Source organism: Pseudomonas sp. 3JA, assembly GCF_036961705.1.
GTDB classification, from domain to species: Bacteria; Pseudomonadota; Gammaproteobacteria; order Pseudomonadales; family Pseudomonadaceae; genus Aquipseudomonas; species Aquipseudomonas fluorescens_Q.
Genome location: NZ_JBAMDJ010000025.1, coordinates 55,952 through 101,215, shown reverse-complemented (window position 1 = coordinate 101,215; position 45,264 = coordinate 55,952). Strand labels below are relative to the sequence as shown.

Sequence of the window (45,264 nt, the reverse complement as noted above, 5' to 3'; positions counted from 1 at the left end):
ATGTTTCGCGTGGGAATGCTGCCCGCTCGCGAAAGCGGTCCGGAGCCAGGCTCAATCCGGAATCGGCAGGTTCAAGCTCTCCTTCACCTCTTCCATCACGATGTAGCTCTTGGATTCACGCACATGGGGCAGCTTGAGCAGGATGTCCCCCAGCAGCTTGCGGTACGAAGCCATCTCGGAAATCCGTGCTTTCACCAGATAGTCGAAATCCCCTGACACCAAGTGACATTCCAACACGTGAGGCAGTTTCAGCACGGCGCGTCGGAACTCTTCAAACGTGTCGCCGGATTTGTAGTCGAGGCTGATCTCGACAAACACCAGCAGGCTACCCTTCAAGTGCTGCGGATTGAGCCGGGCGTTATAGCCCATGATGATGCCCTCGCGCTCCAGGCGCCGTACCCGCTCGGTGCAGGGCGTGGTGGAGAGGCCGACCTTTTCCCCCAGCTCGGTGAAGGAGATGCGCCCGTCCGCCTGGAGTATGCGCAGGATATTGCGGTCGATCTTGTCCAGCTCACGTTTGGTCTGGGTGTTGGTACGCACAGGTGATGCGCCTCCGTGAAAAGGGTTTTTGCCGAGAATTCTCGCCAAATATAGGCGTTTATATAGTGAAAAGCACTGGCTGATCTTTTTTACACTGCGACCATCAAAGCTATGTACAACAAACGTCAGCGGTTATCCGCGATGAGGGCATCAACATGCGCGTTCTGGTCTTGGGTAGCGGCGTCATCGGTACCGTCAGTGCTTATTATCTGGCCCGTGCCGGGTTTGAAGTGGTGGTGGTCGACCGTCAGCCGGCGCCTGCCATGGAAACCAGTTTCGCCAACGCCGGCCAGGTGTCGCCGGGTTATGCCTCGCCGTGGGCCGCGCCGGGCGTGCCGCTCAAGGCCATCAAGTGGCTGCTGCAGCGCCACGCGCCGCTGGCGATCAAGGCCACTGCCGATATTGACCAATACCTGTGGATGGCACAGATGCTGCGCAACTGCACCGCCAGCCGCTATGCGATCAACAAGGAGCGCATGGTGCGCCTGTCCGAGTACAGCCGTGACTGCCTCGACGAGCTGCGCGCCGAAACCGGCATTGCCTACGAGGGCCGTAGCCTGGGGACCACCCAGCTGTTCCGCACCCAGGCCCAGCTCGACGGCGCGGCAAAAGACATCGCCGTGCTGAAAGAGTCGGGTGTGCCGTTCGAAGTACTCGACCGCGAAGGCATCGCCCGGGTCGAGCCGGCCCTGGCGAATGTCACCGACATTCTGGCCGGCGCCCTGCGCTTGCCCAACGACCAGACCGGCGACTGCCAGATGTTTACCACGCGCTTGGCGGAAATGGCCGAGAAGCTCGGAGTGCAATTCCGCTTCGGCCAGGATATCCAGCGCCTGGACTTCGCCGGTGACCGCATCAACGGTGTCTGGATCGACGGCAAGCTGGAAACCGCCGACCGCTACGTCCTTGCCCTGGGCAGCTACTCGCCGCAACTGCTCAAGCCTCTCGGGATCCGTGCACCGGTGTATCCGCTCAAGGGCTACTCCCTGACCGTGCCGATCACCAACCCGGCGATGGCGCCGACTTCGACCATTCTCGACGAAACCTATAAGGTCGCGATCACCCGCTTCGACAACCGTATTCGGGTGGGCGGCATGGCGGAAATCGCCGGTTTTGACCTGTCTCTCAACCCACGTCGGCGCGAAACCCTGGAGATGATCGTCAACGACCTTTATCCTCAGGGCGGCAATCTGGCCGAGGCGAGTTTCTGGACCGGCTTGCGTCCGACCACCCCGGACGGAACGCCCATCGTCGGTGCTACGCCCTTCAAGAATCTGTTCCTGAACACCGGCCATGGCACCCTTGGATGGACCATGGCCTGTGGTTCCGGTCGCCTGTTGGCCGACCTGATGGCGAAGAAAAAGCCGCAGATCAGCGCCGAAGGCCTCGATATTTCCCGTTATGGCAGCAAACACCAGGAGTCTGCAAAACATGTCAATCCAGCGCCAGCTCACCAATGACCGCATGAGCCAGGTTGTCGTGCACAACGGCACCGTTTACCTGGCCGGACAGGTCGGCGACGACATGAACGCCGGTATTGAACAACAGACCCGCGAAAGCCTGGCCAATATCGAGCGCTTGCTGGACCTGGCCGGAACCGACAAGAATCGTTTGCTATCGGTGACGATCTACTTGAAGGACATCGAGGCTCACTTCGAAGGCATGAACGCGGTCTGGGACAAATGGTTGCCCAAGGGCGTCGCCCCGGCCCGCGCCACGGTGGAAGCCAAGCTGTGCGAACCGGAGATCCTGGTAGAGCTGTCCGTCGTGGCCGCGTTGCCTTAAATAGCGGCCCAAACGATCCCTCTCCCGGTGCTGTTGGTGGTTCATGCTGTCAGCCAGCACCGGTTTTTTATTCATGACCGCCTAGAAGCCCGCCGCCATGCGTCCTGCCCGTGCCCTGATCGATCTCCAAGCCCTGCGTCACAACTACCAATTGGCCCGCGAAGTCACGGGGGCCAAGGCCCTTGCGGTGATCAAGGCCGACGCCTACGGGCACGGCGCGGTGCGTTGCGCCGAGGCGCTGCAGGACACGGCAGACGGGTTTGCCGTGGCCTGCATCGAAGAAGCCCTGGAACTGCGTGCCGGTGGGATCCGCGGACCGATCCTGCTGCTGGAGGGTTTTTTCGAGGCCAGTGAGCTGCCGTTGATCGTCGAGCACGATTTCTGGTGCGTGGTGCATTCGTTGTGGCAGCTCGAAGCGATTGAAAAAGCCGCGCTGAGCCAGCCGATCACGGTCTGGCTCAAGCTCGATTCCGGTATGCACCGGGTCGGCCTGCATCCGGCGGATTACCAAGCGGCCTACCGTCGCCTGCTCGCCAGCGGCAAGGTGGCGAAGATCGTGTTGATGAGTCACTTCGCCCGTGCCGATGAACTGCACGATCCCAGCAGCACCGAGCAACTGGCGATATTCGACAAAGCCCGCCAGGGCCTGGTGGCGCAGATCAGCCTGCGCAACTCACCGGCCGTGCTGGGCTGGCCGCAGGTACCCAGCGACTGGGTGCGCCCGGGCATCATGCTCTACGGGGCCACGCCCTTCGACGAGCCCAACGCCGTCGCCTCGCGCCTGCAACCGGTGATGACGCTGGAGTCGAAGATCATCTGCGTGCGCGAATTGCCCGCTGGCGAACCGGTGGGCTACGGTGCCCGTTTTGTGACCACGCAACCGACCCGGGTCGGGGTGGTCGCCATGGGCTATGCCGACGGCTACCCGCGCCAGGCGCCGAACGGTACGCCGGTGCTGGTGGATGGGCAGCGCAGCCAACTGGTCGGGCGGGTGTCGATGGACATGCTGTGTGTCGACTTGACCGATGTCCCCCAGGCCGGGCTCGGCTCGACCGTGGAGTTGTGGGGCAAGAACATCCTTGCCAGCGACGTTGCCAAGGCCGCCGACACCATCCCCTATCAGATTTTCTGCAACCTGCGGCGGGTGCCACGGCTCTATTCCGGGCATTGACGTACGGCGTCGGCTACCGAAAGTCGCTTCACCGCACAGGATTTGGGTCCAAGTGTTGTAAATACTGAACGCTGTCGCCATGATAACGCTCACTTTCCTCACAACCTGATTCCCTGGAGGCTCCAGCATTGGACGTCGGTGAACGACTGCAATCCATTCGTAAACTCAAAGGCCTTTCCCAGCGTGAGCTCGCCAAGCGTGCGGGCGTCACCAACAGCACTATTTCAATGATCGAGAAGAACAGCGTCAGCCCCTCGATCAGCTCGCTGCGTAAGGTCCTTGGCGGGATTCCCATGTCCATGGTCGAGTTTTTCTCCGAAGAAATCCTTCAGGAGAAACCGACTCAGATCGTTTATAAAGCCAACGAACTGATCGACATCTCCGACGGCGCCGTGACCATGAAGTTGGTGGGCAGGGCACACCCAAGCCGGGCGATCGCCTTCCTGAACGAAATCTATCCGCCTGGTGCCGATACCGGTGAAGAGATGCTCACCCATGAGGGCGAGGAAACCGGGATCCTGGTGGAGGGGCGGCTGGAACTGGTGGTCGGTGTCGAAACCTTCGTGCTCGAAGCGGGCGACAGCTACTATTTCGAAAGCACCAAGCCCCACCGTTTTCGTAATCCGTTCGACGTGCCGGCGCGACTGATCAGCGCAGCCACTCCGGCCAATTTCTAGAAAAAGCGGCGCCGGCCCCTGCGGCAAAGGCGCCCAGGGAAGTAACCGTCATTGCAAACAAGACCCTTGCGACTTTGGGGTTGTTTCAGTGTGACGGGCTTACCGCTATACTTGCGCCCGCCTGCAAACCGTGGCCGCAGGCGTGACTAGCCACCATTGAGGGTGTACGCGTGAACCTAATTATGAAAATGCTGGCTGCACCAGCAACCGTATTGGCCCTATGGGCAGTCAGTGCCCAAGCGGCGACCACCGACGAAATCGCCAAGCGCCTCGAACCGGTTGGCCAGGTCTGCGTCCAGGGGAAAGAATGCAAAGGCATGGAAGTTGCCACTGCCGCTGGCGGCGCGGGTGGTGCCAAGAAGCCGGCTGACGTGATTGCAAAGCATTGCAACGCTTGCCACGGCACAGGCCTGCTGGGCGCGCCGAAAATCGGTGACAAGGCGGCCTGGAAAGAGCGCGCCGATCACCAGGGCGGCCTCGACGGCATCCTGGCCAAGGCCATTACCGGCGTCAATGCCATGCCGCCTAAGGGCACCTGCGCCGATTGCTCGGATGACGACCTCAAGGGCGCCATCAAAGAGATGTCCGGCCTGTAATACGCCGATATCTTGCGCAAAAAAGCCGCTTACGAGCGGCTTTTTTGTGCCCCGGGGTTTTCCAGGGCTGTTCATCGCAACCAAGACCCGGCAAGCTCGGTCCAACCCACATTCATGGAGTGTCCAGGAGGGTCCGATGGTGCAGTTGTGTTCAATCGAACAGGCGGTGGATGACGTGCTCGAGCGCCTGCCCGCGCATATTCATCTCGGCATGCCCCTGGGGCTAGGCAAACCCAACCTGTTCGCCAACGCGCTGTACCGGCGCATTGCACAACTGCCCGAGCGGCAGTTGACCATCTACACGGCCCTGAGCCTGGGCCGACCGAAATTGGGCGATGGTCTGCAGAAGCGCTTCCTCGAGCCCTTTGTCGAACGGGTCTTCGGCGACTATCCCGAACTGGATTACCTGGCCGACCTGCATCAGGACAGCCTGCCACCCAACATACGAGTCGAGCAGTTCTTCATGCAGCCGGGCAGCCTGCTGCACAGCGCCTCGGCCCAGCAGAGCTACGTCAGCAGCAACTACAGCCATGCTGCCCGGGACATCAACGCTGCCGGCTTGAATCTGGTGGCGCAGTTGGTGGCGAGCGACCCTGAGCATCCGGATCGCCTGAGCCTGAGCTGCAATCCGGACATCACCCTCGACCTGCTGCCGATGATCGCCAAGCGGCGGGCGGCCGGGGAGACCATCCTCCTGGTCGGCCAGGTGCACAACGATTTGCCCTACATGCCGGGCGACGCGGAAGTCGGCATCGACGCCTTTGACCTGTTGATCGACGAGAAGGACAGTCACACGTTGTTTTCCACGCCGAACATGCCGGTGGGCTTCCAGGACCATCTGATCGGCCTGCACGCCAGTACTTTGGTGCGCGACGGCGGGACGCTGCAGATCGGCATTGGTTCCATGGGTGATGCATTGACCGCGGCGCTGTTGGCGCGCCAGGCCGATAACGCCGGTTACCAGGCGTTGCTGGCGGACTTGAACCTGAGCCAGTGGGCGCAACTGATCGAGCGCGAGGGTGGGGTCGAGCCGTTTGCCAAAGGGCTTTACGGCTGCAGTGAAATGTTCGTCAACGGTTTGCTGGTGCTGGCCGAGGCCGGAATCGTCCGGCGCAAGGTCTATCCCGATGTTTCGACCCAGGAACGGGCCAACGCCGGCACCCTCGATGAGGCGGCGCAACCTGACGGCATTTGCATACACGGCGGATTTTTCCTCGGGCCGCGCAGTTTTTATGAGCGCCTGCGCGAGTTGCCGCAAAGCCGTCTGCTCGAATTCAACATGACACGCATCAGTTACATCAACGAGCTGTACGGCCAGGAACAGCTCAAGCGCCTGCAGCGCCTCGACGCCCGCTTCATCAACACGGTCTTCATCATGACCCTGATGGGTGCCGGGGTGGCCGATCAGCTGGAGGACGGGCGGGTACTCAGCGGCGTGGGCGGGCAGTACAACTTCGTTGCCCAGGGCCATGCGCTGGAGGGTGGGCGTTCGATCCTGCTGCTGCGCAGTTGGCGTGAGGCCGGGGGCGAGATCAGCTCGAATATCGTCTGGGACTACGGACATTGCACGATTCCCCGGCACTTGCGCGACATCGTGGTGACCGAATACGGCATCGCCGACCTGCGCGGCAAGACCGACGCCGCGGTGATCGAGGCGTTGCTGAACATCAGCGACTCACGCTTCCAGCCGGGGCTGATCGAGCAGGCGCAAAAAGCCGGTAAGTTGCCGAAGGATTTTCGTCTCGATCCGCGATTCGCCGACAACACTTCGGAGCGTTTGCAGGCGATCCAGGCGCGGCATCCAAACCTGTTTCCGGAGTATCCGCTGGGCTGCGATTTTGACGACGTAGAGCGAGACCTGTTGCGGGCGCTGAACTGGCTCAAGAGCAAGTTCAAGCTCACCGAGATCCTGGAGCTGGGCAAGGCCGCCCTCGATGCGCCGGAGCCCTGGGAGTTTGCCGGGCATTTGGGGCGGATGCAGCTGACCAGCCCCGAAGGGCTGAAGGAGGAGTTGTTCCAGCGGTTGTTGCTGGCGGGGCTCAAGGCTACTGCGCCTTAGCGACCCACCTAAGCCCCTTGTGGGAGCGAGCTTGCTCCCACAGGAGGCACAGGGTTATTCGATGAAGGTCACAACCCCACCGGCCAACGACTTCACCCGCGCCAACGATTCAACCCGATAGCCCTGGGCATCCAATTCCGCACGGCCACCCTGGAACGACTTCTCGATCACAATCCCCAGCCCGGCGACGGTCGCGCCAGCCTGCTTGATGATGGAGATCAGCGCCTGGGACGCCTTGCCGTTGGCCAGGAAGTCATCAATGATCAGTACCCGGTCGCTGCTGGTCAGGTGACGCGGGCTGATGGCGACGGTGCTTTCGGTTTTCTTGGTGAACGAATACACGGTGGCCGACAGCAGGTTTTCCGTCAGGGTCAGGGACTGTTGCTTGCGGGCGAAGATCACCGGTACGCCCAGGTTCAGCCCGGTCATGATCGCCGGGGCAATGCCCGAGGCTTCGATGGTGACGATCTTGGTGATGCCCGAATCCTTGAACAACGCGGCAAATTCGTCGCCGATCAGCTTCATCAACTGTGGGTCGATCTGATGGTTCAGGAACGCGTCGACTTTCAGGACCTGATCGGAAAGCACGATGCCTTGTTCACGAATTTTCTGCTGCAGGGCTTCCATGAAGCCTCCTCTGATGACGCCTTGAGCGCCTGAAGTCGTTGAAAAAAGTAGTCGATTCTAGCGCTTTAGCATCGCGCGTATATCCGCCAGGGCGCTGTTGCCGCGAACGACTTTGACTTCCGTCGGCGTGTCGTCGTTGCCTTCCCAGGCCAGGTCGTCCGGCGGCAGCTCATCGAGAAAGCGGCTGGGGGCGCAGTCGATCACTTCGCCGTATTGCTTGCGCTTGGCGGCAAAGGTGAAGGCCAGCGTCTGGCGGGCCCGGGTAATCCCGACATAGGCCAGGCGCCGTTCTTCCTCGATGGTGTCGGCCTCGATGCTGGAGCGGTGCGGCAGGATTTCTTCTTCCATGCCCATGATGAACACGTAAGGAAACTCCAAGCCCTTGGAGGCGTGCAGCGTCATCATCTGCACGCCTTCGGCGCCGTCTTCCTCTTCTTGCTGGCGTTCGAGCATGTCCCGCAGCACGAGTTTGCCGATGGCGTCCTCGACGGTCATGTCGCCGTCTTCGTCTTTTTCCAGGGTGTTCTTCAACGCCTCGATCAGGAACCAGACGTTGCTCATGCGGTAGTCGGCAGCCTTGTCGCTGGAGCTGTTGGTACGCAGCCAGTTTTCGTAGTCGATGTCCATGACCATGCTGCGCAGTGCTGAAATCGGATCTTCCCCGGCGCACTGTTCGCGAACCTTGTCCATGAAGCGCTTGAAGCGCGCCAGGCGGTCGGTGAAGCGGCTGTCCAGATGTTCGCCCAGGCCGATTTCATCGGTGGCGGCGTACATCGAGATCTTGCGCTCGGTGGCATAGTTGCCGAGTTTTTCCAGAGTGGTCGAACCGATTTCCCGGCGCGGCACGTTGATCACCCGCAGGAAGGCGTTGTCGTCGTCCGGGTTCACGATCAGGCGGAAGTAGGCCATCAGGTCCTTCACTTCCTGGCGTCCGAAAAAGCTGTTGCCCCCCGACAGGCGATAAGGAATCTGGTGATGCTGCAGTTTCAGCTCGATCAGCTTGGCCTGGTAGTTGCCGCGGTACAGGATCGCGAAGTCGCTGTACGGCCGGTCGGTGCGCAGGTGCAGGCTGAGGATTTCCATGGCCACGCGCTCGGCTTCGGCGTCTTCGTTGCGGCAACGGATCACACGGATCTCGTCGCCGTGGCCCATCTCGCTCCACAGTTGTTTTTCGAACTCGTGGGGGTTGTTGGAAATCAGCACGTTGGCACAGCGCAGGATGCGGCTGGTGGAGCGGTAGTTCTGCTCCAGCATCACCACTTTGAGCGACGGATAGTCATCCTTGAGCAGCATCAGGTTTTCCGGCCGCGCGCCGCGCCAGGCATAGATCGACTGGTCGTCGTCGCCCACCACGGTGAACTGGTTGCGTTTGCCGATCAGCAGCTTCACAAGCAGATATTGGCTGGCGTTGGTGTCCTGGTATTCGTCCACCAGCAGGTAGCGGACCTTGTTCTGCCATTTTTCGAGGATGTCGGCGTGGTCCTGAAACAGCTTGACCGGCAGCAGGATCAGGTCGTCGAAGTCCACCGCATTGAACGCCTTGAGGGTGCGCTGGTAGTGGGTGTAGACGATGGCGGCGGTCTGTTCCTTGGGATTACGGGCGTTTTCCAGGGCTTGTGGCGGCAGGATCAGGTCGTTTTTCCACGAGCCGATCATGTTCTTGATTTCGTCCACGCCGTCGTCGCCCGAGTATTCCTTCTGCATGATGTCGGTCATCAGGGCCTTGACGTCGGTCTCGTCGAAAATCGAGAAGCCCGGCTTGTAGCCCAGCCGCGCGTGTTCCTTGCGGATGATGTTCAGGCCCAGGTTGTGGAAGGTGCAGACCGTCAGGCCGCGGCCTTCGCCGGCGCGCAGCAGGCCGCCGACCCGTTCCTTCATTTCCCGGGCGGCCTTGTTGGTGAAGGTCATGGCGACGATGTACTGGGCGCGGATGCCACAATTCTGGATCAGGTGCGCGATCTTGCGGGTGATTACGCTGGTCTTGCCGGAGCCTGCACCGGCGAGCACCAAAAGAGGGCCGCCGACATAGTTCACGGCTTCTTGCTGCCGGGGATTGAGTCGGGACATGACAGAGTCAGGGAGTCGTTTGCGAAATGGGCCGGCATTTTAACAGGCTCAGCGAATTGTGCTGCTCTGTCCGACTTGTGACGCATAGCGCATTGTCATTTGCCGCTTCTGCTACTTTCACGCAGGATGTGGGGCCAATTGCGTCCAGCGCAGGGTTTGGAGTGGAAAAAAACCACCAAAACCGCGTGTTTGAGAACCATTGGCATTGGTCATTGCCCATCGGCGCGTCATAATGCCCGGCGCCTACCACCTTGCAGAGTCTAGGGAGTCAGCTTGTCAACGCCTGTCGAACCCTTGCGTTTGCTGTTATTGGCCCAAGAGCCTGCGTGGTCAGCAATATTGCGCGAGTGCCTGGCGCCCTTGGGGCCCTCGGTCGTGTTGATCAGCGCCCCGAGCTGGGAATCGGTCAGCAGCCTGTTCGAAGATAATCGCAACGCGGTGTTGTTGACCGTTACGGCGTTGCAGCCGGCGCCGGGCCGTTGCAGCCTGCCGACGATCCTGTTGCTTGAGCACGAGCCGGCGGTTGCCCCCGACGGTGTCAGCGACTGGTTGGTGCGTGATGTCCTCGACAGCGCGACCCTGCGTCGTTGCCTGCGCCATGTGCGCGAACGCGGCGTGCTGGAAAATACCTTGCAGCGCCTCGCCGAACAGGACCCATTGACGGGCATCGCCAATCGCCAGGGTTTCCAGACGCTGCTGGCGGCGCGCCTGGCGGAAAACGACGGCCGTGGCCTGGCGCTCGGTCATCTGGACCTGGACAACTTTCGTCACGCCAACGACGCCCTCGGCCACCAGGCCGGTGACCGCTTGATCCTGCAAGTGGTGTCGCGGCTCAAGAGCTCGCTCGAGGCCGGCGATCAATTGGCGCGGTTGGGCAGTGATGAATTTGCCCTGCTGATCGACACCCGCCGCGCACCACAGCGGGCCGAGTGGATGGCCGAGCGTATTACCGAAGCCTTGGCCGAACCCTATTGGGTGGACGGTGAAAGCCTGCTGATCGGCTGCAGCCTGGGCGTTGCCCATGCTCGCGCCCAGGCCGGCGCCGATCCGCTGATGTGGCACGCCCACATCGCCATGCAGCAGGCCAAGAGCACCCAGGGCTGCACCTTTCATATCTTCAACGAGCGCATCAATCGCAACGCCCGCAGCCTCGCCGACCTGGAAAGCGAACTGCGCCGGGCACTGCGCCGTGACGAGTTGGAACTGCATTACCAGCCACGGCTGAACCTCGATGGCGGCCACATTGTCGGCCTCGAAGCGTTGGTACGCTGGCGTCACGGCGAACGTGGCTTGCTGCCACCGAGTGAGTTCGTGCCGCTGGCCGAACAGAGCGGCCTGATCGTGCCGCTGGGCTACTGGGTGATTTCCCGGGCGCTGCGGGACATGCAGGCCCTGCGCGAGCGTGGGCTGGCGCCGTTGCACATGGCGGTCAACCTGTCGTTCCGACAGTTCCAGGACAGCCAGTTGCTGCCGACCCTGAGCCGGCTGATTGCCGAGCGGGGTGTCGAGGCGCAATGGCTGGAGTTCGAACTCACCGAAACCGCCGTCATGCGCCGCAGCGAACTGGTCAAGCAGACCATGGATGCCCTGGGCCGCCTGGGGGTGCGCTTCTCCCTGGACGACTTCGGCACCGGCTTCTCCTCGTTCGTGCACCTCAACAGCCTGCCGATCGCCTTGCTCAAGATCGACAAGAGCTTCGTCGGTGGCATGGAGCAGCGCGAAGAGAACCGCAAACTGGTGCACGCGATGATCAACCTGGCGCACAACCTCAATCTGGAAGTGGTGGCCGAAGGGGTGGAAACCCAGGAACAACTGGACCTGCTACGCGGCTTCGGTTGCGACCAGGTGCAGGGTTTCCTGATCAGCAAGCCGTTGCCGTTGCCGGAGTTGGTTGAGTACTTGATGTTCGAGGGTGATCAGCAGTCGATGCTGGAAATCAGCTGACACAAACCCATGTGTGTGCGGGCTTGCTCGCTCCCACAAAGGGATGGATTTCACTTGGCCTGGATGGCCTCGAAACGCTGCCGTCCGGGCTCACTGCGAATCATCCGCTTCATCTTCCATTCAAACGCCGCTGTCAGGCTCACGGCCGCGCAGGCCAGCCCCAGGGCCAGGCCCCACCAGACGCCGGTCGGGCCCCAGTTCAGGTGGAACGCCATCCACCACGCCGCCGGTGCGCCGATCAGCCAATAGCAACCCAGGCCCACCAGGAAGGTGGTCTTGGCGTCCTTGAGCCCGCGAATGCAGCCCATGGCGATGGTTTGCGTGCCATCGAACAGCTCGAACCACGCCGCCACCGCCAGCAGGCTCACAGCCAGGTTGATCACATCGCGGAACGCCGGGTCGTCGTGGTCCAGGAACAAGCCGACCAATTGATGGGGCAGCAGCCAGAACACCATGGCGAACGCCAGCATGGTGGCCGCGCCAAAGCCAATCCCGACCCGACCGGCCAGGCGTGCCATCAGCAGTTGCCCGGCACCGTAGTGCTGGCCGATGCGCATGGTGATGGCGTAGGACATCCCGGCCGGCACCATGAACGCCACCGAGACGATTTGCAACGCGATCTGGTGGGCTGCCAACGACGTGCTGCCCATGGTGCCCATGCACAGCGCGGCGAACGCAAACAGCCCGACCTCCACCGCGTAGGTGCCGCCAATCGGCAGGCCCAGGCGCCACAGTTCCTTGAGGTACTGGCGATTGGGCCGCGACAGGCCTTCGAGCAACGGATAGGCGCGGTAGGCCGGGTGCCGATGGATATGCCAGGCCAGCGCCAGGGCCATGCAGTTGGCAACGATGGCCGTGACCAGGCCGATCCCCATCAGGCCGAGTTTCGGCAGGCCGAACATTCCGGTGATGAGCGCGTAATTGAGCAGGAAGTTGGCCACGGTGCCGCCGAGGCTGATCACCATGACCGGTGTGGCCCGGCCAATGGCGCTGGTGAAACCGCGCAGGGCCATGAAGCTCAAGTAGCCGGGCAGGGCGAACGGCAGCGCCAGCAGGAACTGTCCGGCGGACAGCACGTTGGTTTCGGTCTGGCCGAACATCAGCAGCACTGGCTTGAGATTCCACAACAGCAACCCGGCCATCAGCGCCATCAGCCAGGCCAGCCATAACCCGGCCTGGGTCAACCGGGTGGCGCCTTCGACATCGCCTGCGCCCTGGCGGATCGCGACCAGCGTGCCCACCGCAGCGATCACGCCGATGCAGAAGATCGACACGAACGAATAGGTGGCCGCCCCAAGCCCACCGCCGGCCAAGGCTTCGGGGCTCAGGCGCGCCATCATCACGGTGTCGGTGAGCACCATCAGCATGTGCGCCAACTGCGAGGCAATCAACGGCCCCGCCAGCCGCAGGAGGGCCCAGAGTTCGGTACGCACCGGATGCCGCATGATCATCACGCTCCATGTTCAAACAAGGCAGTAAAGCAACGATTCTCGGCGCTCTCGGCGGATTGCACAAAGGGATAAAAAAGATCGCTGGCATGATTAAAACTCATGCTGGACGCGTTTCTGGTAGGGTTTGCAAACAACGCCATGGAGCTTTTGCGATGTCTCGTCGTCTTCCTCCTCTTTATGCGCTGCGGGCATTCGAAGCCGCGGCGCGCTACAGCTCGTTCACTCGCGCCGCTGAAGAGCTGTCGATCACCCAGAGCGCCGTCAGCCGGCACATTCGCACGCTGGAAGATCACTTTGCCTGTCGGCTGTTCCTGCGCAGCGGCCGTAACCTGCAATTGACCGAGGCCGCACGGTTACTGTTGCCGGGCGTACGTGAGGGTTTCATGGCGCTGGAGCGGGCTTGCCATACCTTGCATGGTGAGGACGGCATCCTGCGCATGAAGGCGCCTTCCACGCTGACCATGCGCTGGTTGTTGGCGCGCTTGAGTCGCTTCCGGCATTTGCAGCCCGGCAACGAGGTGCAACTGACCAGTGCCTGGATGGACGTCGACTCGGTGGACTTCAACGTCGAGCCCTTCGATTGCGCCGTACTACTGGGCAACGGGCATTTTCCGGCAGACTGGGAGGCCAGTTTGCTGTTTCCCGAGGAATTGATCCCGGTGGGCGCGCCGAACCTGTTGAACGACCAGCCCTGGGATGTGGCGCGGTTGGCCAGCGCTGAATTGCTGCACCCCACGCCGGATCGCCGGGACTGGCGCAATTGGCTGCAACGCATGGGGCTGTCCGACAAGGTCTCGCTCAAAGGGGGGCAGGTGTTCGATACCCTGGAGCTGGGCATGATCGCGGCAGCACGCGGCTATGGGGTCTCCATGGGCGATCTGCTGATGGTGGCTGAAGACGTCGCCCAGGGGCGCCTGAGCCTGCCATGGCCGACGGCTGTCGCCAGCGGTGAACACTATTACCTGGTCTGGCCGAAAACCCGGCCGGGAGGTGAACGTTTGCGCCGGCTCAGCGACTTCCTCCAAGGTGAGGTGAAGGCCATGCAATTACCTGATGTGCAGCGTCTGGGCTGAAACGTTGCAGTTGGCGTGCTAGCCACTTGATATTAATCCTTCCAAGCCGCTCAAGTATTTGGCTTTGCCGCCGAATCCGTGAAGATGGAACCTTCGTTCAGAAAGGCCAACTTACACCCTACCCCGAATAAAATGCCGAGCGTGCGAGCGTGATCAGGATGATCCGGTCTCTCGGCCAGGAGCCGTCATGTCTCAACCCCGTGCCCGGATCGCCTCACAGCTAGGCCTTGCCCTCGCTGTGATATTGGCGGTCGTGATCTCCGGCAGTACCGTCTTTGCCCTGCGTTCGCTGGACGCTGCCAACCTCGCCACCCGTGAAGAACACCTGGCCAGCGAAGCGCGCCTGATGGCCGATCAGCTCAATACGTTCCACGGTACCTTGCGCGAGAGTACCCAGCGCTTGGCCGGCCTGTTCGAAAAGCGCTTCAGCGCGGGCCTGAGCGTGCATCCAGACCAGCCGGTGACAGTGGCGGGCGTGCAAACCCCAGGCTTGAACCTGGGTAGCGAAGTGTTGAACAACAACTTCAAGGAAGTGGACGACTTCAAAGCGATGACAGCCGGGGTCGCCACGGTATTCGTGCGCAGCGGCGACGATTTCATCCGCGTCAGTACTTCCGTCAGCAAACAGGACGGTACGCGGGCCATCGGCACTGTGCTCGACCGCGCCGGTCCCGCCTACGGCCCGGTGATCAGCGGGCAGAGCTACATTGGTCGGGCCCTGCTTTTCGGGCGCTTCTACATGTCGCAGTACACGCCGGTACGCGACAGCAGCGGCAAGATCATTGCCGTGTTGTACGTAGGCTTCGACTACACCGATGCGCAGAACGCGCAGTTCGAGAACCTCAAGCGCTTCCGTATCGGCCAGACCGGTTCCCTGGCGCTGCTGGACGAACAAAACAAATGGCTGGTACCGCCGGCCGGTGTGCAGGCGCTGGACAACGCTACCGCAACCATCACGGGCCTGATCAAAAAGCCGGGCAAAGGCGCGTTCTGGACCGATACCGCCGAAGATTTCTACAGCGTTGCCGTACCGTTCGAAGGTGGGCCGTGGGCGGTGGTGGCGAGCATGCCCAAAACCGAGATTCGTGCCGTGACCTGGAGCGTCGGTACGCAACTGGCCATTGGCAGCCTGCTGGCGATGTTGTTGGCGGTCGGCTCGGCGATGTGGTTGCTGCGCAGCAAACTGGCGCCGCTCGGGGACCTGGTGCGCCAGGCCGAAGCCTTGGGCGCCGGTGACCTGAGCGTGCGCCTGAACGTGTCGAGCCATGATGAGATCGGTCAGTTGGCCCGTGCCTTCAACCAGATGAGCCAGGCCTTGTCGACCATGGTCGAGCACATCCGCAAGGCCTCCCAGGAGGTCAACAGCCGTGCCCAGGCGCTGTCCGGGTTGTCCAGCGGGGCGTATGAAGGCATGGAGCAGCAATCCGGCGAAATCACCAGCATGGCCGGCGCGGTGGAAGAGTTCAGTGCGACCTCATTGAACATTGCCGACAACATGGGCAACACCGAGCGCCTGGCCCAGGAAAACGCCCAGCAAACCCGCATTGGCCGAACCTCGATGGACGAAGCGTCGTCGTCCCTGGAGCAAATTGCCGGTGCGCTGAACAGCACGGCCACGGTCATCAATACCTTGGGCCAGCGTTCCCAGGAAATCGGCGGCATCGTGGGTGTGATCACCTCGATCGCCGAGCAGACCAACCTGCTGGCCTTGAACGCCGCTATCGAAGCCGCCCGCGCAGGCGAGCAGGGCCGTGGTTTCGCCGTGGTGGCCGATGAAGTCCGCAGCCTGGCTTCCCGTACTCGCCAGGCTACTGACGAAATTTCCAGCATGATCAATAGCATCCAGCAGGAAACCGGCAATGCCATCAGCACGATGGAGCAGGGCAACCTGTTGATGCAGGAAGGCCTGTCGCGCAACGCCAACGTGGCCACGGCCCTGGCCCGAATCGATGAGCAGAGCCGTTCGGCGGGCCAGCAGTTTGCGGCGATCACCACCGCCACCCAGGAACAAAGCAGCACTGCGACCCTGCTCAGCAGTAACCTGCAAAGCATCGCCATGGCCAACAGCGAACAGCGCGAAGTGGTCTCGAACCTGGCACTCACCGCCAAGGAACTGGAGAAACTGGCCCAGGACCTGCGCCAAGAGGTTGATCGGTTCCGCTGAAGCCTCCCGTCATGAGCAAGCTCACCCATACCCCAGTGAGCGAGCTTGCTCGCGATGACGGCTGTCCGGCCAACATCATCTCAATCTGACCCAGCGCCTTCGCGAGCAGGCTCGCTCCCACAAAAGCTGCCATCTGGTGGTCGTGCCTTTTTTAGGAATATTGCTGTTTTTAAGCTTGCTGAAACGTTTCTTCAAGTCTATAAAAACCGCACAACTCCAATAAAAGGTCGTGACCATGACTCCGCTCAAACTCCTCATCACCCTTGGCGCCTTGGGCGCTGCCTCCCATGCGATGGCTTGGGACTACGTCCTGCTGGATACGGATAAAGCCGCTCAACCCTGGCAAATCACCAGCCAGCAACTCGGTGTGAAAACCGGCAAGCCCTTTTCCGTGACGATGCGCACCCTGCACGGCGGCCGGCAGGAAGGCGTCAGCATCGTCGACATCGACAATGGCACCCTGAAGCTTTCAGTCGTCCCGACCCGTGGCATGAACGTGCTGCAGGCTTCGGTCGGGAATGTGCGCATGGGTTGGGATTCGCCCGTCAAGGAAGTGGTCAACCCGGCGTTCATCGAACTCAACGGTCGAGGCGGGCTGGGCTGGCTCGAAGGGTTCAACGAGTTGGTCACCCGTTGCGGCTACGAGTGGGTCGGCCATCCCGGCATGGACAATGGTGAGCTGCTGACCCTGCATGGTCGCGCCGCTAATATTCCTGCCAACAAAGTCACGTTGCACATTGATGAAAAACCGCCTTACACCATCACCCTGCGGGGCGAGTTGAAGGAGCAGGCGTTCAAGAAGGTCGACTTTTCGGTACAGACCGAACTGGTCACCGAGCCCGGCAGCGTGACGTTCGCGCTCAGCGACACACTGACCAACAACGGCGATTACCCGAAGGAATACCAAGCGCTCTACCACAGCAATTTCAGCACGCCTTTCCTGGAGCAGGGCGCTCGTTTCGCGGCACCGGTCAAGCAGGTCTCGCCGTTCAACGACAAGGCCAAGGGCGATTTGCCGGATTGGCAAACCTACCGAGCCCCGACCAAGGATTATGACGAAACCGTCTATAACGTCGTGCCCTACGCTGACGCCAAGGGCGACACCCTCACCGTGCTGCACAACAAGGCCGGCAGCCTCGGTGTGTCGGTAGGCTTCAACACCGGTACGCTGCCCGTGTTCTCCCTGTGGAAAAATACCGATACCCAAGGCCAGGGCTACGTGACCGGGTTGGAACCGGGCACCAGTTTTTCCTATAACCGCCGGTATCAGCGGCCACTGGGCCTGGTGCCCACGATCGGGCCGAAAGAGCACAAGCAGTTCCAGATCCACTACAGCCTGTTGGCGGACAAGGGCGCTGTGGATAAGGCGCTCAAGCGCATCAATGCGATCCAGAACGGTCAAAAGACCGAAGTGCGCGATACGCCGCTGGTGGACCTGACCAAGCCGTGATCAGGGTGTAGCAGGCCGATACTGCAACGCTTCGGCCAGATGCTCGCGGCGGATGCTTGCCGCTTGTTCCAGGTCGGCCAATGTCCGGGCGACCTTGAGCAGGCGGTGGGCGGCACGCAGCGACAAGGTCAGCCGCTCGCAGGCGGTTTCCAGCCAGGTTTCGTCGGCTGTGGATAACTTGCAATGCCGACGCAGGCCCGGCAGATCCAGGAAGGCATTGGCGCAGCCCTGGCGTCGCTGTTGGCGTTCCCGGGCCTCGGCCACTCGTTCGGCGACAGTGGCCGTGTCCTCGCCCGTTGTGCTCTTCGGGTTAAGTGCGGTGGCTTCCCGGGCCACGGTCAAGTGCAGGTCGATACGGTCCAGCAAAGGACCGGACAACTTGTTGCGGTAGCGCTGCACCATGTCCGGTGAGCAGGAGCAACGACCGCTGGGTTCGCCAAGATATCCACAGGGGCAGGGGTTCATCGCCGCCACCAGTTGGAAGCGTGCCGGAAACCGTACTCGATCACGGGCGCGGGACACCACGATGTGCCCTGACTCCAGCGGTTCTCTCAAGACTTCCAGCACCTTGCGGTCGAACTCCGGCAGCTCGTCGAGAAACAGCACGCCATGGTGGGCGAGGGTTATTTCCCCGGGTTGCGGTTTCGAGCCGCCACCCACCAGTGCTGGGCCGGAAGCCGAGTGATGGGGCTGGCGAAACGGCCGCTGCGGCCAATGGCTCAGCGGCACGCAACTGGCAACCGACTGAATCGCCGCCACCTCAAGGGCCTCGCTCTCGGCCAGGGGCGGCAGCAGCCCGGGCAGACGGCTCGCCAGCAAGGTCTTGCCAGTGCCCGGTGGTCCGCTGAACAACAGGTTATGTGCCCCCGCGGCAGCGATCAGCAGGGCACGCTTGGCCCCGGCCTGGCCTTGTACTTCATTCAGGTCGGGGTAGGGCTTGCTGGCCGAGAGCAGTCCATTGGAAACGAAAGGCTCGACCGGTGTGTGCCCATTGAAGTGGGCCACTGCTTCGAGCAGATGATCCACGGCGATCACCTTGAGGCCCGACGCGAGGCAGGCTTCCTCGGCGTTGGCCCGCGGCACCACCAGCATGCGTCCGGCCTTGCGAGCCGCCAGCGCCGCCGGCAGTACCCCGCGCACCGGGCGCACCGCGCCGGACAAGGCCAACTCACCGAGACACTCGACGTCGTCCAGCGTCAGGGTTGGCACCTGCACACTGGCTGACAGGATGCCCAGGGCAATCGCCAGGTCGAACCGCCCGCCGTCCTTGGGCAGATCCGCCGGCGCCAGGTTCAGGGTGATGCGCCGCGCTGGGAAGCTCAGGCCCGAATTGATGATCGCGCTGCGCACCCGGTCCTTGCTTTCCTTCACCGCCGTCTCCGGCAGGCCAACCATCGTCAGCGACGGCAAGCCATTGGCCAGGTGGACTTCAACGGTAACGGCAGGCGCCTCGACCCCTACTTGGGCGCGGCTGTGGACGATGGCAAGCGACATGAATCATTCCTTGAGTGAATAGGGCGCCGCGTCCTGCGGCTCTGGAAGGTTAGTCGTGGGGATGAGCTTGGGCGCGGCAATTGAAGGGGGAAAATTTGGCAGGATGTTTCGACAGCGAGTGACGGCCGAGGGCGACAAGCGCGGTGCGGTAGCGCATATCACCGTCTCACCTGTCCACGCAAAATGCCCGGGAAGGGCCCTCTGCTAGACTCCGATTTGCCCAGTCGGCACTTGGCGGTATCAACGGCACAACGAGGAAGTGGCCATGAACGATTTGCTGGCTCTGTTAACCGACAAGCGCTTCATGCCCCACGGGCATTGCTACATGTGGCGCCCGGATCTGCTGTGGACGAATGTGATCGCCGATGGCTTGATCGCCCTGTCCTACGTCACCATCCCCTTCACGCTCCTGTACTTTATCCACAAGCGCAAGGACGTGCCGTTTGACTGGATGCTCGCGGCCTTTGGCGTGTTTATCCTGGCCTGCGGGACCAGCCATGTGATGGAGATCCTGACCATCTGGCAGCCTTATTACTGGTTGATGGCGCTGGTCAAGGTCATCACCGCGATTGCCTCGGTGATTACCGCCATCCTGCTGGTCCGGCTGGTACCGGCGGCCCTGAAGATCCCCAGCCCGCAGCAATTGGCCAAGGTCAACGACGAGTTGCGCGAGGCCCAGGCCGAACTGGTCACCACCGCCCGCCGCGCCGGCATGGCGGAGATCGCCACCAATGTGCTGCACAACGTTGGCAATGTGCTCAACAGCGTCAATGTGTCAGCCCAGGTCCTGTACGAGAAGGTGCACACCTCCAAGGGGCCCGGGGTGGCCAAGGTTGTCCAGTTGATGAAGGAGCATCCCGACGACCTCGGCGACTTCATCAGCAGCGACCCGAAAGGACGCGCGCTACCGGACTATCTCGACAAGCTGGCCGACGCGTTGGCCGTCGAGCAGCAGGGCATGATCGCCGAGTTGGCGCAGTTGACCCGCCGCATCGACCACATCAAGGAAATCGTCGCCACCCAGCAATCCTACGCCGGCAACGCCAGCGTGCTGGAGCCGGGCTCGTTGCGTGAGCTGGTCGAGGATGTCGTGCGCATTTGCGATGTGTCCCTGGCCCGCCACCACATCACGCTGATCAAGGAGTTCAGCGATATACCGCAAATGCCACTGGACAAGCACCGCGTGCTGCAGATCCTGGTGAATCTGATCAACAACGCCAAGCAGGCGCTGGACGCCGGTGTGAACCGGCCACCGCAGATCATCCTGCGCCTGAAGGTCGTTGACGATGGGCGCGTGCGGGTCGAGGTCCAGGACAATGGCGAGGGGATTGCGCAGGACAATCTTGCGCGGGTGTTCGAGCACGGCTTCACCACGCGTGTCGACGGTCACGGCTTTGGTTTGCACAGCTGTATTCTGGCGGCGCACGAAATGGGCGGCGATCTGACGGCGCAGAGCGCGGGGCCGGGCCAGGGCGCGCTCTTTATCCTGGAGCTGCCGCTGGCACTGACCCCGGCTCCCTCTCAGCGGGTGGCGGGCGGTTGAGCTGGCCCTACACCTCCCTCAGCAATTGATCGGCGATACGAATGCTCAGTGCGGCCCCGGTCAACGTGGGGTTCACGCAGGACGATGACGGCATCACGCTGGTCCCGGCGATAAACAGGTTGGCGTGGTCGTGGCTACGGCAGTCGCGGTCGACCACCGAGTTCTTCGGATCGTCGCCCATGATGGTGGTGCCCATGATGTGCTGACGGTTCTGGAAGTTGACGTCGGTGCTGAGGATGTCGGCGTCGAGCAGGTGGGCGAACTGCTTGAGGTCCTCCAAGGCCTTTTCCTTGCCCGCGTGCCAGTAGTCGGGAACGCTGTAGTAGATTTCCGGTACCGGCAGGCCTATCGCGTCGAAGCGAGTCTTGCTCGGGGTGACGCGGTTTTCCGGCAACGGCAGGGTCTCGAAGTCCACCGCCCAGTTCAAGGAACGTGCCGACTGCAGGCGGATCTGTTCGTCGAGCTTGGAGCCCAGCACGCCCTTGGCGATCAGGTTGGTGGTGATCTGCGAGGTGGGCACCGTGTTGCGGACCTTGATCTTGTAGCTCGGGTAGTCCTTGCGGAACGCGCCGTCGCGGCTGTTCAGGTAGACCAGCAACTGGGTCGGACCCTCGCCGGGCCACATGTCCTCCTTGGTCATCACGTTCATGCTCACGCCGGTGTGGTCCATCAGGTTGCGACCGACCTGATCGGAAGTATTGGCGATGCCGTTGGGGTATTTCTCGGACGTGGACATCAGCAACAGCTTCGGCGATTCGATGCCATAGGCCGCCAGCACGAAGTACCGGGCGGTCAGGCGATGCTGGGTCTTGTCGGGGCGCATGTACCAGATCGCGGTGATCTTGCCGTCATCGCCGGCCTCGATCCGGTACACCACCGAATTGTCCAGGACCTTGGCGCCATGGCGCTCGGCCTCGTCGATATGCATCGAACCGTCGTACTTGGCGGCAATCGGGCAGACCGGGTTGCAGTTGTTGTTGCCCGCGCACGGTGGGCGTTTGCCATAGGGGCGGGTGGCGCGACCATTGGGTTCGAGGATCGGGTTGTAGCCGCCCTTGCTCAACAGGCTCGAGAGGCGCTTGAACATGTAGCTGGGCTTCAGGCCTTCCATCGGGTAGGGAATCGAGCGCGGTGGATAAGCCGCGCCACCCTGGCCGCTTTCATCCTGGCCGTCGACCCCGGACACGCCCAGCTCGGTCTCGGCGCGGGCGTAGAAGGGCTCCAATTCGTCATAGCTGATCGGCCAGTCACGCCCGCGTCCGTAGAGGGAGTTGAGGCGGAAGTCGTTGGGCAGCATGCGCCACAGCGAGGAACCGAAGTGCCAAGTGGTGCCGCCGACCACTCGCAGGTAGGAGGTGTTGTACTTCACCGGGCCGACCTGCTGCAGGTAGTCGCCATAGGTGGAGGGCGCATGGGGCAGGCTCGGATAGGGCGAGCCGGCACCCTGCAGCTTGGCGTTGGCCAGCGAGAGCTTGACCGGCGCGTTGCGGAAGGTCTCGACGATGTCGCGGCGGTTCACCCGTGGACCCGCTTCGAGGACGATCACGGATTTGTTCGCCTTGGCCAGCTCGCTGGCAATCAAGCCACCCATCACGCCGGAACCGATGACGACCACATCGGCGTCGTAAACAACGCTGCTCATAGTTTGAAATCCTGCGTGTCGGCTGGCTTGGCGCCCCAGGATTCGGGGCCGCCACCGTAGGTTGGAATGATGAGAATGCCGTGGGTCGGGCGATACATCAGCGCTTCGCGGTAGCTGATCAGTTCGGCATCGGCGAGCTCGCCGACGATGCCCAAGTACCAGGCCGAGATGATGCTGGTGGCCGTCGCTTTCAACGATGGGTCCGGGTTGGCCTGGGCCAGGTATTCATCCACATGCTTGAAGCCCTGCCTGTCGACCAGTTGCTTGAGGGCGCCGACATTGCCGCTGAAGTTCGGTGCGCGCCGGCTCAGGGCGCGGTAGTAGCGCGCCGCCAGGACCGGGTTGACCGGACGGCTGACAAGGAATTGCGACAGGGCGATAAAGTCCTGGTCGCCCTCGGCCATCACCGATTGCCAGGGGGCGAGCCCTCCGGCCAGGGCCACCAGGCCCAGGGTGACTGACCCGCGCAGCAGGCTACGGCGGGACAGTCGGGCGGTAGGGATGGATGAAACGGGCATGTGGGTGTCGGTCATTGAAGTTTCCATTGCTCAGGCCTCCTGCAGCCGGCGACGAGCCTTGAGTCTGTAAAGCCCCAGGAGGATCAGCAGGCCGAGCACAACCAGTGCCGGTACGCTGTAGCGTGCCAGCACGGTGATGGGGGCCTTGGGTCCACCTTCGCGTACCTGTGCCACATCGGCGGCAGTCACGTTCAAGCCGGCGTTGCCGTAGCGGGACAGGACGTAGTTGCTGACGTCGGCGATCTGCTGGTCGTCGAGGCGATCGGTGAACAGCGCGCCGGGACCGAAGGCCGGCATGTCGATTGCCACGCCGTCGACTTCGCGATGCACGCCGTAGACGATGGTCGCGATCAGGTTGTCGCGGCGGCTGGTCGCGGTGTTGTGGAACAGTGACGGATACTCACGGGTGCCCTCGCCGTTGGCCTGGTGACAGTTGGCGCAGGTGCCGCTGAAGATGTGCCAGCCCGGATTGTCCTGCGGCTTGCCGCCGCGCAGGTTGAGTTCGTCGTTCGAGGCCTGGCCGAAGGTATGGCGGGCCTGGCGTTCGCCGGTGGCGATTGGCTGGGTCTGCAGCAAGTAGGCGGCGATGGCCTTGAGGTCCTCCTCGCCGAGGTACTGCAGGCTGTGCTCGACCGCCTCGGCCATGGGCCCGGCAGCCTGCGCCTTGCCCTCCACATGACCGCTGCGCAGGTAGGCAACGAGCTCATCGCTCGACCAGGCGCCGATACCGCTGGTCTTGTCCGAGGTGATGTTCGGGGCGTACCAGGCCCCCAGCGAACCACCGGAAAGCGCCTTGGCGTTATCCGCCGCCATCAGGACATTGCGTGGGGTATGGCAGGTGTCGCAGTGGGCCAGTGCATTGACCAGGTAGTCGCCGCGATTGACCTGCGCGGACTTGCCCGGATCCGCCTCGAAGCGTTTCTGGCGATGGAACAAGGCGTTCCAGCCGAGCATCGAGGCGCGGATATTGAACGGAAAGTCGAGCTCGGTCTTGGGGCTGGGCGTATCCACCGGCTCGACTTCATCCATGAAGTACTGGTACAGGGCGGCGACGTCACTGTCGGTCATCTTTGCGTAGGAGGTGTAGGGCATTGCCGGGTACAGGTGGGTGCCGTCCGGGGTCACACCGTCGCGCACGGCGCGGGCGAAGTCTGCCTGAGTGTATTGGCCGATGCCGGCACTCCTGGAAGGGGTGATGTTGGTTGAGTAGATGGTGCCCATCGGCGAGTTGAGTGGGTAACCGCCGGCAAAGGGCTTGCCACCGACGGTGCTATGGCAGGCCACGCAATCGGCGGCCACCGCCAGTCGCTTGCCGGGCGAAGCGCTGGTGTCGAGTGTCTCGCCGTGGGTCGCCAGGCTGATCGTCATCAGGGCCAGGCCGCCCGCGAGCATATTCCTCATGGACTTCACCTTGCCCACGCTGGGCAATGGCTGGTCCCTCCTCTGCGGATACATGTGTCACTCCTCATGGATTTCGACGCGTGGCCTTTGGCTCGGTTCGTAAAAATTGCACAGTTGTACGATGTCTTGCGTTGCGACAAAGATTTCACATGGTGTAACATTTTGCAACGTTTATGGCTAATGGCTACTATCTGTTTGTTTTTATTTAATGGCTCTAGTACGCGCATTTCATAAATTCATTAGCAAAATAATCGTCAACGGAGCAGGCCAGAAAGAAGGGAAATTGCGTCATCCAGATTGAGGGTGAACAGAGAGGTTTTGTTTACATTTTCGTAATGTTGTACGACGTCATGACGAAAAAACCATCAAGCGGTACGCCAACGATGCCCTGTCGGCAGACGAGCCCGAGCAGCGATGGAATCAGGACACAGGCCCTTGACCTGGCGTTACGCGGGGCAGGGAAATGCACACATGACCGGGCTGCTGGACCAGCATCCCCATGAGGATCCACCGATGAACTGGCTCAACGACGCAAAACTATCGACCAAATTGATCACCTCGTTTTTCCTCTGCGCCCTGATAACGCTCGCCGTGGGCCTGCTTGGCGTCAGTGGGGTTTCCGCGCTGTCGACACGTTTGCAGGGAGTGTTCAACAACAACCTGGTCTCGGTCGCCAATACGTCGCAGACCAAGACCAAGGCGGTCGGCCAGACGCGTGACATGTATCGGTTGTATGTCGCTACCGCCGGCAATGCTCCGCAGAGCATGAAGGATGAGTTCCTCGCTTCGATGAAAGCCAATCAGTTGGCCAGCGAAAAGGCTTTCGCCGATTACCGCAAGGGCAATCTGGCTGAAGACGAGCGCATCGCCGGCGACCAGATGGCCCGCGATTGGCCGGTCTACCAGGCCATGGTGCAGCAGTACCTGGCAATGATGGCGGCTGGCGACCTGGAGAATGGCCGCACCCTGCTGCTGGGGGATTTGCAGAAGGCGTATCGCAAGGTGATGGACCAGTTGACCATCATGATCGACTCCAATGACCGTCAGATCAGCGAAGACGCCAAGGCCGCCACGCAGCAGGAGGTGACGGCCAAGACCGTGTTGTACAGCGGCATCGTCGTGGCGTTTATCGCCGCACTCCTGTTGGGTATGTTTATCAGTCGCCTGATCAGTCGACCGATTGCCGTGGCGGTCGATTGCGCACAACGCATCGCCCAGGGCGACCTCACTCAGCACATCACCAGCAACAGTCGCGACGAGGCCGGCCAGTTGCTCAAGGCCCTGGGCGACATGCAGACGAGTTTGAAGACCACCATCCAGCAGATTGCCAGCGCTTCGGACCAATTGGCTTCCGCCGCCGAGGAGCTGACGGCGGTCACCGATGATGGCAGTCGTGCCTTGCTCCGACAGAATGATGAAATCCAGCAGGCCGCCACGGCCGTGACCGAGATGACTTCCGCAGTCGAGGAAGTGGCCCGCAACGCGGTCTCCACTTCACAGGCTTCGCAATCGACCAGCTCACAAGCCAGCGAGGGGCGTGATCAGGCCCGTAGCGCGGTGCAGGCGATCAACACCGCAACCCAGGAAATCACCTCGTCCACTGGGCTGGTCAAAGATCTTGCCGTACAGGTGCGCGATATTGGCAAGGTGCTGGATGTGATCCGCGGGATCGCTGAACAGACCAACCTGTTGGCGCTCAACGCGGCCATCGAGGCGGCACGCGCCGGGGAACAGGGCCGCGGTTTTGCTGTGGTGGCCGATGAGGTTCGCGCCCTGGCAGCCCGCACCCAGGCGTCAACCGGTGAAATCGAGAGCATGATCCACGCGGTACAGGACCGTGCCGACAGTGCGGTTGATGCGATGGGCAAGAGCCAGGCGTTGGTGACCGAGACCCAGGACCTGGCCCGGGCCACTGGCGAGGCGCTGGAGCAGATCGCCGATAATATTTCGCAGATCAATGACCGTAACCTGGTGATTGCCACGGCGTCCGAGGAGCAGGCCCATGTGGCCCGCGAGGTCGATCGCAACCTGGTGAATATCCAGGATCTCTCGACCCAGACTGCGGCCGGGGCGAACCAGACCAATGCTTCGAGCCAGGAGCTGTCCAACCTGGCCCTGTCATTCAATAGCCTGGTTGGCCGTTTCCGTCTCTGACCCTTCAGGTTGAATACGCCTGGGCTACCGGGCGTATGTCGCAGGCGCGCTGCTTATTCCTGGGCTGGAGCCAGTCGCGCTTCCAGCTCTGCGACCTTCGCCTCCAGGCTTTCGAGCCGCGCTCGGGTCCGGGCCAGCACGACCATCTGGCTGTCGAATTCTTCCCGGCTTACCAGGTCCAGTTTGCTGAAGCCGCTTTGCAGCAGGGCTTTGAACTGGCTTTCGATTTCGCTTTTTGGCAGGGGGGTGTCCCCACTCAAGAGGCGGGAGGCGTGGCCGCTCAGGGCGTCGAGGAGGTCTTTGGGCGCAAGCATGGCAGGTGTCCTGAAAACAATGGCGGGCAGTGTATCACGCAGTGTCTATAGTCAATTCGCAAGCCAGGGATGCACGCTTTTCGCGCATGGACCTGGGCATCGCTGCACTGTTGTTGTGCGTATCGCTGCGGTTCATGGCGCAACGCATGTCGAGCAGGTGGCCAAGCGACTGAAATCAGAGGGTTTGATGCAGATGGCAAGGTTTCTGCTTAGAGGCTGATGACCCATGCACTGATGCAGTCGCTGTGACGAATGCAGTGCAGCAGGCGGAACGGGGAGTTTCGTCAGGATCGGTTAACTGGCACCTGTCGGGCAACTTGAGCCGACGACGCGTTACAAAGCCAGGCACTGCGCTTAGACTTGAGTCGGGTTTGTTTTCCTGGGGCAAGTCCACCAATTCGGGAGAAAGTTTCATGAAGCTAGTCACTGCCATCATCAAGCCGTTCAAGTTGGACGACGTGCGCGAGTCGTTGTCCGAGATCGGCGTGCAGGGCATTACCGTTACTGAGGTCAAAGGCTTCGGTCGGCAGAAGGGTCACACCGAGCTGTATCGCGGCGCGGAATACGTGGTCGATTTCCTGCCCAAGGTGAAGATCGATGTCGCCATTGACGACAAGGATCTGGACCGGGTGATCGAGGCAATCACCAAGGCCGCCAACACCGGCAAGATCGGTGACGGGAAGATCTTTGTGGTCAATCTGGAACAGGCTATCCGCATCCGTACCGGCGAAACCGATACCGACGCTATCTAAGCCGCCAAACCCAACGCCCCAGGAGAAAACAATATGACTCTGCGTAAATTCGCAGGGCTAGGAGCCCTGTTGTCCTTCGCAATGCCTGGCCTGGCCATGGCAGAAGAAGCGGCAGCCCCAGTCCTGAACTCCGGCGACACCGCCTGGATGCTCACGGCCACGATTCTTGTACTGTTCATGACCATTCCCGGCCTGGCGCTGTTCTACGGCGGCATGGTTCGGTCGAAAAACCTTCTTTCCGTGATGATGCAGTGCTTTGCCATTACCGGTCTGATCAGCATCCTGTGGGTCATCTACGGCTACAGCATTGCGTTCGACACCACCGGCATGGAGCAGGGCGTCGTCAACTTCAACTCCTTCATCGGCGGTTTCGGCAAAGCCTTCTTGGCGGGCGTCACGCCCGCCAGCCTGACCGGCCCGGCAGCGCTGTTCCCTGAAGCGGTGTTCATCACCTTCCAGATGACCTTCGCCATCATCACCCCGGCCCTGATCGTCGGCGCATTTGCCGAGCGGATGAAGTTCTCCGCCATGCTGATCTTCATGGGCGTGTGGTTCACCCTGGTGTATGCACCGATTGCCCACATGGTCTGGTCCGGTAACGGCGGCCTGCTGTGGGACTGGGGCGTACTGGACTTCGCTGGCGGCACCGTAGTGCATATCAACGCCGGTATCGCAGGCCTGGTGGCGTGCCTGGTATTGGGCAAGCGCAAAGGCTTCCCGACCACGCCAATGGCACCGCATAACCTGGGTTACACCCTGATGGGCGCGGCCATGCTGTGGGTCGGCTGGTTCGGCTTCAACGCCGGTTCCGCTGTCGCCGCCAACGGCACCGCCGGCATGGCGATGCTGGTGACCCAGATCGCGACCGCTGCGGCGGCGCTGGGCTGGATGTTTGCCGAGTGGATCACCCACGGCAAGCCAAGCGCACTGGGCATCGCCTCGGGCGTCGTGGCAGGCCTGGTTGCCATCACCCCGGCTGCCGGCACCGTGGGCCCGATGGGCGCCCTGGTCATCGGCCTGGCAGCGGGCGTGGTGTGCTTCTTCTGCGCCACTACCCTCAAGCGTAAACTCGGCTACGACGATTCCCTGGACGCCTTCGGCGTGCATGGCATCGGCGGTATCCTCGGCGCGATCCTGACCGGTGTGTTCGCGGCACCGGCCCTGGGTGGCTTCGGCACCGTGACCGATATCGGTGCGCAAGTGTGGATTCAATTCAAGGGTGTGGGGTTCACGGTGGTCTACACCGCGATCGTCACCTTCATCATCCTCAAGGTCCTGGACGCCGTCATGGGTCTGCGTGTCACCGAGGAAGAAGAAGCGGTGGGCCTGGACCTGGCCCAGCACAACGAACGTGGCTACAATCTGTAAGCACACGCACACGCAATAAAAAATGCCCGGTTCGCCGGGCATTTTTTTGTCTGGAATTTGTCATTGCTCAGAGGGCGCCCCGGTTTTTCCGACGCCTTTTGTTGTGGATGCGACATGGGTTTTTATACCGCCAAAGGCTTACACCGAAGCAAGAATATTAGGCCCTTTGTTTTTTCCCAGAGCGCGCTAGAATGCGCGCCGAACGTGCGGAGATCTGTATGTGGCAACAGACGCTGATAACCCTGCGGGCAAGGCCTCGGGGCTTTCATCTGGTGACGGACGAGTTGCTTGCCGGCCTGCCTGAACTCCAGGCGTGTCGTGTCGGTCTGTTGCATCTGTGGCTGCAGCATACCTCGGCTTCGTTGACCATCAACGAGAACGCCGATCCGGCGGTACGTCGAGACTTCGAACGATTTTTCAATCGGCTGATCCCACAAGGAGCCGCCGATTATGAGCACAACGACGAAGGCCTGGACGACCTCCCGGCGCACTTCAAGGCCAGTGTGCTCGGTTGTCAACTCAGTCTGCCGGTCACGGCAGGGCGGCTGGCATTGGGTACCTGGCAAGGTGTTTATCTGGGCGAGCACCGTGATCACGGCGGTGCTCGTAAAGTCCTCGCCACCTTGTACGGTGAAGGGGCATAACCGCTGATTGCCGGCGGATGTTGAATTTTTTCTGGCAGCCTTCGAACAGATGGCGAAGCTGGGCTATAACTAATCTGCTTTTCGCAAGTCATGAGGTAGAACATGAGCGACGATGATCTGGAAAACGACGACCTCGAAGTAGGTGACGAAGACGAGACCGAAGAAGGCCTTGAAGCGGCGGCGGAAGACGTTGCCGACGACGATGGGGCCGATGTTCCGGTTCCTACCGCCAAAGGCAAGGCCAAGGCGGCCGTTTCGGTCGACGAGTTGCCGAGCGTAGAGGCCAAGAACAAGGAGCGTGATGCGCTCGCCAAGGCCATGGAGGAATTCCTGGCCAGGGGCGGTAAGGTGCAGGAAGTGGAGGCCAACGTGGTCGCTGATCCGCCCAAGAAGCCTGACAACAAGTACGGCAGCCGCCCTATCTGAGTATCGGCTTTATTGCTTGCTGAAAAAGCCCGCCGTCGCTGCGGGCTTTTTCATGGGCGCGATTCCATTCCCAGGCCAGGCACAATCCCTGTGGGAGCGAGCTTGCTCGCGATAGCGGTGGGTCTGTTGGCATTGATGTTGGATGTACCGCCGTCATCGCGAGCAAGCTCGCTCCCACAGAGGGCTTTGGCGGCTGTGAGGCAGGGTTCAGCGCTGGCGATGCCACCCTGCCAATAACCCTGGCAGTTCGGTCAGGCTGCGGACCTCTGCATCCGGCGCATGGTCGGCCTCCCAGGCCTTGCCCGTCGGGTTGAACCACACCGCACGCAGGCCGGCCTGCTGGGCGCCGGCGATGTCATCGCCGGGGTGATCGCCAATGTGCACGGCGGTCTGCGCCGTCGCGCCGCCGCGCAGCAAGGCCTCGTGGAATAGCCGCGCGTCCGGCTTGGCGATGCCGATGTCTTCAGCACACAAGGCGAACTTGAAATAGTCCGCCAGCCCCAGGCGGCGCACATCGGCGTTGCCATTGGTGACCACACCGAGGGCGAAATGATTGGCCAGGATCTCCAGGGTGGGCTGCACCTCGGGGAAAATCTCCAGCTGATGACGGGCGTGCAAGAACGTCTCGAAGGCCTGGTCTGCCAGCGCAGAGGCTTGCCACTGGTCGTAGCCGGCTTCCTGCAGGGCGCGAAACAGCACCCGTCGGCGCAAGGCGCTGATGCGGTGCTTCAGCCCAGGCTCCTCGCGCAGCACTTGTTCGCGAATCGAAAAAAGATGCTCCACCGGCACGCCGCCCAGGTTCGGCGCGTTGTCGGTCAGCCATTGGCGGAGTATGGCTTCGGCGCTGGCGATCACCGGCGCGGTGTCCCACAGGGTGTCGTCCAGGTCGAAAGTGATGAGTTCGATGGTCATGATTCGTCGCCCTTGATGCGTTTGGCCCTGGGGTGGGCACTGTCATAGACCGTCGCCAGGTGCTGGAAATCCAGGTGGGTGTAGATCTGGGTGGTCTTGATGTCCGAGTGCCCCAATAGCTCTTGGACGGCGCGCAGGTCCTGGGAGGACTCCAGCAAATGGCTGGCGAAGGAGTGCCGGAGCATGTGCGGGTGCAGGTTCTGTCCCAGCTCCCGTTCGCCGGCAGCCTTGACCCGCAACTGAATGGCCCGCGGGCCAAGGCGCCGCCCCTGTTGGCTGACGAAGACCGCGTCGTCGACGGGGTTGGACAGCGCCCGCAGCGGCAGCCATTGCTCCAGGGCTTCACGGGCCTTGCGACCGACGGGCAGCAGGCGGGTCTTGCTGCCTTTGCCGAGCACTTGGACCATGCCATCGGCCAGGTCCAGTTGATCCAGGTTAAGCCCTGTCAGCTCTGAAAGTCGCAGGCCGGAAGAATAGAACAGCTCGAGAATCGCTTGGTCGCGCCGTGCCAGGAAGTCATCCTCGACGGCGCCTTCGAGCAGTTGCAGGGCGCGGTCGGTGTCGAGGGTCTTTGGCAGCCGGCGCTCGCCTTTGGGCGGTGCCAGCCCGGTGGCCGGGTCGTGATCGCACAGGCCTTCGCGATTGAGGTAGTGATACAGGCCGCGTACCGCTGACAACAGGCGTGCCAGGCTGCGAGAGGACTGCCCCTGTTGATGCAGGCGGGCGATCAGGCTGCGCAAGCGCTGGATGTCCAGGGCCGCCCAGCTGCCGATGTTCTGCTTCTGGCACCAGCCCAGCACTTTTTCCAGGTCGCGGCGATAGGCCGACAACGTGTGGGGCGACACCTGGCGCTCACTGCGCAGGTGTTCGCAGTAGGCGTCCAGTTGCCGTTCCATCCTCAGCGTACCGAGCGCAGCGAACCGGCGACCCGCGGCAGCACCCGGCCGGTGACTTCGGCGATGTAGCTCAAAAACAGCGTGCCCACCGAGCTTTTGTAGTGCTGCGGATCGCGGCTGGCGATGGCCAGCACGCCGTGCACGCCCTGATGGGCGATGGCGACGACGGCGGTGGAGCCGATCTGCTTGCGTTGTTCTTCGCCGAACAGGAAGTCCAGCTCATGCTCGCGCAGGCTGCCGCTGACGCTTTTGTTTTCCGTGAGCAGGCCGCCGATGGCCGTCTGCGCTTCGGCATGGGTCACCCAGCGGCCCACTGGCATGGCGTTGTCGCCGAACAGGATCAGGCTGACAAAGGGCACTTGGAAATCCTGGCGCAGGCTGTCTTCGACGCTCATGACCAGGTCTTCGAGGGTAGTGGCGTCCATCAGGGCGAGGATCAGCCGACGGGTCTTGTCGAACAGTCGGTCGTTGTCCCGGGCTACATCCATCAAGTGCGAAAGACGATGGCGCATTTCGATGTTGCGCTCGCGCAGGATTTTCATCTGGTGCTCCACCAGCGACACGGTATCGCCGCGCCGGTGGGGGATGCGCATCGTCGCGAGCAGTTCTTCATGCGCGACGAAGAAGTCCGGGTTAGCCTCCAGGTAAGCCGCTACGGCCGCGGTTTCTGGCAGACTGGGGGATTCGTCGGGCTGTGGGGCTGGAACCTGTGGCTGGTCGGTCATGGGTTTGGCTCACTCAAAGACGAACTTGTCCTTCGTATACGCGCACTGCCGGGCCGGTCATCATCACCGGTTGGCCAGGGCCTGCCCATTCGATGGACAGGCGCCCGCCGGGCAGGTCGATCAACAACGGCGAATCCATCCACCCCTGGCTGATCGCAGCGACGGCAGCGGCACAGGCGCCGGTACCGCAGGCCTGGGTTTCCCCGGCACCGCGTTCCCAGACGCGCAATTGTGCGCGGTGACGGTCGATGACTTGCAGGAAACCGACGTTCACTCGCGCGGGGAAGCGCGGATGATGCTCGATTTTCGGCCCCAGCTCATGCACCGGGGCACTGTTGATATCGGCCACTCGCAGCACGGCATGGGGATTGCCCATGGAAACCGCTGCCAGTTCCACCGTGGCGCCGTCGACCTCCACCTGATAGCTCAAGGCCTGGGCCGGTGCCTGGAATGGAATGTCCGCCGGTACCAGGCGCGGAGCGCCCATGTTGACGCCGATCTGGCCGTCGCTGCGCACATCCAGTTCGATGATGCCGCTTTTGGTCTCGACGCGGATCTGCCGCTTGGCGGTCAGGCGCTTGTCCAGCACGAAGCGGGCGAAGCAGCGCGCGCCATTGCCGCATTGCTCCACTTCCGAACCGTCGGCGTTGAAGATCCGATAACGGAAATCCACGTCCGGGTTATTGGGTGCCTCGACGATCAACAACTGGTCGAAACCGATACCGGTGTGCCGGTCCCCCCATTGCTTGGCGTGCTTGGGCAGGATATGCGCGTGCTGGCTGACCAGGTCGAGGACCATGAAGTCATTGCCCAGGCCGTGCATCTTGGTAAAACGCAGCAGCATGGTTTTACTCCGGCAGCAGGCTTTCGCCGGCAAACAACTCGGCTACCGTCTCGCGGCGACGCACTTCGAATGCCTGATCACCGTCCACCAGCACCTCGGCGCAACGGCCGCGGGTGTTGTAGTTGGAACTCATGACAAACCCATAGGCTCCAGCCGAATGCACGGCCAGCAGATCGCCTTCTTCCAGCGCCAGCTCCCGACCCTTGGCCAGGAAGTCGCCGGTTTCGCAGATCGGCCCGACGATGTCGTAGGGGCGGGCCGCAGTGTCGCGAGGGCGCACGGCGGTGACGTCCATCCAGGCCTGGTACAGCGCCGGGCGGATCAGGTCGTTCATCGCCGCGTCGACGATGGCGAAATCCTTGTGCTCGGTGTGCTTGAGGTACTCGACCTGGGTCAGCAGCACGCCGGCGTTGGCGACGATGTAGCGGCCCGGTTCGAACATCAGCGCCAGGTCACGCCCGTCGAGGCGCTCACGCACGGCCTTGATGTAGTCGGCCACCAGCGGCGGCTCTTCATCGCGATAGCGCACGCCGACACCGCCACCGAGGTCGATGTGGCGCAGGTAGATGCCGCAGTCGCTGAGGCGGTCGACCAGCGCCAGCAGGCGGTCGAGGGCATCGATGAACGGTTCGAGGGTGGTCAGTTGCGAGCCGATGTGGCAGTCGACGCCCAGCACTTCCAGGTTCGGCAGTTGGGCAGCGCGTACGTACACGTCTTCGGCGTCGGCAATGGCGATGCCGAACTTGTTTTCCTTCAGACCGGTGGAAATGTACGGGTGGGTGCCGGCGTCGACGTCCGGGTTCACGCGCAGGGAGACCGGTGCGCGAACGCCCAGCTCGGCGGCGACAACCTGCAGGCGCTCCAGCTCGTCGGTGGATTCGATGTTGAAGCAGTGCACGCCGACTTCCAGGGCGCGGCGCATGTCTTCACGGGTCTTGCCGACGCCGGAGAAGACGATCTTGTCGGCGCTGCCGCCAGCGGCCAGCACACGTTCGAGCTCGCCACCGGAGACGATGTCGAAACCGGCGCCCAGGCGCGCCAGGACATTGAGCACACCCAGGTTGGAGTTGGCTTTTACAGCGAAACACACCAGGTGCGGCATGCCCACGAGGGCATCGGCGAATGTCCGGTACTGGGCTTCAATGTGAGCGCGGGAATAGACATAGGTCGGCGTGCCGAAACGTTCGGCGATCGCGGACAGGGCAACCCCTTCCGCGAACAGCTCCCCGCCACGGTAGTTAAAAGCGTCCATGGCGTTCCCTTAGTAAGTGGTGGTGTGGGTGTCGTGCGAGTGGGATTTGGCCTGGGACGACTTGGCCTGTTCTTCAGGGGACTTGCTGTCATCAGGCAGGTACAGCGGACCTTTTTGACCACAGGCTGTCACGAGGCAGGCAACCGCGACGAGCGCAGCAAGGGAAGAGATCAGGCGCTTCATGGCGAAATCCTTGAAAATGCTTTAATTGCGCCGGAGTATACCGGCCACCCGTCAGCTTGCCTATGCAACGGGGTGCCCGTCTGGCGGCGCTGGTGGTCGTCAGTGGGTATATCCTTTGCAATCGCCGGGAAGCGTCCGTATCTTGCGGCGCTTGAGCATGAGCAGACATTTTCGAGGTTGCCGCAATGAGTTTGACTGAAGCCCGTTTCCACGATCTGGTCGATGCGACCCAGCAAACGCTGGAGGATGTGTTCGATGACAGTGACCTGGACATTGACCTGGAAGTCTCTGCCGGTGTACTCACCGTCAAGTTCGAAAACGGCAGTCAGTTGATTTTCAGTCGCCAGGAGCCGTTGCGGCAATTATGGCTGGCGGCGGTCTCCGGTGGCTTTCACTTCGACTACGACGAAGAAAGCGAGCGCTGGATGTGCGACAAGAGCGAAGAGCAGTTGGGCGAAATGCTCGAGCGCATCGTCAAGCAGCAGGCGGGCGTGGAACTCGATTTCGAAGGGCTGTAACCGCGTGAACCAGACAGCCCCGGCGCGGCCACCCAAGCCGCTCTACAGCAACGTCAGCCCCGCCGTCCCGTCGCCCTGCACCAGCGTGTGCAAGCTGGATGAACAGAAGGTCTGTCTCGGCTGTTTCCGCCATGTGGAGCACATCCGCGAATGGCGCTCGGCCGACGATGAGCGCCGCCGGGTCATCTGCGCCGAGGCGGCTAAGCGCCAATCCCTGAGGTAACCATTGGCCTTGGAAGCTTTTGTGGCGAGGGAGCTTGCTCCCGCTCGGCTGCGCAGCAGTCGCAGGATTTTGGGGTCGCTTCGCAACCCAGCGGGAGCAAGCTCCCTCGCCACAGGGATTTGTTTGGCCCGGGGACATGGTTCACTGTCCATAGATAGGGCAGGTCCCGCCTGACTTGTTTATTTATTGAGCTGTGATAGTGTCCGGTTACGCCTCAATCCATCGAGGCCCGTGAAAACCCCGCCTTTTTGTGGCGGGGTTTTGCTTTTTTTGTGCAGAAGAAAGGAGTCTGCCAGGATCATGACCGCACCTTCCATCACCCTTACCCGTCTGGACGTACAGCGTCTGGAACGCCTGATCGACAGCCTTGATGAAACGCTGCCGGGTGTGATTGCGCTGCAAACCGAACTGGATCGCGCCGAGAACGTGGTGGGCCACGAAGAAGTGCCTGCCGATGTCGTGACCATGAACTCGCGCGTGCATTGTCGCGAAGAAAGCAGCGGCAAGGACTATCACCTCACGCTGGTTTATCCGCAGGACGCGAACGCCGACGAAGGCCGGATCTCGATCCTGGCGCCGGTGGGCAGTGCGTTGCTGGGCCTGAAGGTCGGCCAGCACATCGACTGGCCGGCCCCGGGTGGCAAGACGCTGAAGCTGACGTTGCTGGAGGTCGAGTCGCAGCCGGTCAACGGCGGCGACTGTGCGTTCTGAACCCGTCTCAGACCTGGTTCAGCGCCTCGTTCAGGGCGCGTTCCAGGTCGGCCTTGTAGCGCAGGTACAAATTGCTTGAACAGGCGCCGTCGCCCACCAGGCCCGAGAGGTCCAGGTCGGTGATATAGCAGCGATAGCGCTGGGCTTCGCGGCGCTGTTCGACGATCTCCCTGGCGACCACGCGGAACAGTTGGTCGCCATGTTCCAGTTCGGAAAACTCCTGCTGATCGCAGTACAGGGTGACGTGCACCTGCCCGTGCGCCGCTTTGCCGATGATCGCCTGCACGTCATAGAACGGTTTGTTGACCAGCGTCTGCGGGGCTTGCCGCGCTTCGATCCGTCGCGCCCGGCCGCTGCCTGAGGGCAATAACTGGTAGTACAGGGTTTCCAGGGTCAGCGGCTGGGCGGCATCCAGCGGCAGCAGGGCATCGCGACGATAAAGCACCGACTGCAAAAAGCGTTGCAGCGGCACCAGCAGGCTTTGTTCGTCGTGATAAGGCACGTGTTGTTGCCACAGTGCGTTGAACTCGTCGAGCACGTACAGATCGGCCTCGTCTTCGTCGACGCGGTAGAACACCTGGATGCACTCGGGCTGGCCCATGGGCAGGATCAGCGCCAGGTCATGGTCGTCCAGGGCCATCGGGTCCAGGTGCAAGGGGCTGTAGGCTGTCAGTTCCTCGCCCAGGTAATCCATCAGCGCCGACAGGCTGCCCAGCGCCACGTGATTGACCTGGCCGGGCACCAGCTCCAACACGTGATAGTGCTGTTGGACCTGAAGTAGATAGCGGTGATTGAGCCGGCTCAGCAGCAGGGTCTGCGCCGTGTCGATGACTTCTTCCACGCGCCGCGCAATGAATTGGGCGCGGTTGTGGCAGAAACAGCGCACCTGCAAGCGTGGCTGGTGCTGGGTGACGGGCAGGTCGTTGAGGTAATCGCGCAGGCAGTCGAGCAGGGCGTGTTCGCCGTCAAAACGGTTGACCAGCACCTCGTTCCAGCTGTTGAGCGTGACCTGGTCGAGGGTCAGCACCAGGTTCTCCCGGACCCCGGCATAGCTCAGGGAGTCGGTGCGCTCGGTGGTCATCAGGATATTCAGGTCGCGGTGGTGCTTGAGTGGGTCGACGCCGACGTTCACCAGGATCAACACTTCGCTGGGCACGCTGGCGCGCAGCAACTGTGCTTCATCCACGGTGGTCAAGGGCAGGGCGATGGACTGTTGCAGGCTGCCCAGCAGGTTGAACAGTTCGAACTCGCTCAGGTCGCTGTCGCCTGGGTGCAGCGCCAGGCGCGTGCTGCTGTCGATCACGCCGTTGCGATGGCACCAGGTCAGCAGTTCCAGCAACTCGCGGCAGCGCTTGATCGGCGCGAAATTCTCCCACTCCAGGGCGTTGAGGCTGCCGTTGTACAGCGCCCACTGGTTCTGCCCCGGTTCTTTCTTGTTGGGTGACTGGACCAGCGTCAGGGTGTCTTCGGCCAGGTCCGGCGCAATGCCGGGGTTGATGAACTCGACCTTGTCGGCCTTGCGTTCGAAGGCGGCATACAGCCGCCGGCCAAGCACGTTGAGATCGCGCTTGTTGATCAGGCTGACGGTTTTCTCGGTGCGGGCGAACTGGGTCAGGAAGCGGTAGCTGTGGGTGAGTTCGTTGACCAGGGCCCGTCGCTCGTGGCTGACCTGGCGGACTTTCCATTGGCTGCGGGCGTCCAGCAGCGCCAGTTGACGCTGGTCCCAGCCCCATTCCCGAGCCAGTCGTTCGAGCAGCACCCGTTGCCAGCCGTTGCTACGCATCTGGCCGGTGAGCTTGCGATTGACCTTCAGGTACAGCGCGCGGCGGATCAACTCCAGGCGTTCGGATTCGCCGCGGGCATTGAGGTATTCCTCGATGCGGCGATAGACCAGCATGTACGGATCCAGCTCTTCGAGGTCCAGGCGATTGGCAAATACGGCCTGTTTGAAGCGCAGGCTCAGGCAGCGAACATTCGGGTGTTCACTGGCATAGACCTCGGTCAGCAGCAGCTTGAGCACGGATTTGTAGGGCGACTCGATACCTTTGAACAACTGCCAGAGCCCAGCACCGACGAATTCGCCTGGCGGAATGTAGGCCAGGTGTCCCAGGTCCAGGGTTTCATCGGCGCGAATGAAACGCTTGGACATCAGCGTATGGGTGTATTGCTCATAGTTCTCTTCTTCATAGACCGGTACCAGCCACCAGATCGGCGTGCGCCCGGCCAGCCAGATCGCGGTGCGGTAGAACTCGTCCAGCAGCAGGTAATGCTGGGTGGTGCCGCAATCGTCGGAACTGAGCTGGTTGTCACGGTCACCCCTTACGAAACGCGCTGGGTCGATCAGGAAAAAGTGGGCTTCGGCGCCCTGGGTCGCCGCCCAGATCTCCAGCAACTGGCATTTCTTGCGCAGTTCGGCCAGTTCATCGTCGCTCAGGTCCGGCCCGTGGCACACCCAAACGTCCATGTCGCTTTGGTCGGCCTGGGCCAGGGTGCCGAGGCTGCCCATCAGGAACAGGCCAAGGATCGGCCGTGGCGGGTTGCTGCCATGCCGGGGCTTGTAGGAAAACGAACGGGTCAGTCGCTGGGCTTCGGCAAGGATATTGGCGTCAGGCTCGTAGTTCGACAGCCCGGCAGGCGTGCTGCCGGAAACGTAGCCGGGCAGCAGTGGATGGTTGACGTGGAAGAACAGCGGCAGCAACGTCAGCACGCCTTGCTGGCGCGGCGACAGGCCTTCGAGGGCGCGCTCCATCCGCACGGTGTTGAGCTTGAGAAAACGTGCGCGCAACTGGTTCAAGACCTTGCGGTCGATTCCCTCGTCCAGATCAGGGCGTATTTCGTGATTGCGGGTCATGTCAGCTCAAACCGGCTCGCGGCGTCGAACGTGGGGTGATGGCAGGTTAGCGCCCGATCTTGGGAATACTTAAGCTGAAAACAGAATTCGGATGCCGGTTTTTTACGCAGGGCACCCGTGCGCCTGCGGAAATCCCGTAAGGGAGATTTCCGTGGGCGACAGGGGGGATCAGGCGGCTTCTTGCACGCTGAGTATTGTCAGGACGGTTTGTACGTTTTGGGCGGCATCTCGGCCCAGGCTTGTCAGGTAACCACCATCGGGCTGGGTGATCAGTTCTTTTTCGAACAGGCGTTGGGCAGCGGCAATCGCTTTAGGGGCAGCGGTCTGATGAATTTTCAGGCCTTCCTGGGAACTGTCCAGGTTGAAGAGTGCAAGGATTTCCAGTTCGGCAACCAGCTCAGGGGTAAGCGACATAAGGACTCCAGACTTTCTAGGAATTTGGTCGACAGCGTCACTAAGGTGAGCGCACTCGGCCGAGCTGTCCAGTCTCAGTGTCATGGTTTTTTTGTTTAAAGCAATTCTTTGTGGCGAGGGAGCTTGCTCCCGCTCGGCTGCGCAGCAGTCGTCAAGCTATTGGGGCCGCTTCGCGCCCCAGCGGGAGCAAGCTCCCTCGCCACAGGAGCAACTTTGCCTCACGGTTTATTTCTTTTCCGGCGGCAACTCGGGAAGGGCGCGCAATGCGGCTTCGTACCATTGGGTATCGAACGCGCGGTCCTCTTCCAGGATCGCGTCGATTTCCACCGCCAGCACATGGGCCATCAGGTTGAGGATTTCTTCGCGCTCATAACCGACCAGGGTCAACTTGTTGAAAGTGGCCTTGGCCGCAGGCGGATTGTCACTTTCGATCTGGTTTTCGATGGCCTGGATCAGCGTGTTCTCGACGAATTCTTCTTCGTCATTGTCGATGTCGGTTGGCTCGCTCATGGCAGGCTCCTGGGAGAAAGGTCGCCAGTTTACCTGCATTCAGCGGCGTGATGCGCCTGGCAAGAAATGCCCTGGCGGTCTATAACGCTTGGCTGCCAACCCCGCACGGCCTGGAGGCTTTGTGATGCTCAAGCTTTACGGTTTTTCTGTCAGTAACTACTACAACATGGTCAAGCTGGCGCTGCTGGAGAAGGGCCTGCCTTTCGAGGAAGTGCCGTTTTACCCAAGCCAGACCCCTGAAGCGCTCGCTGTCAGCCCACGCGGCAAGGTCCCGGTGTTGAAGACCGAACAAGGGTTTATCAACGAGACCAGCGTGATCCTTGAGTACATCGAGCAAACCCAGCCCGGGAAAGCCCTGCTGCCCGGTGACCCGTTCGAGCGTGCCCAGGTGCTGGCCTTGTGCAGGGAAATCGAGTTGTACATCGAGCTGCCGGGGCGAGCCTGTTATGGCGAGGCATTTTTCGGCACGCCGGTGCCCGATGCCATCAAGCAAAAGACCAAGGCCGAATTGCTGCTGGGGTTTGCCTCGCTTGGCAGGCACGGAAAATTCTCGCCCTATGTGGCGGGCGAGCGCATGAGCCTGGCCGATCTGTATTTCTTCTACAGCTTATCCCTGGCCTTGCAGGTGGGCAGGAAGCTGTTCGATATCGACTTGCTGGCAGGCATGCCAGCGGCCAAGGCGCTGATGGAGCGCATGGAACAGAATCCAAATGTGCAGCGGATTGCGGCGGACAGAGAGGCGGCGATGCCGGCGTTTTTGGCGATGATCGCTGCCAAGAAATGAGTTTCGTGGTGTTTTGAAGTGAGTTATCGCGAGCAGGCTCGCTCCCACAATGAATCTCTACATGAAGATCCAGTGTGTGCGAGCTTGCTCGCGATGCTTTTAGCGGCTGGCGAGCAACGCCTGGCCACGTACCACAGCTGCCTTGACCTGCGCCGGCGCGGTGCCGCCGATGTGGTCACGGGCATTGACCGAGCCTTCGAGGGTCAGCACGGCAAACACGTCCTGTTCGATCTGGTCGCTGAACTGGCGCAGTTCGTCCAGGCTCATCTCGGCCAGGTCCTTGCCGCTGTCCACGCCGTACTTCACGGCGTGACCGACGATTTCGTGGCAGTCACGGAATGGCAGGCCACGGCGCACCAGGTAATCGGCCAGGTCCGTGGCGGTGGAGAAGCCGCGCAGGGCCGCTTCGCGCATCACCGCGTGCTTGGGCTTGATGGCCGGGATCATGTCGGCAAAGGCCCGCAGCGAGTCGCGCAAGGTGTCGGCGGCGTCGAACAGCGGTTCCTTGTCTTCCTGGTTGTCCTTGTTGTAGGCCAGCGGCTGGCCTTTCATCAGGGTCAGCAGGCCCATCAATGCGCCGAACACCCGGCCGCTCTTGCCCCGCACCAGTTCCGGCACGTCGGGGTTTTTCTTTTGCGGCATGATCGAGCTGCCGGTGCAGAAGCGGTCCGGCAGGTCAATGAATTGGAATTGCGCACTGGTCCACAGCACCAGCTCTTCGGAGAAGCGCGACAGGTGCATCATCGCGATGCTTGCGGCGGCGCAGAATTCGATGGCGAAATCGCGGTCCGAGACGTTATCCAGCGAGTTGCCGCCCACGGCGTCAAAGCCCAGCAACTGCGCGGTGTATTCACGGTCGATCGGGTACGTGGTGCCGGCCAGCGCGGCGCTGCCCAGGGGCATGCGGTTGGTGCGCTTGCGGCAGTCCACCAGGCGCTCGTAGTCGCGGCTGAGCATTTCGAACCAGGCCAGCATGTGATGCCCAAACGTTACAGGTTGGGCGGTTTGCAGGTGCGTGAAGCCCGGCATGATGCTCTCGGCTTCGCGCCCGGCTTGCTCCAGCAGGCCTTTTTGCAGGCGAGTGATTTCGGCCAGGATCAGGTCGATCTCATCGCGCAGCCACAGGCGGATGTCGGTGGCGACCTGGTCGTTGCGGCTGCGGCCGGTGTGCAGTTTCTTGCCCGTCACGCCGATTCGGTCGGTCAGGCGCGCTTCGATGTTCATGTGTACGTCTTCAAGGTCGACGCGCCAGTCGAACTGGCCGGCCTCGATTTCAGCCTGGATGGTCTTCAGGCCGTCGATGATGCTGTCGCGCTCGGCATCGGTCAGCACGCCGACCTTGGCCAGCATGGTGGCGTGGGCGATCGAGCCCATGATGTCGTGGCGATACAGGCGCTGGTCAAAGTTGACGGAGGCGGTGAAGCGGGCGACGAAGGCGTCGACGGGTTCACTGAAGCGGCCGCCCCAGGACTGATTGGTCTTGTCAGTGCTCATGAATTCGCTCGTGATCGGCTGTGGAGAAAGTAGCGGTTAAAGGCTGCGGCGGATGATAGCAGGGTTGCCGGGACTGGCGCTGGCACTGGTCGGCAGGTTTTTTCGGTGCAAGCCTGGGATCCAACCGGGTTTTCCCGCAACGATATTTTTCGATTGAGCAATATCGTCGTGGCAACCGTCTACAGTGGACTGTAGGACTTTTGCTTTTTCCACCCATGGCGCAGCGGATATAGATAAGAAGGGGGGCTCATATTGGTCAGATCGACAGTTAACAATCCCTACGGCGACGCCGTGCGACAACGGGCCTCGGGCATCGGTCGGCAAGCGCTGGTAAAGATAGGCAACCGCCTCGCGGCACTTTTTGGCCCTCGAACGAGTCTTAGCGTGGATCGCCGTGACGGATGTCACTTCCCCTGTCTACGCTATCCTTGTGCGAGACTCACGCAGGAATCCAGCGCAATATGAATGTCCTGATCGTTGATGACGAACCACTGGCCCGCGAGCGCCTGAGCCGAATGGTTGGCGAGCTCGAGGGTTACAGTGTCCTGGAGCCGAGCGCCACCAATGGCGAAGAGGCATTGGCCCTTATTGACAGCCACAAGCCGGATATCGTGCTGCTCGACATTCGCATGCCTGGCCTGGACGGTCTGCAGGTCGCGGCGAAGCTGTGCGAACGAGAGTCGCCGCCCGCCGTGGTGTTCTGTACCACCCGGGACGATTTCCCTCCCGAGGTGTTGCAGGCCGGCGCCGTAGGCTACCTAGTCAAGCCCGTGGCGGCCGAGGCGTTGCTCGAAGCCTTGCGCAAGGCCGAGCGGCCCAACCGCGTGCAGCTGGCAGCGCTGACCCGTCCGGCCGCCGAAAGCGGCAGCGGCCCGCGCAGCCACATCAGTGCCCGCACCCGCAAAGGCATCGAGCTGATCCCTTTGAACCAGGTGGTCTACTTTATTGCTGACCATAAATACGTGACCTTGCGCCATGAGAGTGGCGAGGTGCTGCTGGACGAGCCGCTCAAGGCCCTTGAAGACGAGTTCGGCGAACGCTTCGTACGCATCCACCGCAACGCCCTCGTGGCCCGTGAGCGCATCGAGCGTCTGCAACGCACCCCCCTTGGGCATTTCCAGCTGTTCCTCAAAGGTCTCAATGGCGACGCGCTGATTGTCAGCCGGCGACACGTGGCCGGCGTGCGCAAGATGATGCAGCAGCTTTAATGCGGCGGTCCAAGGCGTTCGATGCGTTTCAATTCGAGGATTTGGCGGCCAGGGAGGCCTTAGGGTCGTGATTCAAATCAAAGCGGTTTTGGCTGAGCTGTTATTATCTGCCGTATCTTTTAAGTACGGATTGATCCATGTCCCCTCGCGAGATCCGCATCGCCACCCGTAAAAGTGCCTTGGCCCTCTGGCAGGCCGAATACGTCAAAGCCCGCCTGGAAGCGGCCCATCCCGGCCTGATCGTGACCCTGGTGCCCATGGTCAGTCGCGGTGACAAGCTGCTGGATTCGCCGCTGTCGAAGATCGGCGGCAAGGGCCTGTTCGTCAAGGAACTGGAAACCGCGTTGCTGGACAACGAAGCCGACATCGCCGTGCATTCGATGAAAGACGTGCCCATGGACTTCCCCGAAGGCCTGGGCCTGTTTTGCATCTGCGAGCGGGAAGACCCCCGCGATGCGTTCGTCTCCAACACGTTCTCCAGTCTTGACGCACTGCCCGCCGGGAGCGTGGTGGGGACTTCCAGCCTGCGTCGCCAGGCACAGTTGCTGACTCGCCGCCCGGACCTGCAAATCCGTTTCCTGCGCGGTAACGTCAATACGCGCCTGGCCAAGCTCGATGCCGGTGAGTACGACGCGATCATTCTCGCCGCCGCCGGCCTGATCCGCCTGGGCTTTGAAGATCGCATCACCTCGGCCATCAGCGTCGACGACAGCCTGCCGGCCGGTGGACAAGGGGCGGTGGGCATCGAGTGCCGTAGCGCCGACAGCGACATCCATGCCTTGCTGGCGCCGCTGCACCATGAAGACACCGCTACGCGGGTATTCGCCGAGCGCGCCCTTAACAAACACCTCAATGGCGGTTGCCAAGTGCCGATCGCCTGTTACGCCGTGCTGGAAGGCGAACAGGTCTGGTTGCGTGGCCTGGTGGGGGATCCCAACGGTGGCCGGCTGCTCAGCGCCGACGCCCGGGCGCCGCGCCACGATGCCGAGGCGTTGGGCGTGCGGGTGGCCGAGGATCTGTTGAGCCAGGGCGCCGCCGACATCCTCAAGGCCGTCTATGGCGAGGCCGGCCACACGTGACGGGTTGGCGGCTGTTGCTCACCCGGCCGGCGGACGAGTCGTCGGCGCTGGCGGCTGTCCTGGCCGAAGCGGGGATCTACAGCAGCAGCCTGCCCTTGCTGGATATCGAGCCGGTCCCGCTGTCCGATGCCGGGCGGGCGATACTCCAGGTGCTGGACCAATACTCTGCCGTGATCGTCGTCAGCAAACCGGCCGCACGCCTGTGCGTCGAGTTGCTGCGCCAATACTGGCCCCAGCCTCCAGACCAACCATGGTTCAGCGTGGGGGCGGCCACCGGACAGATTCTCGTCGATGCCGGCCTCACGGTGTTTTATCCCGATAACGGCGATGACAGCGAAGCCTTGCTGGAACACCTGGTCTTGCGCCAGGCTGTTGCGCGGCCCGACCCCAAGGTTTTGATCGTGCGCGGTGAAGGCGGGCGTGGCTTGCTGGCAGAGCGTTTGCGCGAGCAAGGTGCTAGTGTCGATTATCTGGAATTGTACCGCCGCCACTTGCCCGATTACGGCGAAGGGGCGTTGCCGGCGAAAGTCGAAGCGGAACACTTGAACGCACTGGTGGTCAGCAGTGGGCAGGGCTTCGAGCATCTGCAGCGGCTGGCCGGCGATGCGTGGCCGGCCTTGGCGCGGTTACCGTTGTTTGTTCCAAGCCCAAGGGTTGCCGAGATGGCGCGTGCCGCCGGGGCCCGAACAGTTGTGGATTGTCGTGGCGCCAATGCCGCGGCTTTGCTGGCGGCGTTACGGGAACACTCCGTGCCGTTTTCTAATGCAAAGGATGGATACGTGAGCGAAACAGCCTTGCCA

Annotated in this window: 42 protein-coding genes and 4 pseudogenes (1 of these 46 running past the window's edge); 27 read left to right on the top strand and 19 right to left on the bottom strand. The window is 61.9% G+C overall.

What is annotated here, in order from left to right; all coding sequences use genetic code 11:
• Positions 1–51 precede the first annotated feature (51 nt).
• Positions 52–540 (bottom strand): Lrp/AsnC ligand binding domain-containing protein, encoded by a 489-nt coding sequence (locus V7773_RS19720; RefSeq protein ID WP_003206849.1) that lies wholly within the window; start codon positions 538–540, stop codon positions 52–54.
• Positions 541–695: 155 nt separating this feature from the next.
• Between V7773_RS19720 and dadA the strand changes: the two genes are divergently transcribed.
• From dadA to V7773_RS19690, 6 genes are all read left to right on the top strand, one after another.
• The gene (gene dadA, locus V7773_RS19715) at positions 696–2,000 is read left to right on the top strand and encodes a D-amino acid dehydrogenase (RefSeq protein ID WP_092148276.1); all 1,305 of its coding nucleotides are present in this window, start codon (positions 696–698) and stop codon (positions 1,998–2,000) included.
• Entirely contained in the window at positions 1,972–2,325 is a 354-nt protein-coding gene (locus V7773_RS19710; RefSeq protein WP_003206844.1) for a RidA family protein, read from the top strand. Before dadA ends, V7773_RS19710 begins: the two co-directional genes overlap by 29 nt.
• A 97-nt stretch (positions 2,326–2,422) precedes the next feature.
• Positions 2,423–3,496: an alanine racemase gene (alr, locus tag V7773_RS19705; protein ID WP_092148273.1), complete on the top strand. Its 1,074-nt coding sequence runs from the start codon at positions 2,423–2,425 to the stop codon at positions 3,494–3,496.
• Between the two features lie 128 nt (positions 3,497–3,624).
• Positions 3,625–4,173 carry a cupin domain-containing protein gene (locus V7773_RS19700; protein ID WP_003206841.1) on the top strand — a complete coding sequence of 183 codons (549 nt, stop codon included), beginning with the start codon at positions 3,625–3,627 and terminating at the stop codon, positions 4,171–4,173.
• A gap of 182 nt (positions 4,174–4,355) precedes the next feature.
• The gene (locus tag V7773_RS19695; protein ID WP_063323817.1) at positions 4,356–4,769 is read left to right on the top strand and encodes a c-type cytochrome; all 414 of its coding nucleotides are present in this window, start codon (positions 4,356–4,358) and stop codon (positions 4,767–4,769) included.
• A 136-nt stretch (positions 4,770–4,905) separates the two neighbouring features.
• On the top strand, positions 4,906–6,828 hold the full coding sequence (locus V7773_RS19690) for an acetyl-CoA hydrolase/transferase C-terminal domain-containing protein (RefSeq protein WP_336074628.1): 1,923 nt from the start codon (positions 4,906–4,908) through the stop codon (positions 6,826–6,828).
• Positions 6,829–6,882: 54 nt separating this feature from the next.
• Here V7773_RS19690 and V7773_RS19685 read toward each other — a convergent pair whose 3' ends face one another.
• Positions 6,883–7,455 carry a xanthine phosphoribosyltransferase gene (locus V7773_RS19685; RefSeq protein WP_092148267.1) on the bottom strand — a complete coding sequence of 191 codons (573 nt, stop codon included), beginning with the start codon at positions 7,453–7,455 and terminating at the stop codon, positions 6,883–6,885.
• A 57-nt stretch (positions 7,456–7,512) separates the two neighbouring features.
• Entirely contained in the window at positions 7,513–9,522 is a 2,010-nt protein-coding gene (gene rep, locus V7773_RS19680; RefSeq protein WP_092148264.1) for a DNA helicase Rep, read from the bottom strand.
• A 273-nt stretch (positions 9,523–9,795) separates the two neighbouring features.
• On the opposite strand from rep, the gene V7773_RS19675 reads away from it, so the two are divergent.
• Positions 9,796–11,466 carry a putative bifunctional diguanylate cyclase/phosphodiesterase gene (locus V7773_RS19675; protein ID WP_063323821.1) on the top strand — a complete coding sequence of 557 codons (1,671 nt, stop codon included), beginning with the start codon at positions 9,796–9,798 and terminating at the stop codon, positions 11,464–11,466.
• A gap of 50 nt (positions 11,467–11,516) precedes the next feature.
• On the opposite strand, the gene V7773_RS19670 is transcribed toward V7773_RS19675, so the two are convergent.
• Positions 11,517–12,911, bottom strand: coding sequence for a NorM family multidrug efflux MATE transporter (locus V7773_RS19670; protein WP_336074635.1), 1,395 nt, complete (start codon positions 12,909–12,911; stop codon positions 11,517–11,519).
• A 158-nt stretch (positions 12,912–13,069) separates the two neighbouring features.
• Between V7773_RS19670 and V7773_RS19665 the strand changes: the two genes are divergently transcribed.
• The 4 genes and pseudogenes from V7773_RS19665 (at position 13,070) to V7773_RS19655 (ending at position 17,604) form a co-directional block, all read left to right on the top strand.
• Positions 13,070–13,990, top strand: coding sequence for a LysR substrate-binding domain-containing protein (locus V7773_RS19665; RefSeq protein ID WP_063323822.1), 921 nt, complete (start codon positions 13,070–13,072; stop codon positions 13,988–13,990).
• Positions 13,991–14,177: 187 nt separating this feature from the next.
• Positions 14,178–15,251 (top strand): annotated as a pseudogene (locus V7773_RS30535) (Cache 3/Cache 2 fusion domain-containing protein); the annotation flags it as partial.
• Positions 15,252–15,293: 42 nt separating this feature from the next.
• Positions 15,294–16,154: a methyl-accepting chemotaxis protein gene (locus tag V7773_RS30530; RefSeq protein ID WP_371856973.1), complete on the top strand. Its 861-nt coding sequence runs from the start codon at positions 15,294–15,296 to the stop codon at positions 16,152–16,154.
• 235 nt (positions 16,155–16,389) lie between these two features.
• Positions 16,390–17,604: an aldose 1-epimerase family protein gene (locus tag V7773_RS19655; protein ID WP_336074627.1), complete on the top strand. Its 1,215-nt coding sequence runs from the start codon at positions 16,390–16,392 to the stop codon at positions 17,602–17,604.
• Here V7773_RS19655 and V7773_RS19650 read toward each other — a convergent pair whose 3' ends face one another.
• Entirely contained in the window at positions 17,605–19,098 is a 1,494-nt protein-coding gene (locus V7773_RS19650; protein ID WP_336074626.1) for a YifB family Mg chelatase-like AAA ATPase, read from the bottom strand. It lies immediately after the preceding gene.
• 265 nt (positions 19,099–19,363) lie between these two features.
• Between V7773_RS19650 and V7773_RS19645 the strand changes: the two genes are divergently transcribed.
• Positions 19,364–20,641 carry a sensor histidine kinase gene (locus tag V7773_RS19645; protein ID WP_336074624.1) on the top strand — a complete coding sequence of 426 codons (1,278 nt, stop codon included), beginning with the start codon at positions 19,364–19,366 and terminating at the stop codon, positions 20,639–20,641.
• A 7-nt stretch (positions 20,642–20,648) separates the two neighbouring features.
• Here the strand turns inward: V7773_RS19645 and V7773_RS19640 are convergent, their stop codons facing one another.
• From V7773_RS19640 to V7773_RS19630, 3 genes are read right to left on the bottom strand one after another with little or no spacing between them, the layout of a single operon-like run.
• Positions 20,649–22,283, bottom strand: a complete 1,635-nt coding sequence (locus V7773_RS19640) for a GMC family oxidoreductase (RefSeq protein WP_336074623.1) — start codon at positions 22,281–22,283, stop codon at positions 20,649–20,651.
• Positions 22,280–22,828 (bottom strand): sugar dehydrogenase complex small subunit, encoded by a 549-nt coding sequence (locus V7773_RS19635; protein ID WP_336074621.1) that lies wholly within the window; start codon positions 22,826–22,828, stop codon positions 22,280–22,282. Before V7773_RS19635 ends, V7773_RS19640 begins: the two co-directional genes overlap by 4 nt.
• A 3-nt stretch (positions 22,829–22,831) precedes the next feature.
• Complete coding sequence (locus V7773_RS19630) at positions 22,832–24,202, bottom strand: cytochrome c (protein WP_336074619.1); 1,371 nt, start codon at positions 24,200–24,202, stop codon at positions 22,832–22,834.
• Positions 24,203–24,616: 414 nt separating this feature from the next.
• Between V7773_RS19630 and V7773_RS30525 the strand changes: the two are divergent.
• Positions 24,617–25,498, top strand: a pseudogene (locus V7773_RS30525) (MCP four helix bundle domain-containing protein); the annotation flags it as partial.
• Positions 25,493–26,356: a methyl-accepting chemotaxis protein gene (locus V7773_RS30520; protein ID WP_442963492.1), complete on the top strand. Its 864-nt coding sequence runs from the start codon at positions 25,493–25,495 to the stop codon at positions 26,354–26,356. The pseudogene V7773_RS30525 and the gene V7773_RS30520, both read left to right, overlap by 6 nt.
• A gap of 53 nt (positions 26,357–26,409) precedes the next feature.
• Here the strand turns inward: V7773_RS30520 and V7773_RS19620 are convergent, their stop codons facing one another.
• Entirely contained in the window at positions 26,410–26,670 is a 261-nt protein-coding gene (locus tag V7773_RS19620; RefSeq protein ID WP_053126510.1) for an accessory factor UbiK family protein, read from the bottom strand.
• A gap of 413 nt (positions 26,671–27,083) precedes the next feature.
• Here V7773_RS19620 and glnK point away from each other — a divergent pair, with 413 nt between their 5' ends.
• The 4 genes from glnK (at position 27,084) to sutA (ending at position 29,860) form a co-directional block, all read left to right on the top strand.
• The gene (gene glnK / locus V7773_RS19615; protein ID WP_002555808.1) at positions 27,084–27,422 is read left to right on the top strand and encodes a P-II family nitrogen regulator; all 339 of its coding nucleotides are present in this window, start codon (positions 27,084–27,086) and stop codon (positions 27,420–27,422) included.
• 33 nt (positions 27,423–27,455) lie between these two features.
• Entirely contained in the window at positions 27,456–28,790 is a 1,335-nt protein-coding gene (locus tag V7773_RS19610; protein WP_063323830.1) for an ammonium transporter, read from the top strand.
• A 218-nt stretch (positions 28,791–29,008) separates the two neighbouring features.
• Positions 29,009–29,434 (top strand): secondary thiamine-phosphate synthase enzyme YjbQ, encoded by a 426-nt coding sequence (locus tag V7773_RS19605; protein WP_092148355.1) that lies wholly within the window; start codon positions 29,009–29,011, stop codon positions 29,432–29,434.
• 102 nt (positions 29,435–29,536) lie between these two features.
• Complete coding sequence (gene sutA, locus V7773_RS19600) at positions 29,537–29,860, top strand: transcriptional regulator SutA (RefSeq protein WP_003206813.1); 324 nt, start codon at positions 29,537–29,539, stop codon at positions 29,858–29,860.
• A 207-nt stretch (positions 29,861–30,067) separates the two neighbouring features.
• Here sutA and V7773_RS19595 read toward each other — a convergent pair whose 3' ends face one another.
• From V7773_RS19595 to lptM, 6 genes are read right to left on the bottom strand one after another with little or no spacing between them, the layout of a single operon-like run.
• Complete coding sequence (locus V7773_RS19595) at positions 30,068–30,772, bottom strand: HAD family hydrolase (protein ID WP_336074617.1); 705 nt, start codon at positions 30,770–30,772, stop codon at positions 30,068–30,070.
• Complete coding sequence (xerC, locus tag V7773_RS19590; RefSeq protein WP_336074614.1) at positions 30,769–31,668, bottom strand: tyrosine recombinase XerC; 900 nt, start codon at positions 31,666–31,668, stop codon at positions 30,769–30,771. The genes V7773_RS19595 and xerC overlap by 4 nt, the downstream gene beginning before the upstream one ends.
• 2 nt (positions 31,669–31,670) lie before the next feature.
• Positions 31,671–32,393: a DUF484 family protein gene (locus tag V7773_RS19585; protein WP_336074613.1), complete on the bottom strand. Its 723-nt coding sequence runs from the start codon at positions 32,391–32,393 to the stop codon at positions 31,671–31,673.
• Positions 32,394–32,406: 13 nt separating this feature from the next.
• Complete coding sequence (dapF, locus tag V7773_RS19580; RefSeq protein ID WP_336074611.1) at positions 32,407–33,237, bottom strand: diaminopimelate epimerase; 831 nt, start codon at positions 33,235–33,237, stop codon at positions 32,407–32,409.
• 4 nt (positions 33,238–33,241) lie between these two features.
• Positions 33,242–34,489 (bottom strand): diaminopimelate decarboxylase, encoded by a 1,248-nt coding sequence (gene lysA, locus V7773_RS19575; protein WP_336074610.1) that lies wholly within the window; start codon positions 34,487–34,489, stop codon positions 33,242–33,244.
• A gap of 9 nt (positions 34,490–34,498) precedes the next feature.
• Entirely contained in the window at positions 34,499–34,672 is a 174-nt protein-coding gene (lptM, locus tag V7773_RS19570; protein WP_013694543.1) for an LPS translocon maturation chaperone LptM, read from the bottom strand.
• Positions 34,673–34,857: 185 nt separating this feature from the next.
• Here lptM and cyaY point away from each other — a divergent pair, with 185 nt between their 5' ends.
• The 3 genes from cyaY (at position 34,858) to rnk (ending at position 36,124) form a co-directional block, all read left to right on the top strand.
• The gene (gene cyaY / locus V7773_RS19565) at positions 34,858–35,190 is read left to right on the top strand and encodes an iron donor protein CyaY (RefSeq protein ID WP_092148244.1); all 333 of its coding nucleotides are present in this window, start codon (positions 34,858–34,860) and stop codon (positions 35,188–35,190) included.
• A 4-nt stretch (positions 35,191–35,194) separates the two neighbouring features.
• Positions 35,195–35,413 carry a DUF1289 domain-containing protein gene (locus tag V7773_RS19560; RefSeq protein WP_092148241.1) on the top strand — a complete coding sequence of 73 codons (219 nt, stop codon included), beginning with the start codon at positions 35,195–35,197 and terminating at the stop codon, positions 35,411–35,413.
• Between the two features lie 300 nt (positions 35,414–35,713).
• On the top strand, positions 35,714–36,124 hold the full coding sequence (rnk, locus tag V7773_RS19555; RefSeq protein ID WP_014340819.1) for a nucleoside diphosphate kinase regulator: 411 nt from the start codon (positions 35,714–35,716) through the stop codon (positions 36,122–36,124).
• A 7-nt stretch (positions 36,125–36,131) separates the two neighbouring features.
• Here the strand turns inward: rnk and V7773_RS19550 are convergent, their stop codons facing one another.
• The 3 genes from V7773_RS19550 to V7773_RS19540 all read right to left on the bottom strand — a co-directional run bounded on the left by V7773_RS19550 (position 36,132) and on the right by V7773_RS19540 (position 39,899).
• The gene (locus V7773_RS19550; RefSeq protein WP_092221281.1) at positions 36,132–38,975 is read right to left on the bottom strand and encodes a class I adenylate cyclase; all 2,844 of its coding nucleotides are present in this window, start codon (positions 38,973–38,975) and stop codon (positions 36,132–36,134) included.
• A gap of 168 nt (positions 38,976–39,143) precedes the next feature.
• Positions 39,144–39,389: a TIGR02647 family protein gene (locus V7773_RS19545; RefSeq protein WP_003206789.1), complete on the bottom strand. Its 246-nt coding sequence runs from the start codon at positions 39,387–39,389 to the stop codon at positions 39,144–39,146.
• A gap of 225 nt (positions 39,390–39,614) precedes the next feature.
• The gene (locus V7773_RS19540; RefSeq protein ID WP_063323837.1) at positions 39,615–39,899 is read right to left on the bottom strand and encodes a hypothetical protein; all 285 of its coding nucleotides are present in this window, start codon (positions 39,897–39,899) and stop codon (positions 39,615–39,617) included.
• 124 nt (positions 39,900–40,023) lie between these two features.
• On the opposite strand from V7773_RS19540, the gene V7773_RS19535 reads away from it, so the two are divergent.
• Positions 40,024–40,683, top strand: coding sequence for a glutathione S-transferase family protein (locus V7773_RS19535; RefSeq protein WP_336074607.1), 660 nt, complete (start codon positions 40,024–40,026; stop codon positions 40,681–40,683).
• A 99-nt stretch (positions 40,684–40,782) separates the two neighbouring features.
• On the opposite strand, the gene argH is transcribed toward V7773_RS19535, so the two are convergent.
• Positions 40,783–42,177 carry an argininosuccinate lyase gene (gene argH / locus V7773_RS19530; RefSeq protein WP_063323839.1) on the bottom strand — a complete coding sequence of 465 codons (1,395 nt, stop codon included), beginning with the start codon at positions 42,175–42,177 and terminating at the stop codon, positions 40,783–40,785.
• A 315-nt stretch (positions 42,178–42,492) separates the two neighbouring features.
• On the opposite strand from argH, the pseudogene V7773_RS19525 reads away from it, so the two are divergent.
• From V7773_RS19525 to V7773_RS19505, 5 genes and pseudogenes are all read left to right on the top strand, one after another.
• Positions 42,493–42,642 (top strand): annotated as a pseudogene (locus V7773_RS19525) (sensor histidine kinase); the annotation flags it as partial.
• Positions 42,639–43,385, top strand: a complete 747-nt coding sequence (locus tag V7773_RS19520; protein ID WP_003206780.1) for a LytR/AlgR family response regulator transcription factor — start codon at positions 42,639–42,641, stop codon at positions 43,383–43,385. The pseudogene V7773_RS19525 and the gene V7773_RS19520, both read left to right, overlap by 4 nt.
• Positions 43,386–43,522: 137 nt before the next feature.
• Complete coding sequence (gene hemC, locus V7773_RS19515; RefSeq protein ID WP_063323841.1) at positions 43,523–44,464, top strand: hydroxymethylbilane synthase; 942 nt, start codon at positions 43,523–43,525, stop codon at positions 44,462–44,464.
• Positions 44,461–45,207: pseudogene (locus V7773_RS19510) on the top strand (uroporphyrinogen-III synthase); the annotation flags it as partial. The gene hemC and the pseudogene V7773_RS19510, both read left to right, overlap by 4 nt.
• Positions 45,208–45,243: 36 nt before the next feature.
• On the top strand, positions 45,244–45,264 hold the 5' portion of the coding sequence (locus tag V7773_RS19505; RefSeq protein ID WP_336074633.1) for a uroporphyrinogen-III C-methyltransferase. Its footprint extends 1,113 nt past the window's final position; 21 of the gene's 1,134 nt are visible here — the first part of the coding sequence; its start codon is at positions 45,244–45,246; its stop codon lies beyond the right edge, outside the window.

Bases quoted from the DNA above. Each gene is read 5' to 3' on its own strand.
- dadA (WP_092148276.1), top strand. From the start codon at position 696: ATGCGCGTTCTGGTCTTGGGTAGCGGCGTCATCGGTACCGTCAGTGCT.
- V7773_RS19710 (WP_003206844.1), top strand. From the start codon at position 1,972: ATGTCAATCCAGCGCCAGCTCACCAATGACCGCATGAGCCAGGTTGTC.
- alr (WP_092148273.1), top strand. From the start codon at position 2,423: ATGCGTCCTGCCCGTGCCCTGATCGATCTCCAAGCCCTGCGTCACAAC.
- V7773_RS19695 (WP_063323817.1), top strand. From the start codon at position 4,356: ATGAAAATGCTGGCTGCACCAGCAACCGTATTGGCCCTATGGGCAGTC.
- V7773_RS19690 (WP_336074628.1), top strand. From the start codon at position 4,906: ATGGTGCAGTTGTGTTCAATCGAACAGGCGGTGGATGACGTGCTCGAG.
- V7773_RS19685 (WP_092148267.1), bottom strand. From the start codon at position 7,455: ATGGAAGCCCTGCAGCAGAAAATTCGTGAACAAGGCATCGTGCTTTCC.
- rep (WP_092148264.1), bottom strand. From the start codon at position 9,522: ATGTCCCGACTCAATCCCCGGCAGCAAGAAGCCGTGAACTATGTCGGC.
- V7773_RS19670 (WP_336074635.1), bottom strand. From the start codon at position 12,911: ATGCGGCATCCGGTGCGTACCGAACTCTGGGCCCTCCTGCGGCTGGCG.
- V7773_RS19665 (WP_063323822.1), top strand. From the start codon at position 13,070: ATGTCTCGTCGTCTTCCTCCTCTTTATGCGCTGCGGGCATTCGAAGCC.
- V7773_RS30530 (WP_371856973.1), top strand. From the start codon at position 15,294: ATGAGCCAGGCCTTGTCGACCATGGTCGAGCACATCCGCAAGGCCTCC.
- V7773_RS19655 (WP_336074627.1), top strand. From the start codon at position 16,390: ATGACTCCGCTCAAACTCCTCATCACCCTTGGCGCCTTGGGCGCTGCC.
- V7773_RS19650 (WP_336074626.1), bottom strand. From the start codon at position 19,098: ATGTCGCTTGCCATCGTCCACAGCCGCGCCCAAGTAGGGGTCGAGGCG.
- V7773_RS19645 (WP_336074624.1), top strand. From the start codon at position 19,364: ATGAACGATTTGCTGGCTCTGTTAACCGACAAGCGCTTCATGCCCCAC.
- V7773_RS19640 (WP_336074623.1), bottom strand. From the start codon at position 22,283: ATGAGCAGCGTTGTTTACGACGCCGATGTGGTCGTCATCGGTTCCGGC.
- V7773_RS19635 (WP_336074621.1), bottom strand. From the start codon at position 22,828: ATGGAAACTTCAATGACCGACACCCACATGCCCGTTTCATCCATCCCT.
- V7773_RS19630 (WP_336074619.1), bottom strand. From the start codon at position 24,202: ATGAGGAATATGCTCGCGGGCGGCCTGGCCCTGATGACGATCAGCCTG.
- V7773_RS30520 (WP_442963492.1), top strand. From the start codon at position 25,493: ATGCAGACGAGTTTGAAGACCACCATCCAGCAGATTGCCAGCGCTTCG.
- V7773_RS19620 (WP_053126510.1), bottom strand. From the start codon at position 26,670: ATGCTTGCGCCCAAAGACCTCCTCGACGCCCTGAGCGGCCACGCCTCC.
- glnK (WP_002555808.1), top strand. From the start codon at position 27,084: ATGAAGCTAGTCACTGCCATCATCAAGCCGTTCAAGTTGGACGACGTG.
- V7773_RS19610 (WP_063323830.1), top strand. From the start codon at position 27,456: ATGACTCTGCGTAAATTCGCAGGGCTAGGAGCCCTGTTGTCCTTCGCA.
- V7773_RS19605 (WP_092148355.1), top strand. From the start codon at position 29,009: ATGTGGCAACAGACGCTGATAACCCTGCGGGCAAGGCCTCGGGGCTTT.
- sutA (WP_003206813.1), top strand. From the start codon at position 29,537: ATGAGCGACGATGATCTGGAAAACGACGACCTCGAAGTAGGTGACGAA.
- V7773_RS19595 (WP_336074617.1), bottom strand. From the start codon at position 30,772: ATGACCATCGAACTCATCACTTTCGACCTGGACGACACCCTGTGGGAC.
- xerC (WP_336074614.1), bottom strand. From the start codon at position 31,668: ATGGAACGGCAACTGGACGCCTACTGCGAACACCTGCGCAGTGAGCGC.
- V7773_RS19585 (WP_336074613.1), bottom strand. From the start codon at position 32,393: ATGACCGACCAGCCACAGGTTCCAGCCCCACAGCCCGACGAATCCCCC.
- dapF (WP_336074611.1), bottom strand. From the start codon at position 33,237: ATGCTGCTGCGTTTTACCAAGATGCACGGCCTGGGCAATGACTTCATG.
- lysA (WP_336074610.1), bottom strand. From the start codon at position 34,489: ATGGACGCTTTTAACTACCGTGGCGGGGAGCTGTTCGCGGAAGGGGTT.
- lptM (WP_013694543.1), bottom strand. From the start codon at position 34,672: ATGAAGCGCCTGATCTCTTCCCTTGCTGCGCTCGTCGCGGTTGCCTGC.
- cyaY (WP_092148244.1), top strand. From the start codon at position 34,858: ATGAGTTTGACTGAAGCCCGTTTCCACGATCTGGTCGATGCGACCCAG.
- rnk (WP_014340819.1), top strand. From the start codon at position 35,714: ATGACCGCACCTTCCATCACCCTTACCCGTCTGGACGTACAGCGTCTG.
- V7773_RS19550 (WP_092221281.1), bottom strand. From the start codon at position 38,975: ATGACCCGCAATCACGAAATACGCCCTGATCTGGACGAGGGAATCGAC.
- V7773_RS19545 (WP_003206789.1), bottom strand. From the start codon at position 39,389: ATGTCGCTTACCCCTGAGCTGGTTGCCGAACTGGAAATCCTTGCACTC.
- V7773_RS19540 (WP_063323837.1), bottom strand. From the start codon at position 39,899: ATGAGCGAGCCAACCGACATCGACAATGACGAAGAAGAATTCGTCGAG.
- V7773_RS19535 (WP_336074607.1), top strand. From the start codon at position 40,024: ATGCTCAAGCTTTACGGTTTTTCTGTCAGTAACTACTACAACATGGTC.
- argH (WP_063323839.1), bottom strand. From the start codon at position 42,177: ATGAGCACTGACAAGACCAATCAGTCCTGGGGCGGCCGCTTCAGTGAA.
- V7773_RS19520 (WP_003206780.1), top strand. From the start codon at position 42,639: ATGAATGTCCTGATCGTTGATGACGAACCACTGGCCCGCGAGCGCCTG.
- hemC (WP_063323841.1), top strand. From the start codon at position 43,523: ATGTCCCCTCGCGAGATCCGCATCGCCACCCGTAAAAGTGCCTTGGCC.